A 55761-nucleotide genomic window follows, 5' to 3' on the forward strand; every position below is an offset into this window, starting at 1 on the left:
ACAGAACGACATGGCTACGATCCGACTTGCCGACGCCGGCGGCCAGCGCCAGGACCAGCGGGTTGTCCGACCACGGGCTCACGACCACCGGCGCGACGGCGCGGCCGTGCCGGGCGGCCAGCGGCGCCGCCCCGGTGCCGTAGACCGCCCGCCGGCGCAGCCACGCCCCGGTGGCCGAGGGGTGCTCGTGGTCCACGCGGGCGGCCGGCTCGTAGCGCACCCGCCAGCCGGCCGCGGCCAGCCGCCACACCAGGTCGACGTCCTCGGCCACCCGCATGCCGGCGTCGAAGCCCTCCCCCAGCGCCGCCCGCCGGACCAGCAGCGCCGCGCTGGGCAGGTAGGACAGGCCCGACAGCGGCGCGACCGGCCCGGGGTCCGGGCCCATGTCCAGGGCGCTGACCGCCGTCTCGTAGGCGGTCACCCACCCGGGGTCGGCGGCCGGCAGGGCGGTGATCCGCGGGGCGACGACGGCCAGCCGCGGGTCGGCGAGGTGGGGGAGCAGCGTCGCCAGCCAGCCGGGCCGGGGCACGCAGTCGGAGTCGAGGAAGGCGACGGCGTCGGTCGTCGCGGCGCGCAGCCCGGTGTTCCGCGCGGCGGCGGGCCCGAGCGAGCGGTCGTGCCGCAGCACCTCGGCCCCGCCCGCGGCGGCCGCCGCCGCCGTCGCGGCGGTGTCGGCCGAGCCGTCGTCGACGACGAGCACGCGCACGGCGGCGGTGTCCGGGTCGGCGCGCAGGGCGGCCAGCAGGCGGGCGACGGCGGCGGCGCGGTCTACGACGGGGACGTCGACGGTGACGCCGTCCGGGCCGGGTGCGGGGCCGGCGGGCTCGGGGACGGCGACCCCGGCGACCTGCACCCGCGCCGCGAGCGCCGCCGACGCCGGGCCGGTGACGACGAGGCGGTCGCCGGCGAGCAGGTCGCGGGCCCGCGGCGCCAGGCGCAGCAGCCGCAGCGGCGAGCCGCCCAGCAGCGCCGCGCCGTCCTCCAGCCGGCGGGTGCGCGGGTCCAGCCGCACCGCCCAGCCGTCGGGCAGCCGGGCGTCCGGTGGCGGCGGGAGGCTCACCCGGCCAGCACGTCGTCGGTGGTGGTGACCTCGACCAGCGGCGCGTAGAGGCCCATGAGGTCCAGCGCCTTCCGGTGGTCGTCGTCGGTGCTGCCGGCGCAGGCGTCGGCGACCACGCGCACCGGCACGCCGGCGTCGGCGGCGGGCAGCACCGTGGAGACGACGCAGCAGTCGGTGGCCACACCGGCCACGGTCAGCGGCCCGGCGCCGACCACCTCCGCCAGCTCCGGGCCCCACTTGCCGAAGGTGGTCGCGGTGAGCACCCGGGCCGGGCCGGGGTCCTCGACCAGGTCCCACAGCGGGGCGTCGGGCGGCTGCAGCGCGAACGGGAACCGCTCGTAGTAGTCGACCCAGGCGCCGGCGGGCTCCCGCGGCGCCACGAACCGGGTGAGGACGACGCGGTCGCCGAAGGCGGCCACCAGGCGCCGGATGCGCGGGCGCACCTCCTCGTAGCGGGGCGCCGCCCACGGGGAGCCGGGGTCGGCGAACACCCGCTGCGGGTCGACGACGACCAGCCAGCCGGAGGGGTGCGTCACGGCCGGACCCTAACCGCCCGCGGCGCGGTGGCCAGGTTTGGTCAGGCTAGCCTTACCCGGACCGACCGAAGGAGACCGTCCATGTCCCGTCCCCTGACCCGGCGCGCCGCCCTGGCCGCGGCCGCACTCACCACCGCCGCGGCGCTGGCCGCCTGCGGCTCCGACGACGGGGGCTCGACGGCGGACTCCTCGGCGTCCTCCCCCGCGGCCGGTGGTGACGGCGCCTTCCCCGTCACCGTCAGCACCGCCTTCGGCGACGTCGAGATCGAGGAGGAGCCGCAGCGCGTGGTGGCCCTCGGCTGGTCCGACGCGGAGACGGCGCTGGCGCTGGGCGTGCAGCCGGTCGGCGCGAGCGACTGGCTCGGCTTCGGCGGCGAGGGCGTCGGCCCGTGGGCCGAGGGGCTCTACGACGAGGCGCCGGAGATCATCGAGACGCTCGAGCCCAGCCTCGAGGCGATCGCCGCGCTGGAGCCCGACCTCATCCTCGACACCCGCTCCGACGGCACCCGGGAGCGCTACGACTCCCTCAGCGCGATCGCGCCGACCATCGGGATCCCCGAGGGCGCCGAGCAGTACGTGACCACCTGGCAGCAGCAGCTCGAGCTGGTCGGGCAGGCGCTCGGGAGGAGCGACGAGGCCGCGCAGCTGCAGAGCGACCTCGAGCAGCGCTTCGCCGACGCCGCCGCGGCCAACCCGGCGTTCGACGGCACCGAGGTCGCCGTCGGCGCGTACACCTCCGAGGGCTTCGGCGCCTACGTCCGCGGCGACACCCGCGTCGACTTCATGGAGGCGCTGGGCTTCGCCAACAAGCCGGCGATCCAGGACCTCGCCACGGAGAGCTTCTTCGTCCCGGTCTCCGACGAGCAGGTCTCGCTGCTCGACGCGCCGCTGACCGTCGTCTTCCCGATCTTCGTCGACCCGGCGCAGATCACCTCGAACCCGCTGTGGCAGACGCTGCCGTCGGTGCAGCAGGGCAACGCCGTCGTGCTCGAGGACGAGACGCTGGTGAGCGCCTTCTCCAGCGGCTCGGTCCTCGGCACCCGGTACGCCCTCGAGAACGCGGTGCCGCTGTTCGCGGAGACGCTGCAGGGCTGACCGGCTCAGTACGCAGGAGGCCGTCCCGGCACCGCCGGGGCGGCCTCCTGCGTCCGCACCGCACCCCGGCGCAGCGCGAGCGTGCCGAGCAGCCCCACGAGGAAGGCGGCCAGCACGCCGAGGTTGGCGAAGGCCCAGTCGCCCTCGCGGCCGCCGAGCCCGAGCGGGCCGAGCAGGTAGCCCTGCCAGTCCAGCCAGCCGGCGTAGGTGTTGGTGACCAGCCCCCAGCCGAGCACGGTGCCCACCGCGAGCAGCACCAGCGGCACCGGCGGGAGGGCGCCGTAGCGGCCGCGCGCGTCGTAGAGGTCGGGCTCGGCGTAGTCGCGGCGGCGCAGCGCGAGGTCGCCGAGGAAGATCCCGCACCAGGCGGCGATCGGCACGCCGAGGGTGATGAGGAAGCCCTGGAACTGGACCGAGAAGCTGGCGTCGGCCAGGAACACGACCCAGATCGCCCCCAGCACCATGAGCGTGCCGTCGATGCCGGCGGCGACCGGGCGGGGCACCCGCACGCCGGCGGCCAGCAGCGACAGCCCCGACGAGTAGATGTCCAGGAGCGCGCCGCCGACCAGGCCGAGCACCGCGACGACGACGAACGGCACGAGGAACCAGGTCGGCAGGATCGCGCCGAGCGCGCCGATCGGGTCGGCGCCGATCGCGCCCGACAGCTCCGGGTCCGAGGCGGCCAGCAGCAGGCCGGTGCCCAGCAGGACCACGGGGGCCAGCGCGCCGCCGAACGTCGTCCAGCCCACGACGCCGCCGGTCGACGCCGTCCGCGGCAGGTAGCGCGAGTAGTCGGCGGCGGCGTTCACCCAGCCGAAGCCGTAGCCGGTCATCGCCAGCACGAGCGCGCCGACGACGGCCGCCGTCGAGCCGCCCGGCACCGCGGTCACCGCCGACCAGTCGACGTCGTCGGCCACCAGCACCACGTAGACGACGGTCAGCACGCCGCTGACGACCGTGATGACGGCCTGCATGCGCATGATCGCGTCGAAGCCGAGCACGCCGCCGGCCACGACCAGCGCGGCGACGACGAGCAGCGCGACCACCTGGGTCGCCGTCCCGCCGCTCCACCCCAGCTGCTCGAACACCGTCGCCGTCGCGAGGGTGGCCAGGCTGACCAGCACCGTCTCCCAGCCGACGGTGAGGACCCAGGACAGCGCGGCGGGGACCCGGTTGCCGTGCACGCCGAACGCGGCGCGGCTGAGCACGAGGGTGGGCGCCGAGCCGCGCTTGCCGGCGATCGCGACGAGCCCGCAGAGCAGGAACGAGACGACGATGCCGACGGTCCCGGCGACCAGCGCCTGCCCGGCGGAGATGCCGAAGCCGAGCAGGAACGAGCCGTAGGCCAGGCCCAGGACGCTCACGTTGGCGCCGAACCACGGCCAGAACAGCTGGCGCGGGCGGCCGCGGCGCTCCTCCTCGGCGATGACGTTGATGCCGTTGGTCTCGACGGCGCCGCGCCCCGCGGTCACCTCCGCGCCCCGGTCGACGGCCGGCTGCTGGGTCATCGGCGGCTCCTCCCCGTGTCGTGTCCCCGCCATCCTGGCGCGCCGGGGGGACAGCGGCCCGCGGGACTAGTGCAGCCGCCCGTCGTCGCCCACGTCCCAGCGGGCCACCGCCGCCGCGAGGCGGACCGCCAGGCCGGCCAGCAGGCGGGAACCCTCCTCCGCCGAGGCGCCGGCCGGGTCACCGAGCACGCCGGTGGGGCTCACCCCGCGCACGCCCTCGGCGCGCAGCCGGGGCAGCAGCTCGCCGATCGGGGTCGTCACGCCGGCGACCAGGGCACCGGACCGCACCGACGCCGGTTCCACGTGCAACAGCAGCGAGGTCTCGGTGCGCCCGGCGTGCGCGTCGCCACCCGGGACGCCGCAGGGGAACCAGGCGGCGTCGCGGCCCTCGGCGCGCAGCAGCGGCACGGCCCGGCGCAGCGCGTCGAGGTTGCCGCCGTGCCCGTTGACGACGAGCAGCCGGCCGGCCCAGCGGCAGGCCGAGCGGCCGTACTCGACCAGCAGGGTGGTCAGCGCCTCCGTGCCGATGGAGACGGTGCCGGGGAAGCCCTCGTGCTCGCCGCTGGCGCCGTAGGGCAGGGCGGGGGCCAGCACGCCGTCGAGGTCCGCGGCCCGCGCCACCGCCCCGGCCACGACCGTGTCCGTGGCGAACGGCAGGGCGGGCCCGTGCTGCTCGACCGAGCCGAGCGGGACGACCAGCAGCGGGCGCTCGGGCAGCTCCGGCCACGCGGCGCCGACCAGGTCGGGCACCGGGTCAGCCTAGGCAGATCCCCCGCGGCCGGGCGGGTCAGGCGGGGACGGCCTCGGTGTCCACGGGCAGCCGCCACGGCCGGACGACGAGCAGCAGCACCGCGATCGCCACGACCAGCGCGGCCAGGACGACGACGCCCATGGCGACCGCGTCGTTGCCGAGCACGCCGACCAGCGGCGCCACCGCCGCGCCGACGCCGAACTGCACCGCGCCGAGGAGCGCCGCCGCGGTGCCGGCCGCCTCGCCGTGGCGGGCCAGCGCGAGCGCCGGGGCGTTGGGCAGCGCCAGGCCGGAGGCGAACAGCACCGCCCACAGCGGCAGCGCGATCCCCCACAGGCCGCCGGTGCCCGTGCCCGCGAGCACGACCAGCACCGCGCCCGCGAGCGCGCCGACGACGACGCCGGCCACGAGCACCTGCGCCGGGGAGAACCAGCGCAGCACCACCGGGTTGAGCTGGGTGGCGGCGATCAGCCAGACCGCGCCGGCACCGAAGAGCAGGCCGAACTGCTGCTCGTCCAGGCCGAACTGGTCCTGGAAGACGAACGAGGAACCCGACACGTAGCTGAACAGCCCGGCCATCGTCAGGCCGGCGACCAGCACCAGGCCGACGTAGGCCCGGTCGCGCAGCAGCTCGCGGTAGCCGCGCAGCGTCCCGGCGACGCCGCTGCTGCGCCGCCGCTCGGCCGGCAGCGTCTCGCGCACGGCGAACCAGCCGACGGCCAGCAGCGCCAGGCCGTAGACGGCGAGCAGCAGGAACACACCGCGCCACGAGGTGACCCGGAGGACCTCCCCGCCCACCGTCGGCGCGAGCACCGGCGCCGCGCCGAGGACGAGGAACAGCCGGGAGAGCATGGTGGCCGCGGCCCGCCCCTCGAACAGGTCCCGCACGACCGCGAGCGCGATGACCGCGCCGGCCGCCGTCCCCACGCCCTGCAGGAAGCGCAGCGCGCCGAGCACCGCGATGGACGGCGCGACGAGCACCAGCAGCGAGGCGACGACGTGCAGCGCCGTCCCGGCCAGCAGCGGACGGCGGCGGCCCAGGGCGTCCGACAGCGGCCCGAGCACCAGCTGGCCCAGCGCGAGGCCCACCAGCGTGCCGGTGAGGGTCAGCTGCACCGTGGCCGAACTGGTCCGCAGGTCGTCGGCGATGGTGGGCAGCGCCGGGAGGTACATGTCCACGGTGAGCGGCCCGAGGGCCACGAAGGCGCCGAGGGTGAGCGCGGTGCGGGCGGTCCCGGGCCGGTCGGGGGTCGTGGCCGGCACGGTCGCCGGCCGGTCCTGGATCGTCGTCACGACGTTGCGCAAGGCAACCGGCTGCCGGTCCATTCCGGGACGCCGGGGTGTCGCCCGTGTCGCGCGGCCGATCCGGGGAAGGGCAGGGGCATGACCACCGACTCGCAGGACGCCATCGCCAAGGTCGCCGGGCTCATCAAGGGGCAGAGGTTCGGCTTCCTCACCACGACCATGCCCGACGGCCGGCTGACCAGCCGGCCCATGGCGCTGCAGGAGGTCGAGTTCGACGGCGACCTCTGGTTCTTCGCCGAGCACGACGCCCCCTGGCTCGGCCACGTCCAGGCCTCGCCGCAGGTCAACGTCGGCGTCGGCTCGGGCGGCACCTGGGTGTCGCTGACCGGGACCGCGCGCGTCGTCGACGACGTCGCGAAGAAGAAGGAGCTGTGGAACAGCGGCGTCGAGGCGTGGCTGCCGCAGGGGCCCGAGGACCCCTCCGTCGTCCTGGTGAAGGTCGACGGCGACACCGCCGAGTACTGGGACAGCCCCGGCAACCGGCTGGCGACGGCGCTGAGCTTCGTCAAGGCCAAGGCCACCGGCTCCCGGCCCGACACCGGCGAGAAGGACGTCGTCGACCTGCCCTGATGCAGGACCCCCTCGCCCCCGGCCCACGCTCCGCGCGGGCCGGGACCCTGCGAGGGGGCCAGGGGCACCCAGCGGACTCCCAGGCAGGTCACCGGGCCCGGTCAGGGACGGCGGTCAGCCTGGGGGCACGTCACCCGGAGGTGCCCCGTGCTCACGCTCGCCCTGCTCGTCGCCCTGTTCCTGACCATGACCCTGGCCGACCTCGCGCCCGGCCTGCTCCCCGACGGGCCCGGACCCGCCGGGGTCGCCCCGATCCGCTGAGACCTCAGCCCGGTTGCAGCCCGGCCAGCGGGGACTCGTCGCAGGCCTTGGCCGGGACGGCGGGCATGCCCAGCAGCGTGGGCTGGCCGCGGACCGGGCCGGTGTGCGAGTGGTCGAGGTGGCTCCTGGGCGTGACCAGGTCGAGGTCGCGGGCGGCCAGCGCGGTCTCGCCGTACCCCTGCACGCACTCGGGGTCCGGGCCGTCCAGCGGCAGGCCGGTGAAGAACTTGGCCGCCATGCAGCCGCCGCGGCAGGCGTCGAAGTGCGCGCACCTGGTGCAGGCGCCGCCGGTCTGCGGGCTGCGCAGCTCGGCGAACAGCTCGGACTGCTGCCAGACCCGCTGGAAGCCGCCCTCGCCCCGGACGTTGCCGGCGAGGAACTGCTCGTGGATGGCGAACGGGCAGGCGTAGACGTCGCCGACCGGGTCGATCAGGCACACCACCCGCCCGGCGCCGCACAGGTTCAGCCCCGGCAGGGCCTCGCCGTAGGCGGACAGGTGGAAGAACGAGTCGCCGGTGAGCACCCGGTCGCCGTTGGCCAGCAGCCAGGCGTAGAGCTCGCGCTGCTGGGCCTGGGTGGGGTGCAGCTGGTCCCAGACGTCGGCGCCGCGGCCCGACGGGCGCAGCCGGGTGATCCGCAGCTGGGCGCCGTAGCGGTCGGTGAGCGCCCTGAACTCGTCGAGCTGGGAGACGTTCTCCCGCGTCACGACGACGGAGACCTTGAAGTCCTCCATCCCGGCCTCGGCCAGGTTCTCCAACGCGCGCACGGCGGTGGCGAACGAGCCGGTGCCGCGGACCCGGTCGTTGACCTCCGCGGTGGCGCCGTCGAGGGAGATCTGCACGTCGACGTAGTCGGTGGCCGCCAGCTGCTCGGCGCGTGCCCTGTCCAGCTTCACGCCGTTGGTGGAGAACTTGACCCCGACGTCGTGGCCGATGGCGTAGTCCAGCAGGTGCCAGAAGTCCGGCCGCACGGTCGGCTCGCCGCCGCCGACGTTGACGTAGAAGACCTGCATCCGCTGCAGCTCGTCGATCACCGCCTCGGCCTCGGCGGTCGTGAGCTCCCGGGGGTCGCGCCGCCCCGAGGAGGACAGGCAGTGCACGCACGCCAGGTTGCAGGCGTAGGTGAGCTCCCAGGTCAGGCAGATCGGGGCGTCCAGGCCGTACTCGAACTGGTCGACCAGGCGCCCACCGGTGGGGCGGGTGGCCGGCGCTGCGGGCCGCTGGGGGACGACGGCGGTCATGCGCGCACCTCGATCATCTGGGAACGGGCGAGGTCGGCCAGCGCCTTCACGTAGGCGGGTCGCTGGGCCTCGGGGACGCCGCACGCCACGAGGGCGGCGTCGGCGCTGGGGTGGTCGGCGAGGGTCTCCACCACGCTGACCAGCGTCTTCGACTTGAGGAAGGACAGCTTCCGGTTGCCGAAGTGGTACACCAGCGCCCCGAACGGCTCCGGCCGCAGCGCCACCGACCGGGCGCGCCGCCAGGGTCGGGCCGGGTCGAAGGCGTCCGCGGCCGGAGCGGCGGGGATCACGGGACCGGTCGGCTCAGTAGACGCCGCACATGCCGTCGATGGAGACCTCCTCGACGAGGGACTCCTCGACCAGCGCCTCCTCGGCTCCCGCCTCGCGAGTGGCCGCCTGGGCCACGTCCTGGGTCTCGGTCTGGGCGGTCGTCTCGGGCATGCGGAGCCTCCGGAGGACGGCGGGACGGGATGCGGGGGACGTTAGAGACACCGGGTGCCACCGGCAAGCGAGGGGGTGGGCCGCCGGCCGGCGAGGGGCTGACCGGCGCGGCCGGGTGGGACAGGATGGGCGCGTGAGCCCGCCGACGATCACCGCCGTCCCGCCGGCCGTGGGCGACGGCCTCGGCAGCACCCACGCCCGGATCGAGCGTGCGGCCCTGGAGCTGTTCACCGCCGAGGGCTTCGAGCAGGTGACCATCGAGGAGATCGCCGCCGCCGCGGGCACCAGCCGGCGCACCTTCTTCCGCCACGTGGGCGGCAAGGCCGACGCCGTGTGGGGCGACTTCGCCGGCCACGTGTCCCGGCTGGCCGCCCTGCTGGACGCCGCCGGCGACGACGTCCCGGTGCTGCCCGCCGTGTTCGGCGCCTACGTCGAGGTCAACGACTACGCCGAGGCCGACCTCCCGGTGCTGCGCCAGCGGATGCGGCTGATCCTCACCGAGCCGGCGCTGCTGGCGCACTCGCAGCTGCGCTACGCCGAGGTCGACGAGGCGGTGGCGCGCTACGTCGCCCGCCGCCGCGGCCAGGACCCCGCCGACCTGCTCCCCCGCCTGGTCGCCACCGCGACCCGCGCGGCGGCCACCACCGCGTTCGAGGTGTGGCTGACCGGCGGCGACGGCTCCCTCGCCGAGGTGCTGCGCACGGCGTTCGCCCAGCTGGCGGAGGGCTTCCCCGACCTGCGCTGAGAGGCGTCAGAGCGCGGCGCGCAGACCCTCGAGCAGGCGGTCGACGTCGGCGTCGTCGCTGTAGGGCGCCAGCCCGACCCGCAGGCCACCGGCGTCGCCCAGCCCCAGCCGCCGGGACGCCTCGATCGCGTAGAAGTTCCCCGCCGGGGCGTTCACCCGCCGCTCGGCCAGCGCGCGGGAGACCTCGGCGGCCGGCCGGTCGGCGAAGGTGAGCAGCAGGGTCGGCGTCCGGTGCCGGGCGCGGGACCACAGCGTGACGCCCGGCAGCTCCGCGATCCCCTCCTCGATCCGCTCGCGCAGCCGGTCCTCGTGCGCCTCGACGGCGGCCATACCGGCGGTCAGCCGGGCGCGCCGGTCGCCCCCGGGGCCGCCCAGGGCGGCGAGGTAGTCGACGGCCGCGGTGGTCCCGGCCAGCAGCTCGTAGGGCAGCGTGCCGAGCTCGAACCGCTCCGGGACGGCGTCGGTCGAGGGGAGGAGCTTGTCCGGGTGCAGCGTCTCCAGCAGCGCCGGCGCGGCGGTGACGCAGCCCAGGTGCGGGCCGAGGAACTTGTACGGCGAGCAGGCGTAGAGGTCGGCGCCGAGCGCGGCGACGTCGACCGGCGCGTGCGCGGTGAGGTGCACGCCGTCGACGTAGGCGAGCGCCCCGGCGTCGTGGGCCAGCGCGGTGAGCGCCGCGACGTCGGGCCGGGTGCCGATGAGGTTCGAGGCGCCGGTGACCGCGACCAGGCGGGTGCGGTCCGACAGCACCGCGCGCAGCGCCCCGGCGGTCAGCTCGCCGGTGTCCGGGTCCAGGTCGGCCCAGCGGACGGTGGCCCCGCGGGCGGCGGCGGCCTGCACCCACGGCCGGACGTTGGCGTCGTGGTCCAGGCGGGTGACGACGACCTCGTCGCCGGGGCCCCAGGAGGCGGCCAGCGTGCGGGAGAGGTCGTAGGTCAGCTGGGTCATCGAGCGGCCGAAGACGACGCCGCCCGGGTCCCCGCCCACCAGGTCCGCGACGGCGGCGCGGGCGGCCAGGACGACGTCGTCGGCGTTGCGCTCGGCCTCGGTCAGCCGGCCGCGGTTGGCGATCGGGGAGCCGAGGGTGGCCGCCACGGCGTGCGCGACCTGGCGCGGCACCTGCGAGCCGCCCGGCCCGTCGAAGTGGGCGGCCCCGGCACGCAGGGCCGGGAAGTCCGCGCGGACGGCGGCGACGTCGTAGGCGGTGCTCGCGGCTGAGGTCACCCCCGCAGCATGCCCGCCACGGCCGCCGCTCCCGCGACGGGACCGGCGATCCCGTCGCTCACGGGCTCGTGGCGCGGCCCCGCACAGGGCGGCTCGCGCCACCCACCGGCGGGCCGCCGGGTGGCGGTCCTCCCGACGCCGCGATGCGGTCCAGCTCCTCGACGTCCGCGGGGCCGAGTGCCACGTCGCCCGCCGCGAGGAGGTCCTCCAGCTCGTCGACCGAGGTGGCGCTCGGGACGACCAGCACGTTCGGGGAACGGGCCAGCAGCCACGCGATGGCCACCTGCACGGGGGCCACCCCGAACCGCCGGGCGACGGCGTCCAGGGCCGCCGCCTGCGCCGGGCCCATCTCCCCCACCGGGAAGAACGACGTGTAGGAGACCCCCTCCAGCGCGGTGTAGGCGATCCCGTCCCGGGCCAGGTCCTCGACCAGGGCGTCGTCGGTGCGGTGGATCAGGTTGTAGTGGTTCTGCACGCAGGCCAGCGGCGCGATGCCCCGGGCCTCGGCGACCTGCCGGGTGGTGACGTGGCTGATGCCGAGCTCACGGACCAGCCCCTCCTGCCGCAGCCGGTCCAGCGCCTCGAGCGGCTCCCCGAGCGGGCGCTCCGCGGGTTCACCGAGGCCCGGCATCCGCAGGTTGGCGACGTGCAGCGCGTCGAGCCCGAGGTGCTCGAGGTCCTCCTCCACCGACCGGCGCAGTTCGCCCGGCGTCAGCGCCTCGTCCCAGCCGCCGTCCGGCGTCCGGCGGGCGCCGACCCTGGTGGCGATGACCAGGTCCTCGGGGTAGGGGTGCAACGCCTCGCGGATCAGGTCGTTCACCACGTGCGGCCCGTAGAGGCCGCTGGTGTCGACGTGGTCGACACCCCGTTCGACGGCCCGGCGCAGGACGGCGAGCGCCCTGCCCCGATCGGCCGGGGGGCCGGTGACCCGTGGCCCGGTGAGCTTCATGCCGCCGAACCCCACGCGGTGCACCGCCCGGCCCCCGAGGAGGACCCGTCCGGCCCTCGTCGTGGTGGTCCTCATGCCCCGCGAAGCTAGGGTCGGCCGGACGCCGGCCGACCCGGCCCGAGGGCGCCGCCCGGCGCGTCCGTCACGGGTCGTGGAACGGGATCGGGCGTGTCGTGGACCGCTCCGAGCGTGTCACTGGCGTGTCACCGGCGTGTCGGCGCGAGGCCGGCGCACGGGGACCGCCGCGTCGGGGCGGTGCGAGACTCCCCGGGTGACCACCTCGCTGACGCACTCGGACTCGGTCGTCGTCGCCGCCTCCCCGGAGGAGGTCTACGACCTGGTCAGCGACGTGACCCGCACCGGCGAGTGGAGCCCGGTCTGCGCCGCCTGCTGGTGGGACGAGGGCGCGACGGGCGCGGTGGGCGACTGGTTCACCGGCCGCAACGTCACCCCGGAGCGCACCTGGGAGAGCCGCAGCCAGGTGGTGGCGGCCGACCGCGGCCGGGAGTTCGCCTGGCTCGTCGGCGGCCGGTTGGTCCGCTGGGGCTACCTGATGGAGCCGGTCGACGGCGGCACCCGGCTGACCGAGACGTGGGAGTTCCTGCCCGCCGGTCAGGAGTTCTTCGCGGAGCGCTACGGCGAGGACGCGCAGCGCCAGATCGAGCAGCGCACCCGCGCCGCGCACGAGGGCATCCCCGCGACGCTGGCCGCCATCAAGCGGATCGCGGAGCACGCCTGATCCGGTGCCCTCCCGCGGGAGGGCACCGGACCGAGCGCGTCAGTCGGGGCAGAGCGACGTCCCGTACCGGCAGGCCACGACGTCGGGCGTGTCCACGGGACGTCCGGCGTCGACGGCGTGCGCCAGCCGGATGAAGCCCGCGTGGCTCCAGGACAGCGGCGTCGCGGAGAACGTCGGCTCCCCCGGCACGAACTCCGTCCCCTCCGCCGACGGCGGCTGGTCGTCCCACACCTGCTCGGCGAGGAAGGAGGAGGCGTCGTCGGCCGAGCGGGCCATCGTGTCCAGCCGCTCCTGGGCACTCGCGGCGGCGTCGCCACCGAGAGCCAGCTCGTACTCCCCCCGCTCACCGGTGAGCAGCGGCCAACCACGGCCGATCGTCTCCCGCGAACCCGGGTCCACCGACTCCCACTGGGTGCCGTCGGCCTTCTCCCCGTACCCGTCGAAGCTCGACCGGTGCCAGAACCGGCCGTTGGCCGTGTCGTAGGCCAGCTGCTCGTCGATCAGCCGCAGGGTGTTCGCCACGACCGGGTCGTCGGCCGGCACGATGCCCAGCCGGACCAGGTCGAGGAAGCTCGGGTCGAGCACCTCCCGCTGGTCGACCAGCGGGCCGCCGTCGGCGATCTGGATCTGCGTGCCGGCGTCGGCGTCCCCGTCGGCGGTGATGCGGAGGTAGTACGGCTCGGGCGACAGCGGGCCGGTGGTCGTCACCGTCCACTCCGCCAGACCGGCCCGCCACCCGTCGGCCGTGGCCAGGTAGGTGTCGGCGCGGGCGTCGTCGCCGTTGCCGCGGGCGATCTCGGCCGCGGTCACCAGGCCGGCGATCTCGGCCGCGATGGTGTTCGGCGACCACCCGCTCAGGTTCTCCCACCGCTCCTGCTCGGTGGCCGGCCCCTCGGCCACCAGGAAGTCCGCCGAGAGCCGCACCCGCTCCCAGTCCTCCGGGCCCGTCCGGCCGAGCTGCCAGGCGAGCACGATCGGCAGGGCGACCTCGTCCATCTGCAGCCCGCCGAAGACCGCCTCGCCGTCGAGGCGCGCGTTCTGCGGGAACGACCCGTCGGGACGCTGCTGCACCGTCCACAGGTGGTCCAGGGCGCGCTCGGCGGCCGCCTCGTCGCCCATCGCGATCAGGGCGGTCGCGTGCTGGTACAGGTCGCGGGACCAGACCTCGTGGTAGACGGGGAAGTGCTGCAGCTCGTCCGCCCAGGCCCACGGCTTGCCCGGGGAGGCGATGAACCCGCCGCGGAAGGTCTTGTCCTCGCTGGCCGCGACGACCATGGCGGACACGTCGTACTCCGTGCGCCACCGCTCGGCGCTGGCCGGCACGGGCGCCAGGCCGTCGAGGTAGTCGTGCCAGCCTGCGGTGTAGGCGGCCAGGGCGTCGTCGAAGCCGCGGTCCAGCGCCCGGTCGGCGGCCTGCGCGGCGTCGTCCTCCGTCGTCCCGAAGCCGAGCGACAGGGTGAGTCGCTGCCCGCCGCCGGTGCCGGTGAGGCCGGTGCGGCCGATCTGCACCACGTTGCCGGGGGTCGGCGCGTCCCACCTGTCGTCGAGGACGAAGTCGTCGCGCAGGTCCGACCAGCCGTCGCTGCGCTCGAGGTAGCCGCTGGAGGTGTCGGTGAGGCCGCCCGAGACGGTGACGGCGCTGCTCAGCGCGCCGTCGGTCGCCAGCAGCCGCCCGTCGGCGGAGCGGCCGGTGTCGTCGTTGGCGTTCAGGCCCAGGCCCACGTCGTGGAGCAGGTAGACCTGGTACGGCTGACCGTCCAGGGACTCGAAGCGCACGTCGACGAGCACCGCGGACCGATCGGGGTCGGTGGTGTAGGTCTTGGTGATCCGGTAGCGGCCGCTCTGCGCGGTGTTGACCTGGCGGTAGACCAGGGCCCGCGGGTCGACCAGCTCGACGACGGAGTCGGTGGCCTCGTCCTCCCGCTCGGCGAAGGTGGCGCCGTCGGTGACGACGAACTGGGTGTCCCGGGAGCTCGGCGTGTCGATCCGCGGGGCGTAGACCTCGCTGAGCGTGCCGTCGTTCAGCGTGTACCAGACCGTGCTGTCGAGGGCGCCGATCGCCGTCCCGAAGCCGTCCTTGTCCCCCGGCGACCAGGTCGCCGCCTCCCCGGGGTACCCGGGCGCCGCGTCCGCCGCCTGCGCCGACGCGGGGACGACCACACCCAGCACGAGGACGCCGGCGACCACTGCGCCGCCGACCACCGGCCGCCTCCCGGACCCCCTCGGCCGTGCCGCTCCGCGGAGGCGCCTGCGGCGCGGCGGGGTGTGGGGCAGGTCGTACGGGCTCACCGGCTGTCCTCCGTCCCGGAGCCGGCCGGTGGAGCGCCGCCGTCGTGGTGCCGCGGCCGGCCGGGCACGACCGGCCCCCGTCCGGCCGTCGTCGTGTGGTGTGCACCACACCGTAGGAGAGCCGGGGTGGCCACGACCACCGGCCGGACCGCACGCACTCCCGCGGAGACGCCCGGGGCGTCTGCGCGGGAGTGCACGGCCGGCTCAGCGGCCGAGGATCCCGCCGATCGCGCCGCCGAGGCCGCCGCCCTGGCCGCCACCGCCGCTGATCATCTTGATCAGGTCGCCCGGGTCCAGCCCGAGCTTCTGCAGGATCCCGGCGTGCTGGTCGGTGTCGACCTGGCCGGGCAGGTCCTGGTCGGCCTGCTGCGCCTTGGCGTCGTCGCCCTGGGAGCGCAGCAGCTGGAGGATCTGGTCCTTGTCGATCTGCATGACGCCCCGCTACCCACTCACCCCGCGGCTCGCACCACCCGGTCGGGCCGGACGACGGCGAAGCGGGCCCGTCCCGCCCGCAGCCACGCGGTGAGCGCGCCGTCGACGTCGTCGAGCTCGGCGCGCCGGCCGGCCGCGGTGACCGCCACGCGCCCCGGCGCCGCCAGCGCCACGACCGCGGTGCCGGCACCCAGGACGTCGTCGAGCCGGCACTCCCGCCCGCCGGCGCGGACGCGCGCCCGCGGCACGAGGGTCCCGGCCAGCCGCCGACCGGCCGGGCCGCGCCGCTCGACCAGCGGCCCGGCGCGCAGCGCGGGCGTGCGGCTGTCGGTGGCGTAGGCGGCCAGCGCCGGCACGCCCGCGACCGCGGCGAGCACGGCCCGCCGCACCGGCACCGCGCCCGCTCCCCCGCCGGTCATCAGCCGCCCGACCACCGCCGCGAGCCGGACCAGCGCCCGGGCGTGCGGCTCCCGCTCGGCGCGGTGGGTGTCGAGCAGCTCCTCACCCGCGGCGCCGGTGACGACGGCGGCCACCTTCCAGGACAGCTGGTGCACGTCGCGCAGGCCGAGCCCCAGGCCCTGGCCGACGAACGGCGGGGTGAGGTGGGCGGCGTCCCCGGCCAGCAGCACGCGGCCGCGCCGCCAGCGGTCCGCCACCTGCGCCCGGTAGACGTACTCGGCCGCGCGGACCACCTCGGCGTCCTGCGCCCCGAACGGCGCGAGCAGGGCGGGCAGCGCGGCGCCGGTGAGGTCCGCGGCCGTCTCGCCGGGCCGCAGCCGCGCCTCGAAGCGGTAGCGGTCCCCGCTGACCGGCATGAACGTCGCCGCGCGGTCCGGGTCGCACACCTGGTGCACGCCCGGCCACACCGGCAGCGGCACCCGCGCGCGCAGGTCCACGACCAGCCAGCGGTCGGGCCGGCCGAGGTCGCGCATCCGCGCGCCCACCAGGCCCCGGACGGTGCTGTTCGCCCCGTCGCACCCGAGCACGGCCGAGGCGACGACGTCGCGACGCCGCCCCGTGGCCCGCTCCAGCACGGTCACCGTGACGGAGCGGTCCGCCTCCGCGAGCCCGACGACCTCCTCGCCGCCGCGCAGCTCGACGCCCGGGGTGTCGCGCACCGCGGCACGCAGCAGCCGCTCCAGGTCGGGCTGGTGGAACATCGACGCCTGGGGCCAGCCGTGCCGCCCGGCGTCCCCGGCGCGGCGGAACTCGGCGAGCGTGCGGTGCCGCGCGTCGAGCAGCCGCAGCCCCGCCATCGGCCGGCTGACCTCGAGGAACGCCTCGACGACGCCGGCGTCGGCCAGCACCCGCAGCGCCTCGTCGTCGAGGTGCACCGCGCGCGGCAGCCCGTACGGGCGGGGCTGGCGGTCGAGCAGCAGGACGGGCAGGCCGCGCCGGGCGAGCAGCAGCGCGGCGGTCGTGCCCACCGGCCCGGCGCCGACCACCACGACAGGCGGGATGACCGGCTGCGACGACACGCCGCCCAGTGTCGCCGACCGCGCCGGGTCCGGGCTGGCACAGTGGCCCGGCGATGGCCCCGACAGACGCCCCCGCGCCGCCGGCCGGGCGGCGCCGGCCCGGCCGGACGCGCGGGGACCGCCGGCGCGCACTCGCCGGCGGGCTGGGGCAGACGCTGGTCACCGCCGGCGTCGTGCTGCTGCTGTTCGTGGTCTACGAGCTGTGGGTCACCGACCTGTTCTCCGCGCGCGACCAGGACCGGCTCTCCGACCGGTTGCGGACCGAGTGGTCCGCCGAGCCGCCCGCCTCCGGGGTGCCCACCGTCCCCGCGCAGGTCCCGGTGGGCGAGCCGTTCGCGGTGCTGCACGTCCCCCGGCTGGGCGCGGACTGGTCGCGCGTCGTCCTCGAGGGGACCAGCGAGGACCAGCTGTCCCAGGGACCGGGCCACTACGCCGGGACGGCGATGCCCGGGGCGCCCGGCAACGTCGCGCTCGCCGGGCACCGGGTGGGCCGGGGCTCGCCGTTCCTCGACCTGGACCGGCTGCGGCCGGGCGACCCGGTCGTCGTCGAGGTGGCCGACGGGTGGTTCACCTACCGCGTGCTCGGCGACGCCTCCGGGGACCTGACGGCGCAGGACCCCAACGGCGTCCCCGGACAGCGGATCGTGACGCCGGCCGACGTCGACGTCATCGCCCCGGTCCCCGGGGGTGCCGCCGACGCCGCGCCCGCCGGGTCCTACCTGACGATCACCACCTGCCACCCGCGGTACTCGGCGCGGCAGCGGCTGGTGGTGCACGCCGTCCTCGACGGCCCGGGCGTGACCCGGGCGGACGCACCCGACGGGCCGCCGGCCCTGACCGAGGGCTGAGGAGGACCCCCGTGTACCGCTGGATCTGGCGACACCTGCCCGGGGGGACGGCGACCCGTTCGGTGCTGTCCCTGCTGCTCGCGCTCGCCGCGGCGGCGCTGCTGCTGTTCGTCGTCTTCCCCTGGGTGGAGCCGCACCTGCCGTTCACCGCGGTGACCGTCGACCGGGGCCGCTGAGCGGGACGTTGCAGTCCGTTGCGGCCCCTTGACGGCACCCGGTGCCGCGGTGAGTCTGTGGCGCGGCGCACACTCCAGCGGGGTGCGCCCACCAGGCTGCCCGCCGACGACGGCGGGCCGGACGGAGAGGACACCGGGTGAAGACCAAGGGCGCGATCCTGTGGGGCGTCGGCGAGGAGTGGTCGATCGAGGAGATCGAGCTGGGTGACCCGAAGGAGGGCGAGGTCCAGGTCCAGCTGGCCGCCTCCGGGCTGTGCCACAGCGACGAGCACCTCGTCACCGGCGGCACCCCGGTCGCGTTCTACCCGGTCATCGGCGGGCACGAGGGCTCCGGCGTCGTCACGAAGGTCGGCCCCGGTGTGACGGGCCTGCAGGAGGGCGACCACGTCGTCACGGCCTTCATCCCCGCCTGCGGCCAGTGCCCGCCGTGTTCCAAGGGCATGCAGAACCTCTGCGACCTCGGCGCCAACCTGCTGGCCGGCACCTCGATCTCCGACGGCAGCTACCGCATCCAGGCGCGCGGCCAGGACGTCATCCCGATGTGCCTGCTCGGCACGTTCTCGCCGTACATCACCGTGCACCAGGCGTCGGTCGTGAAGATCGAGCCCGACATCCCGCTGGAGATCGCCGCGCTGGTCGGCTGCGGCGTCACCACCGGCTGGGGCTCGGCCACCAGGGTCGCGGACGTGCGGCCGGGCGAGAACGTCGTCGTCATGGGCGCCGGCGGTGTCGGCATGAACGCCGTGCAGGGCGCGGCGGCGGCCGGCGCGAAGCGGGTCATGGTCATCGAGCCGGTGGCGAAGAAGCGCGAGTGGGCGATGGACCTCGGCGCCACGCACGTGTTCGAGTCGGCCGAGGAGGCCACCGAGAAGGTCAACGAGCTGACCTGGGGCCGGATGGCGGACAAGACGATCATCACGGTCGGCGACATCCAGGGCGAGGACGTCCAGACCGCGCTCAGCCTCACCGGCAAGGGCGGCCGCGCCGTCGTCACCGGCATGGGCAACGCCGCCAACACCGACGTCAAGCTCAGCCTGTTCGAGCTCACCCTGCTGCAGAAGGACCTGCAGGGCGCCATCTTCGGCGGCCTGGCCCCGCGGGCGGCGATCCCCGAGCTGCTCAGCCTCTACCAGGAGGGCCAGCTCAAGCTCGACGAGCTGGCCACCACGAAGTACAAGCTCGAGGACATCAACCAGGGCTACCAGGACATGCGCGACGGCAAGAACATCCGCGGGATGGTCGTCTACGGCGACTCCGACCGCTGATCCGGTCCCCGTGCCCGCCGGCGTCCGCGGCGGGCACGGGGAGCGCCGCCGCGGCCCGGCCCGCGCACCCGTCTGGCGGCCGTCGTCCGCGCTCGGGGGCTGGGCCCCGTCCCGCAGGTCCCGGTGATCGTCGTCTGCGGGCACGCGACGCGGGCGGACACGCCGGGTGCCCGTGCGCGCATCCGGTGGTCGACCGGCGCGCGGCCGCGCTCAGCCCAGCAGGCGGGTGAGGGCGGGGCCGAGGTCGCGGACGGTGCGCACCATCTGCGCCGTCCCCGCGCCCCGCGCGGCCAGCGAGCGCGCCGCCGTCTCCGCCTCGGGGGTGGGCAGCGGACAGAGCACGTGCAGCCGGTCGATGCCCGCGAGCGCGGTCTCGGGCGGGTCGCCGGTGGTGTGCAGGCAGTCCGACAGCAGCACGACCACGCGCTCGTCGGCGACCTCGGCGGCCAGCTGCAGCCGGGCTGCCCGCAGCGCGCCGGCGACGTCGGTCATCCCGTGCCCGCGCAGGCCCAGCAGGTGGGTGACGACGTCCTCCGCCGCCCGCCGCTGCCCCTGGCGCTGCACGACGTCGACGTCCCGGCCGAAGGTGATCAGGCTGGTCCGCAGCCGCTCGTCGCCGGTGAGGACGACGCCGGCCGCCGCCACCGCCGCGATCGCCACGCCGAGCCCGGTCATCGAGCCGGACGTGTCGACGGCGAGGCACACCGCGCGCCGGTGCCCGGTCCACCGCCGCGTGACCAGGTCGCCGGGCTGCAGCGGCGTCCCGACGTCCCAGCGGTCGAGCGTGCGGTCGAGGTCCAGGTCGCCGTCGCCGTGCCGGTCGGGCACCAGCCGCCGGGTGCCGCGGGTGCGCGAGCGGCCCACCCGGCCGACCTGGACGAACACGCGGCCGGCCAGGCGCCGGGCGGCGGCGCGCAGCTCGCGGTCGGTGGCCGCGGCCAGGTCGGTGAGCAGCGCGGCCGCGGCGTCGGCGTCCTGGGCCATCAGCTCGGCGAAGGCCTCCTCGTCGAGCTCGCCGACCTCCGGGCTGACCTCCTCGAACGCGTCGTGGCGGGCGGCCATCTCGCGGCGGCTGGTCTGCCGGCGGGCGCCCCCGCCGCGGCGGTCGCGGCGCGGGGAGGACGAGGGGTCAGCGCCCGCCGGGGACTCCGGCGGGCCTCCGGCTTTTCCCTCGCCACCCCCCTCGGCGGGAGCGGGGGGCTCCTCCTCGTCCGGCGGTGGCGGCCCGTCCGGCGGCCAGACGCCGTCGAGGATCTCGTCGATGACGGCCTCGGGGGTGCGCTCGACGCCCTCGGCGACCCGGATGCGGCCCGACAGGGCGGCGTGCGCGGCGTCGCGGGTGGTCTCGCGGGCGCCGTCGGCCCCCAGCCCGGACTGCCCGCGCACGTCCAGCAGCCCGCCGAGCAGCAGCACCAGGTCCGTGGCGCCGCGCACCGACGAGCCCATCCGGACGTCGCGGTGCACCCGCGAGGCCCGCACCAGCCGGACGGCGAGCCCGATCAGCGACGGCGGCGCGCCCGTCACCGCGGCGACGATGGCCCGCTCCGCGGCGGCGTCCTGGTAGCCGAGGACGACGCGGCACATGCGGTCGGCGATCGCCTGCCCGACGCGGGCGGTGCCGATGGCGTCGAACGGGTTCATCGCCGCGATCAGCCGGAAGCCGGCGGCCGCCCGCACGTGGCCGAGCCGCGGCACGGTGATCTCGCCCTCGGTGAGCACCGTGATGAGGACGTTGAGCGTCTCCTCCGGGATCCGGTTGAGCTCCTCGAGGTACAGCAGCCCCGAGCCGCGCATCGCCGTCAGCAGCGGCCCGTCGGTGAAGCTGCCGGGCACGTACCCCTCGGCCAGGACGGCGGCCGGGTCGTACTGGCCGATCAGCCGGGCCGGCGTCAGCTCGGCGTTGCCCTCGACGAACACGACCTCCTGGCCGGCCTCGGCGGCGACGGCCCGCAGCAGCGTCGACTTGCCGGTGCCCGGCGGGCCCTCGAGGACGACGTGCCGGTTGGTGCGCAGCGCGACGGTGAGCACCTCGCGCTCGCGGCGCAGCCCGATGACCGGGTGCGGCACGGTCGGCGTCACGCGGCTCCCCTCTGAGCACGGCGGTGGCTGTGAGGCAGGTTACGGACGGGGCCGCGGCAGCACGCGGTGGGCCTCCCCGGCGCGGGCCGGGTCGAGCGGGACGGCGCTGGTGAGGACGGCGGGACCGAGCCGCAGGACGCCGTCGGTCAGCGGGGCGCAGCGGACCCCGCCGCGGCCGCGCATCCCCCGGTGCGCGCCGGGCGCGAGCACGGTGTCCAGCCAGGCGCACGGGTTGGCCGGCCGCCCGCCGCGCAGGACGACGACACCCTCCCCGCAGTCGAGGGCGAACACCGCGCCGCGCAGGGCCTCGACCTCGGCGCCGCGCAGGACGACGTTGCGCCGGGCGAGCAGCGGGTCCAGCGGGCCGGCGCCGAGCTCGGCGGCCAGCGCCTCGACCGACTCGGCGGCGAGCACGGTGACGGCGGCGTCGCGGTGCGCGGGCCGGCCGGCGTAGCGGTCGCCGACGATGCCGTGTCCGGCGCGCACCTCCACCCGCTCGGCCCGGTCGCCGTCCTGCGGCGGGACGACGCCGCCGGGTCGCCCGTCGTACCGGTGCACCGGCGAGACGAGCAGCCCCACCACCTCCACGTCGTAGGTGTACGGGCGGTCGGCGTCCAGCGGGTCGACGCTCAGCGGTCGACCAGCCCGTACTCCCGGGCCTCCTCCGCCGACAGCAGCCGGCCGGCGCGCATGTCGGCGGCGACCTGCTCGACGTCACGACCGGTCGCCCCGGCCAGCCGCTCCTGCAGCCGGCGCAGCCGCCGGGCGTGCTCAGCGGCGACGGCCTCGACGTCCCGGCCGAGGCCGCTGCCCGGCGCCCGCGGCTCGGTCAGCTGGAACAGGGCGTGGGTCCCGGCGGTGCGCCGGTCGGCCACCGCGAGCACGGCCACCGCGGCGCCGGTGATCGTGCCGAGGCAGGTGACGTGCACCGGCGCGCCCATGAGGTCGATCGCGTCGACGAGGACCAGGGCGGCGTCCAGGTCGGCGCTCACACCCGACAGCCGCAGCTGGACCGGGCCGTCGCCGTCGGCGTCGAGCAGCGCCAGCTCGGCGACCGCCCGGTTGACCGCGTCGGCGTCGAGCTCGCCGGACAGCGTCACCATGCGGTGCTCGACCAGCCGCTCGGCCAGCCAGTCGGGCGAGCCGACGACGACGGACATCGTCGTCGCGCCCTGCCCGGGGACGGCGGGCGGCCGGGGCGGCGGCTGCCACGGGCTGCGCGGGGAGTCGGGCGGCGGCAGCGGGAACGGGGGCTCCGGCGGGAGGGGTGGCCAGGTGCCTGGGGGACGGGTCACGGGAACTCCTCGGACGTGCGGACCTGCCAGTCGACGGTGCGGCCCAGGGCGGCCGCGTAGCGCTCCAGCGTCGACAGCCGCGCGTCCAGCTCCCCGCTCTCCAGGCGGGCGACGGCGGACTGCGACGTCCCCATGCGCGCCGCGACCTGCGTCTGGCTCAGCTCGCTCTCCCGGCGCAGCCGGACCAGCTCCTCGATCAGCCCGCGCCGGCGCTCACCCCGGTCCTCCAGGCCGGGGAAGCGGCTGCGGCGCGGCGGCGGCATACCAGGAACGGTATACCTCTTCCGCTATGTCCACGACCCTCAGCGCTCGGCGGTGTGGTGGATCGGCCCCGCGGTGCCGCTCAGCCGCTCGCCCGTGCCGCCCCAGCGCCCGGCGATGATCTCCGCGGCGATCGAGACGGCGGTCTCCTCGGGGGTGCGGGCCCCCAGGTCCAGGCCGATCGGCGAGGACAGCCGGGCCAGCTCGGCCTCGGACAGCCCCGCCTCGCGCAGCCGCTCGAGCCGCTCGTCGTGCGTGCGCCGCGAGCCCATCGCGCCCACGTAGGCCACCGGCAGCCGCAGCGCCACCTCCAGCAGCGGGACGTCGAACTTCGGGTCGTGGGTGAGCACGCACAGCACGGTGCGCTCGTCGATGCGCCCGGCGTCGACCTCGGCCTGCAGGTAGCGGTGCGGCCACTCGACGACGACCTCGTGCGCGTCGGGGAAGCGGCGGGCAGTGGCGAACACCGGCCGGGCGTCGCACACGGTCACCCGGTAGCCGAGGAACGCCCCGACGCGGGCGACGGCGGCCGCGAAGTCGATCGCGCCGAACACGACCATCCGCGCCGGCGGGGCGAAGGAGGAGACGAACAGCGTCAGCTCGTCGCCGCGCCGCTCGCCGTCGTGGCCGTAGGTCAGCGTGCCGGTGCGGCCGGCGGCGAGCATGCCGCGGGCGTCGTCGGCGACGGCGTCGTCGAGGCGCTGCAGGCCGAGCGTGCCGGAGGACCGGTCGGGCCAGAGCACCAGCCGCCGGCCGATGCGGTCCTCGGGCCCGCGCACGCAGGTGACGACGGCGACCGGCTCGTGCCGGCCCACCGACTCGGCGATCTCCCCCAGCTCGGGGAACGACTCGCGCGAGACCGGCTCGACGAACACGTCGAGGATCCCGCCGCAGGTCAGCCCGACGGCGAACGCGTCGTCGTCGCTGACGCCGTAGCGCTCCAGCGTCGGGACGCCGGACTCGACGACGTCCCGCGCCTCCTCGTACACCGCCCCCTCGACGCAGCCGCCGGACACGCTGCCGACCGCCGTCCCGTCGGGACCGACCAACATGGCCGCCCCGGCCGGCCGCGGCGCGGACCGCCACGTGGCGACCACCGTCCCCATCCCGACCGTCTCGCCGGCCTGCCACCAGCCGACCAGGTCGTCCAGCACCTCACGCACGCGAGATCACCCCTGAAAGCTCCTCGAAGGCGGCCAGGCTGTGGCCGGACACGAACGCGTCGACCGACGGCAGCGCCGCCTGCATCCCACCGGTCAGCGGCTCGTAGCCGGCCCGGCCCTTGTGCGGGTTCACCCAGACGACGGCGTGCGCGAGCCGGCGCAGCCGCGCCATCTGCTCGCGCAGCAGGTCGGGGCTGCCCCGCTCCCACCCGTCGCTGCACACCACGACGACGGCGCCGCGGGCGGTCCCGCGCTGCCCCCACCGGTCCAGGAACGCCTTGAGCACCTCGCCCAGCCGCGTGCCGCCGGACCAGTCGGGGATCGCGCCGCCGCTGGCCGCCAGCGCCCGGTCGGGGTCGCGCAGCCGCATCTCGCGGGTCACCCGGGTCAGCCGGGTGCCGATGGTGAACACCTCGGTCGAGGCCGGCCGGGCGCGCACCGCGGCGTGGGCGAAGCGCAGCAGCGCGTCGGCGTAGGGGCTCATCGAGCCGGAGACGTCGACCAGCAGCACCACCCGCCGCGGCCGCGGCCGGGCCCGCCGGTGCAGCAGCCGGGTGACCTCGCCGCCGTCGCGCAGCGCCCGCCGCACCGTGCGCGCCGGGTGCACCGCGCCGTGCGGGGCAGGCCGGCGGCGGCGGGCCGGGCGCATGGGCGCCGCGGGGCGGACCAGCGCGAACAGCCGCCGCAGGTGCTCGCGCTCGGCCGGCGTCAGGTCGGCGACGTCGCGGTGCCGCAGCACCTCCTCGGCCGAGGCGGCGACGGCGAGGTCCGAGGGCGCCTCGCCCTCCTCACCGGGACCGCCGCCCTGCTCCAGGGGCGCGGTGGCGGCGGTCCTGGGCGGCGCGCTCGTCGCCGGCGTCGACCGGCGGGGGACCTCGCCGCCGAAGTACGCGGCGAACGCGGCGTCGTAGCGGTCGAGGTCGTCCGGACCCGAGCACAGCGTCAGCCGCCCGGCCCAGTAGACGGCGGTGGCGTCGAGGACGTCGAGCACCGCCACCGCCGACAGCATCGCCTCGACCCGGTCCGGGGAGGCGGCCACCCCGGCGGCGCGCAGCGTCCGGGCGAACCCCAGGACGGTGGCCACGACGTGGTGACGTGCTGGAACGGCCCCGTCCGGAGGCTCGCGCCGAGCGTGCGAGGCGTGAGGGGGACGGGACCCTTCACCCGCCACCGAACAGCGCTCCTCGGGCCAGCGCGTGCACCCGGTCGGTGTCCTCGCGGTACTTGAGCACCGCGCCGAGGGTGCGGGCGGCGAGGTCGGGGTCCAGGTCGCGGGCGCCGAGGGCGTGCAGCGCGGTGGCCCAGTCCATCGCCTCGGCGACGCCCGGCGGCTTGAGCAGGTCCAGCGTCCGCAGCTTCCCGGTCGCCCGGGCCACCTCGCGGGCCAGCTGCTCGGTGACCTCGGGCAGCCGGGCGCGCAGGATGGCGACCTCGCGGTCGAAGTCGGGGTGCTGCAGCCAGTGGTAGAGGCAGCGGCGCTTGAGCGCGTCGTGCACCTCGCGGGTGCGGTTGGAGGTCAGCACCACCAGCGGCGGCACCTCGGCGCGCACGGTGCCGAGCTCCGGGATGGAGATGGTGAAGTCCGACAGCACCTCGAGCAGGAAGGCCTCGAACTCGTCGTCGGCGCGGTCGACCTCGTCGACCAGCAGCACGCTCGGGGAGTCCTCCAGCGCCTGCAGCAGGGGGCGGGCGAGCAGGAACCGGCGGTCGTAGAGCGAGGCCTCGAGCGCCTCGGTGTCGCCGGTGGCGTGCGCGGCCTCGGCGGCGCGCAGGTGCAGCAGCTGGCGGCCGAAGTCCCAGTCGTAGAGCGCCTGGCTGGCCTCCAGGCCCTCGTAGCACTGCAGGCGGTACAGCGGGCGGCCGGTGACCTCGGCCAGCGCCCGGGCCAGGGCGGTCTTGCCGACGCCGGCCTCGCCCTCGAGGAACAGCGGGCGGCGCATGACCAGCGCCAGGTAGGCGGCGGTGGCCAGGCCCTCGTCGGGGAGGTAGCCGGTCGAGCGGAGCGCCGCGGCCAGCTCGTCGGGTCCGCCGGGCAGGGCGTCGGTCCCGGGGAGCTCGGTCGTGGTCTCGGTCACGCCGCCGAGCATCCCACCTGCGCAGGCGGGCGACACGCCGCGGCCCCGGTGCCCGCAACCGTTGCAGACGCCACGGTGGCCGGCCGGGAGTCGTCGTCTCCGGCCGGCCACCGCCGTCTGGTGCGCCCGGTCAGGACCGGGCCGTGGTGCTGTTACCGGTTCAGCGACCGATCTTGCCGTCGTTGTCGCGGTCCAGGGCGTCCTTGGCCTTCTGCACGAGGCCGCGGTCGTCCCCGGTGGTGCCGGTGGTCGTCCCGGTCGTGGTGCCGGCGACGCCCGTGGTGCCGCCGTCGACCTCGATCTCCTCGCGGCGCACCTGGTCGGAGACGGTCTCCTGCTCGGTCACCGTCTGGGTGTCGAGGCGGACGCGCTCGACCGGCGTGGCCTCCTTGGACACGACGGGGCGCTCGGCGTGCAGGACGACCTCGTGCTCCTCCTCGGAGATGGCCGGCCCGTCCATCGCGTTGCCGATGTTGGCGTCGGTGATGGGCTCGCGCTCGACCCGCACCTCCTCGTGGGAGACCGGGACGGTCTGGCTCACGTTCTCCGTGACGACGTACTTCCGCAGCCGCGCCCGGCCGGCCTCGACGCGCTGGGTGCCCACGTTGAGGTGCTCCTCGGAGCGGGTCATGGCGTTGTCGGTCGTCGGGCCGGAGACGTCGTGACCCACGGTGCCGCGGGTCTCGAGGTCGTCGCGCACGCCGTCGCGGTCACGGTCGGTCGCCATCCCGACGGTGCCGGTGCCGGCCGTCGTCAGGTCCTGCTGCGACCGGTCCTGGTCCAGCGAGTAGGTGCCGGCGGTGCCGACGTCCGTCGTGGTCTGCGAGGTGGTCTGCGCCGTGGTCTGCGTCGTGGTCTGCGTGCCCGAGCCGAAGCCGAGGCCGTAGTACCGGTACAGCTCCTGCTCCTCCTGCGGGGACAGGTGCCCGTCGGTGTCGATCTTCGGGGCGTCCTTGACCTGGGCCTTGCTGACGCGTACGCGCAGGCCGTCGTTGGTCAGGTCGGCGTCCCGCAGCGGGACGAAGGACTCCTTGGTGCCGAACAGCCCGGTGCGCACCGTGGCCCACTCCGGCTGACCGGTCTCGTCGTCGAGGTAGACCTCCGAGGCCGAGCCGATCTTCTCGCCGGCCTCGTCGTAGACGTCCTGTCCGATCACGCGGCTGATGGTGTCGGTGCTGATCATCGTCGCTCTCGCTCCCATCTGAGCTGTGGTGTGACGGTCGCGTAGATGGGTGACCGGGCTCGGCGCGGCGAAACGACGGAGATCGAGTGCGACGCTTCGGTGGCTGAGCGTGCACCGCCCCGCCCGAGCGGGCCCGGCGGCGGGACGGCCGTTTCCGCTGGTCACCGCGCTGTTCCGGCGAGCTGGCGCGTCGTCGACCGATCGCGACGTCCCGTGACGTTCCGCGATCGGCACGACCTCGGGCGTGTCGCGGCCTTCCTCACACACGGCCCGCTCGGCGCGTCTGCGGGCCTCATCCGCGGTCATCGGCTCTCCTGGGACCCGTGCCGCCGCGTTCCCCCTACGACAACCTGGTGCACCCCCGCACGGTCAAGAAGCCGCCGCCACAGGTGGCCGCCGAACGCGACCTCGTCGTCGAGGACCCCAGCTCGGGGTTCGTCGGCGCCGTCGTGCGCTGCGAGAAGGACGTCGTCCACCTCGAGGACCGGTTCGGGAAGGTCCGCGCCTACCCGCTCGGCCCCGGCTTCTGGGTCGACGGCCGTCCGGTGGTGCTCGTGCGCCCGACGCCGAAGGGCCCGGTGACGCCGACCCGCAGCGCCTCGGGCTCGACCTACGTGGCCGGTGCGCGCGCCCGCGTCGCCCGCGAGGGCCGCATCTACGTCGAGGGCAAGCACGACGCCGAGCTGGTCGAGAAGGTGTGGGGCCACGACCTGCGCATCGAGGGCGTCGTCGTGGAGCCGCTGCACGGCGTCGACGACCTGCCCGGCATCGTCCGCGAGTTCCGTCCCGGGCAGGGCCGGCGGCTCGGCGTGCTGGTCGACCACCTGGTGCGCGGGTCGAAGGAGTCGCGGATCGCCGAGCAGGTGACCGGGCAGCACGCGCTCGTCGTGGGCCACCCGTTCGTCGACGTCTGGCAGGCGGTCAAGCCCTCCGTCGTCGGCATCCGCGCCTGGCCGGAGGTCCCGAGGGGCGAGGACTGGAAGACCGGCGTCTGCCGCCGCCTGGGCTGGGAGGACGACACCGGCTACGTGTGGGCCCAGCGCATCCTGGCCCGCGTGCGGACCTGGACCGACCTCGAGCCCGCGCTGATCGGCCGCGTCGAGGAGCTCATCGACTTCGTCACGACGGACTGAGGAAGGACCCTCCTGCCCCCACCGCTCGCAGGCTCGCGGCGGGCCCCTGCAGGAGGGCCGCGAGCGGTGGGGGCAGGCGAGGGATCAGCCGGGCACGTAGTCGAACGTGTCCGGGTCGGGGCCGGTGCGCTCGCCGCGGTCGAGGCCGGTGACGGTGGCCATCTGGCCCTCGTCGAGCTCGAAGTCGAACAGCGCGAAGTTCTCCTCGACCCGCGCGCGGGTCACCGACTTCGGGAAGACGACGTCGCCGCGCTGCACGTGCCACCGCAGCACGACCTGGGCGGGCGTGCGGTCCAGCTTCTCCGCGATCGCGACGATCGCCGGGTCGTCGAGGACCTTGCCCTGCGCGATCGGCGACCAGGCCTCGGTGACGATCTCGTGCTCGGCGTCGAAGGCGCGCACCTCGTCGTTGGTGAGGTAGGGGTGCACCTCGATCTGGTTGACCGCCGGGCGCACCTCGGTCTCGCCGAACAGCCGGCGCAGGTGGTGCGGGTTGAAGTTGGAGACGCCGACCGCGCGGCACTTCCCCCCGGCGTAGATCTCCTCCATGGCCTTCCACGTCTCGACGTAGTCGACGTCGATGGTCGGCAGCGGCCAGTGGATCAGGAACAGGTCCAGGTAGTCGAAGCCGAGGTCGTCGAGCGTCTGGTCGAAGGCCTTCAGGGCGTCCCCGCGGCGGTGGAAGCCGTTGTTGAGCTTGCTGGTGACGAAGACCTCGGACCGGTCGATGCCCGACTCGCGGACGGCCTGGCCGACCTCCTTCTCGTTGCCGTACATCTCGGCGGTGTCGATGTGCCGGTAGCCGACCTCGAGTGCGGTGCGGACCGCCTCGACGGTCCGGTCCGGCGGGACCTGGTAGACGCCGAACCCCAACTGGGGGATCTCGACGCCGTTGTTGAGTCGGATCGCGGGCACGGTGGCCACGGGGGCTCCTCTCGCTGATGACGGTTGCGGCGCCGCGCACTCGCGTGGGCACGGAACACCGGCCCCCCGCCTACCCGGCAGCCCGGCGCTCAACCCGTGTCAGAAGTAGTCGAGCAGGCCGACCGGCGGCCCGGAGGCGAGCAGGTCCAGCGCGGACGGGTCGTCCGGGCCGGTCACGAGCCCGGCCAGCGCCGCGGCCCGGCCGCTGGTGACGCCGCAGTACAGCTGGGCGAACCCGCGCACCGCCAGGACGAGCCCCGGCTCGCGGTCCGCGCGGCGCAGCTCCCCGGCGCCGTCGGCGAGCTCGAGCTCCCAGGGACCGGCGTTGCCGGGCACGAGGGGGTCGAGCAGCGTGAACGCCACCCGTCCGCGGACGTGCCCGGGCCAGCCGCGGTCGGCGACCGCGCGGACCACGTCGACCGGTCGGTGCATGAACGCCACCCCGGGACCGGCCGGCGAGCGCTCCAGCGGCAGCGCCCCGGCGATCGCGTCGCCGGCGAGCAGGGGCAGGCGGACGGTGCGGGTCACGGTCCGCCACCCGGCCAGCACCCCGACCAGCGCCCGCGCGGCGTCGGCGGTGACCGCCACCGCGTCGTGGACGGTGAGCAGCGCCTCGGGGCCGTAGCCGCGCCCGCGCCCGTACACGAGGGCCCCGGTCGGGACGCCGTCCTGCTCGACCACCGTGAGCCCGTCCACCCCGTCGGGCCAGGGGCCCTCGTGCGGCAGGTCGAAGACGCCCCCGCGCCGGGTGAGCAGCCCGGTGCGCGGGCGGGCGAGGGTCTCGTACAGCCCGTCGACGACGGGCAGGTCGGCCGGCCCGCCGGGCCGCACCTGCACGCCCGGCACGGGCGCGGACGGCAGCGAGGCGGTGTCCAGGTCCACCCGCTGCAGGGCGCCCACGACCTCCCACCCGAGGTTCCGGTACACCGCCGACACGGTCGGGAACAGCGCGCTGACCGCGGCACCGCGCTCGTGACCGCGGGCGAGCAGGTCGGTGAGCAGCGCGCGGGCCACCCCCGCGCCCCGGTACTCGGGCAGGACGGCGACGCCGCCGACGTCCACCGTGGCCACCTCCCGGCCGCCCCACCACTGCCGGTGACCGGTGTCGGTGGCCTTGCCGACCAGCCGGCCGCGGGCGTCGAACGCGCCCAGCCGCACCAGCCCCTCGACCGGCCGCAGCGCCCACTCCGGCGCCGCGGCCGGCCCGCCGAAGGCCAGGCGGCCCAGCTCCCAGGCGGCGGGGAGCTCGTCGTCGGCCAGCGGCCGCACGGTGACGCTCACGCCGCCACCGGCTCGAGCGCCGGGCGGCGCAGCAGCGGCGCGCCGACCAGCGCGAGCGCGGCCGCGACGGCCGCGGCCAGCGCGGGGACGGCGAAGGCCGCCCGGGCGCCCCACGCGTCCACCGCCGCGCCGGCCAGCGCCGAGCCGGCGGTGACGCCCAGCGTCAGGCCGGTGTTGGTCCAGGCCAGCGCCTCGGTGAGCGCCGCCCGCGGCACCCGGGACTCGGCCAGCGACGTCCCGGACACCAGCACCGGCGCGACGGCGAGCCCGGCGAGGAACCCGGCGCCGACCAGCAGCGGCAGCGAGGCCACCGCCCACAGCCCCTGCGCGGCCAGCCCGAAGAAGACCGCCGTCGCGAGGAACCGGGTGGCCAGCGTGCCGCGCAGCCGCGCCACCCCGTAGGCGAGCCCGGCGACCAGGCTGCCGCCGGCGTAGAGCGCGAGCGCCAGCCCGGCCAGCGCGGGCGCGCCCTGCTCCTCGGCGAAGCCCACGACGACGACGTCCATCGCGCCGAACACGGTCCCCACGCCCAGGTAGGTCGCGCAGACCAGCAGCACCGCCGCGTTCAGCGCGGCCGGCCGGTGCCGCCCGCCGGCGGACGGCGCGGGCGTCGCGGTGGGCTCGGTGGCGCGCTGCCGCGCCAGCCACAGCCCGCCGACGGTGCCCAGCACGATGCCGGTGGTGAAGCCGGCGGCCGGGGCGACCATCGTGCCGAGCACGGTCACCAGCGGCGGGCCGACGACGAAGACGACCTCGTCGACGACGGACTCGAAGGCGAAGGCGGTCTGCCGGCGCTCGGCGTCCTCCAGCGCGGCCGCCCACCGGGCGCGGACCAGCGCGCCGATGTTGGGCAGGCTCGCCCCGGTCAGCCCGGCGAGGGCGAACCACGCCCAGCGCGGCCCGTCGGCGACGACGACGCCGACGAACGCCAGCCCGGTGGCGAGGTAGGCGGCCATCGCCGCCTGCAGGACCCGCCCCTGGCCGCGGCGGTCCATGGCGCGGGCCCACTGCGGCCCGCCGACCGCGGCCGCGAGGGCGAGGGTCCCGGAGACGGCGCCGGCCAGGCCGTAGCTGCCGGACTCGCCCTCGACCAGCAGCACCGCGCCCAGGCCGAGCATCGGCAGCGGGAGCCGCGCGACCCACCCAGCGAGGGAGAACCAGACGGCTCCGGGGACGGTGAACAGGCGGCCGTAGGGGCCGAACAGCGTGCGGGGTGACACGGGCTCTTCTCGCGCTTCCTGGCCACAGGCGAGTGCGGGACTGCCCGCCGGACTCTCGGGTGGCGCCCCGACCGTAACAACGGGCACCGACGTCGTCGTCCCGGTTTCCGCCTGCCCGCCCGCCGGCAACCCGGCTGCAACCTCGGCCTCCGCACCAGCGGCCCGTTCCCGGCGATCGGCTCCGCGGATGCGGGGGCCGGCCGGTTCCTGTCGCGGGACGGGGGACGTGATCGCCGTTGCGCACTACATTCGCCAGCGTGAGTGCGACCCCGCTCCCCGACCCCTGGACCCGTCCGGCCGACGGCGTCCCGGGCACCGGCGGGCTGGTCGACCGGCACGGCCGGGTCGCCACCGACCTGCGGGTCTCGCTCACCGACCGCTGCAACCTGCGCTGCACCTACTGCATGCCGCCCGAGGGGCTGCAGTGGCTGCCCAAGGTCGAGCAGCTCACCGACGACGAGGTCGTCCGGCTGGTCCGCATCGGCGTCGAGCAGCTGGGCGTCCGCGAGGTCCGCTTCACCGGTGGCGAGCCGCTGCTGCGCCCGGGCCTGGTCGGCATCGTCGAGGCCACGACGGCACTCGCGCCGCGCCCGGAGGTCAGCCTCACCACCAACGCCATCGGGCTGGCCCGCGTCGCCCCCGCGCTCGCCGCGGCGGGGCTGGACCGGATCAACGTCAGCCTCGACACCCTCGACCGCGAGCGGTTCAAGGCCCTCACCCACCGCGACCGGCTCGACGACGTCCTGGCCGGGCTGCAGGCCGCCCAGGACGCCGGGCTCACCCCGGTCAAGGTCAACGCGGTCCTGCTGCGCGGCATGAACGAGGCCGACGCCGTCCCGCTGCTCGACTTCTGCCTCGAGCGCGGCTACCAGCTGCGGTTCATCGAGCAGATGCCGCTCGACGCGCACCACGCCTGGACCCGCGGCGAGATGGTCACCGCGGAGGACGTCCTCGAGCGGCTCTCGGCCGCACACGACCTCACGCCCGACACCGAGGAGCGCGGCTCGGCGCCGGCCGAGCGGTGGCTGGTCGACGGCGGCCCGGCCACCGTCGGCGTGATCGCCTCGGTCACCCGCTCCTTCTGCGGCACCTGCGACCGCACCCGGCTCACCGCCGACGGCCAGGTCCGCAACTGCCTGTTCGCCCGCGAGGAGTCCGACCTGCGGACGGCGATGCGCGAGGGCGCCACCGATGCCGAGCTCGCCGACCGCTGGCGGATCGCCACCCTGGCCAAGCTGCCCGGCCACGGCATCGACGACCCGAGCTTCCTGCAGCCGTCCCGGCCGATGTCGGCCATCGGCGGCTGAGATGGTGACCGTCCGCTACTTCGCCGGCGCCCGCGCCGCGGCCGGCGTGGACACCGAGACCTGCGAGGCCGGCACGCTCCAGGAGCTGGTCGGCCGGATCGTCGACGCCCACGGCGAGCGCCTCGAACGGGTGCTCACCGCCTGCTCCTTCCTGGTCGACGGAACGCAGACGCGCGACCGCGCGTTGGAGCTGTCGCCCGGGGCGGTCGTGGACGTGCTGCCCCCCTTCGCCGGAGGATGACCGCCCCCTCGTGAGCCAGCCTCACCATACGAGCCGTCCCCTGCCCTCCCCCGCCACCGAGGTCGCTCCGTGATCGAGTGGCTGCTGGTCCTCGTCGGCGTCCTGCTGGTCCTCGCCTGCGCCGGCTTCGTGGCCTTCGAGTTCGCGCTGGTGACCGTCGACCGGGCCACCGTCGAGCGCGAGACCGAGGCCGGCGTCCGCGGGTCGGCGGGCGTCCTCGCCGCGCTGCGGACGCTGTCGACCCAGCTCTCCGGCGCCCAGCTCGGCATCACCGTCACCAACCTGGCCATCGGCTTCGTCGCCGAGCCCTCCATCGCCGCGCTGCTGCGCGGGCCGCTGGAGTCGGCCGGCCTGTCCGGCGCCGCGGCCCGGTCGGTGTCGATCACCCTCGCCCTGGTCCTGGCCACCGTGTTGACCATGGTGTTCGGCGAGCTGGTTCCCAAGAACGTGGCGATCAGCCAGCCGCTGCACACCGCCCGCGCCGTCGCCGGCTTCCAGCGCGGCTTCACGAAGGCGACGTCGCTGGTCATCCGGTTCCTCAACGGCTGGGCCAACGCGATGCTGCGCCGGCTGTTCGGCGTGGAGCCACAGGAGGAGCTGGCCTCGGCCCGCTCGCCGGAGGAGCTGACCTCGCTGGTCCGCCGCTCGGGCCGGCAGGGCACCCTGCCCGCCGAGACCGCGGTGATGCTCGAGCGCGGGCTGGCCTTCGGCGAGCTGCGCGCCAGCGACGCGGCCACGCCGCGCACCCGCATGACCACCGTCCCCGCCGACGCCCCCGTGGCCGAGGTGCTCACCGCCGCGCGCGACTCGGGGCACTCCCGGTTCCCGGTGGTCGCCGACGGCGGCGTCGACGACGTCGTCGGGATGGTCCACGTGAAACACGCCCTCGCCGTCGCCCGCGACCGGCGGGCCGACACCCCGGTCTCGGCGGTCATGCTGCCGCCGCTGTTCGTCCCCACCTCCCGGCGGCTGGACGACCTGCTCGGCGACCTGCGCCGCGGCGGGCTGCAGATGGCCGTCGTCGTCGACGAGTACGGCGGCACCGACGGCGTGGTGACCGTCGAGGACCTCGTGGAGGAGATCGTCGGCGACCTCACCGACGAGCACGACCAGGAGACCGGCGACGACGTCGTCGACCGCGGCGACGGCACCTGGTCGGTGTCCGGGCTGCTGCGGCCCGACGAGGTGGCCGCCGCGACCGGCCTGGCCGTGCCCGCCGACCGGCACTGGGAGACCCTCGGCGGCCTGGTGCTGCACGTGCTCGGCCGGATCCCCGAGGTCGGGGACCGGATCGAGGCGCGGCCCGCTCTGCCGCCGGAGCTGGCCGCCGAGGCCGAGGGGCTCCCGGCCGGCGTGTGGGTGCAGGTCGAGCGGGTCGACGGCACCCGCGTCGAGCGGGCCGTCGTCGGCGGCCTGCCGGCCACCACCGGCGACGACGAGGAGGACGACCGTGGGTGACTGGGTCGGCGTGCTGGTCGCCGTCGTGCTGCTGCTCGCCAACGCGTTCTTCGTCGGCGCGGAGTTCGCGCTCATCTCCGCGCGCCGCTCCTCGATCGAGCCGCTGGCCGAGGCGGGCTCCCGCCGCGCCCGCACCACGCTGGCCGCGATGGAGCGCGTGTCGCTGATGATGGCCGGCGCGCAGCTGGGCATCACCGTCTGCTCGCTGGGGCTGGGCGCCATCGGCGAGCCCGCGGTGGCGCACCTGCTCGAGCCGGTGTTCGAGGCGCTGTCGGTGCCCGAGGCGCTGGTGCACCCCATCTCGTTCGTGATCGCGCTGACCGTCGTCGTCGCGCTGCACGTGGTGATCGGCGAGATGGTGCCGAAGAACCTGGCGCTGGCCGGCCCCGACCGGGCCGCGCTGGTCCTCGCCCCGCTGCTGTCCGGCGTGGTCACGGTGCTCAAGCCGGTGATCGTCTCGCTGAACGCGCTGGCCAACGGGGTGCTGCGGCTGCTGCGCGTCCAGCCCAGGGACGAGGTGACCAGCGCCTTCACCCGCGACGAGGTCGCCGGCCTGATCGACGAGTCCCGCGCCGGCGGCCTGCTCGACGAGCGCGGCCACGAGCTGCTCACCGGCGCGCTGCAGCTGGAGGAGCGCGACACCCGCTCGGTGCTCATCCCGCGGGCCGCGCTGACCGTCGTCGCGCCGGACGACGACGTCGCCGCCGTGGAGCGCGCCGCGGCCGCCACCGGCTTCTCCCGCTTCCCGGTGGCCGTCGGCGACCGGCTGCTCGGCTACGTCCACGTCAAGGACGTGCTGGCCGCCGACGGCGCGCCGGAGCCGCGGGTCCGGGACATCACCCGGCCGCTGCCCCGGGTGGCCGCCGAGGACGACCTGCGCCGCACGCTGGGCGTCATGCAGGCCGGTCGCGCCCAGTTCGCCGCGGTCACCGAGGGCGGCCGCGTCGCCGGCGTCGTCGCGCTCGAGGACATCCTGGAGGAGCTCGTCGGCGAGATCCGGGATGCTGCACACCGGGACTCCCCACACCGGAACGCCGAGAGGACGGGAGCGCGATGAGCTTCATCGAGAAGGCGAAGGCCAAGGCCGAGGAGCTGCTCGGGCGGGCCGAGGAGGTCTACGGCCAGTCGCACGGCGACGCCGCCGCGCAGGTGGCCGGCGAGGCCCACCGGCTGGAGGGCGAGGCGGAGCTGGAGGAGGAGCGCGCCGAGGAGGCCGCGCACAGGCGCACCCGCCCGACCGACGAGGGCGGCTCCACCGCCGGCTGAGCGGGAGCACCGTCCGGCGCCCCGTCCGCCGGCCCGTGCGTCTTGACCGGTGTCCGCCCCCGGGCGAAGCATGGCGGCCAGCGGGGGCGGACCCGGATGGGGGCTACCCATGACGACGACACGGCTGCGCCCCGAGCTGGACGACCTCCGTGCCCGCGTGTCGGGCACCGTGGTCGGGGAGCACGACCCCGGCTACGACGAGGCCCGCGCGGTGTGGAACGGCATGATCGACCGTCGTCCCTGGGCCGTGGTGCGGGCCGCCGGCGTGGAGGACGTCGCGCCCACCATCGGCTACGCCCGGGAGCACGCCCTCGACCTGGCCGTGCGCGGAGGGGGGCACAACGTCGCCGGCACCAGCAGCGTGGACGGCGGGGTCGTGCTCGACCTCGGCGGCCTGCACGCCGTGTCGGTCGACCCGGCGGCGGGGACCGTGCGCGTCGAGGCGGGCGCCACGCTGGCCCACGTCGACGCGGCCACGGAGCCGCACGGGCTCGTCGTGCCGGTCGGCGTCGTGTCCGGTACCGGCATCGCGGGGCTCACCCTCGGCGGAGGGGTGGGCTGGCTGACCCGGCCGTACGGGCTGGCCGCCGACAACCTGGTGTCCGTCGAGCTGGTCACCGCCGACGGGCAGCGGATCACGGCCGGCGACACCGCGCACCCCGACCTCTTCTGGGCGCTCCACGGCGGTGGCGGCAACTTCGGCGTGGTCACCTCCTTCACCTTCCGGGCCCGGCCGCTCGGACCGCGGGTGTTCGCCGGCAACTTCCTCTACCGGCAGGACCGCTGGCCCCAGGCGTGGGCCGCGATGGAGAGGTGGACGCGCGACCTGCCGGACGAGATGACGGCGATCTCGACGTCGTTGACCCCGCCGCCCGTCGCGGGGCTGGGCGACGAGCCGCTCCTGCTGGTCGGGTTCGCGTGGGCCTCGGCCGACCACGCGGCCGGGGAGGCCCACGCCGAGCGGCTGCGCGCGCTCGCCCCGCCGGACGAGGAGGAGCTCGGCGCGGTGCGGTGGGTCGAGTGGCAGTCCGCGTTCGACGCCCTGTTCCCCGACGGTGTCCGGGCCTACTGGCGCAACACCTCGTTCGACCGGCTCGACGCCGCGGTGGCCGACGTGCTGGTCCGCCGCGCGTCGGAGCAGACCTGGACCGGCACCGCCTTCGACGTCCACCACCTCGGCGGTGCGTTCGGACGCGTGCCCGAGGAGGCGACGCCGTTCCCCAACCGGGCCGCCCGGTTCTGGCTCAACGTCTACGGGTTCTGGAGCGACCCGGCCGACGACGACGCCCGGACCGCGTTCGTCCGGGGCCTGGCCACGGACATGGAGCCGTTCACCACCGGGGGCCAGTACGTCAACTTCCAGGGCGCCGAGCCGGCGGGGCACCGCGGGTTCGACCCGCGCAGGGTCTTCGGTGCGGCCAAGTACCGGCGGCTCGTCGACGTGAAGCGGCGCTACGACCCCGGGAACCTCTTCCACGTCAACCACAACATCCCGCCGGGCTGAGCCCCGGCCCGGGCACTCGGCCGTCCGGCACGGCGCCGTCCGGCAGCGGGGTGGCGGGGGTCCTCAGCTCCCGAGACGCAGGGCGACCAGCGCGACGTCGTCCTCGGGCCGGCCGTGCACGAGCCGCTCGATCACCTCGTCGCACAGCTCGTCGAGCGGCCGCCCGGCGAGCTCGGTGACGGCCCCGGTCAGCCGGGCCAGCCCGGCGTCGAGGTCGAGGCCGCGCCGCTCGACCAGCCCGTCGGTGAACAGCAGCACCGTGGAGCCGGGCTCGAGGACCACGGCGCTCTCGCCGCGGGCGCCGGCCGGGTCGACGCCGAGCAGCAGGTCGCCGGGCGGCGGGGGCAGCTCGACCGGCCGGCCCGACGGGTCGAGCACAAGCGGCGGCAGGTGGCCGGCGCTGGACCAGCACATCCGCGTCGCCGCGCCCTCCCCCGGCAGCCGCTCGAAACGGGCGACGGCGGCGGTGGCGTAGGTGTCCACGCCGAGGGTGGCCATCGCCTCGTCCAGCCCGCGCAGCACCTCGGCGGGGCCGGCGTCGCTGTAGGCGGCGATGCCGCGCAGCAGCGAGCGCAGCTGCCCCATCGCGGCCGCCGCGGCGGTGTCGTGCCCGACGACGTCGCCGATGACCAGCGTCGTCGCCCCGCCGGGCTGGACGAAGGCGTCGTACCAGTCGCCGCCGACCCGCGCCGCCTCCGCCGCCGGGGTGTACCGCACCTCGACCGCCCCGAGCCCGGACCCGCGCGGGTCGGTGAGCAGGCTGCGCTGCAGCGCCTCGGCGAGCTGGTGCTGGCGGGCGAACAGCCGGACGTTGTCCAGCGCCAGGCCCACCCGGCCCGCGACCTCGCGGGCGGTGAGCGGGTCCACCCGGGCGGCGCTGCGGCTCTCGGCGGCGAGGAAGGTCAGCGCGCCGATCACCCGGTCCCGACCGGGCAGCGGGACGGCGAGCACGGCGGGCGCGCCCAGCCCGCGGTAGAGCCGGGCGGCCTCCTCGTCCTCGATCGCGGCGAGCACCGCGGCGCCGTCGGAGGCCACCGTCTCCCCCGCCAGCGCGCGGACCACCGGGGCGGCGGCGGGCATCCCGGGCAGCCGGACGGCGGCGTAGCGGGCCAGCAGCTCGCGGCGGGCGGGGTCGCCGTGCCAGGACCCGAGGTCGCGGGGGCGGCCGTCGTCGTCGAGGACGGTGAGCAGGCAGGCCTCGCCCAGCTCCGGCACGACCAGCCGCGGGATCCGGCGGACCGCCTCGGCGAGCTCCAGCGTGCCGGTCAGCTCGGAGCCGACGCGGGCCAGCAGCGCGAGCCGGTCCTGCGCGGTCCGGCGGGCGGTGACCTCGGAGAAGTACAGGGCCAGGCCGGTCGGCAGCGGGACGGCGCGCACCTCGAACCAGCCGTCGAGCGGCGCGGGGTGGTAGGCCTCGACGCTCCGCGGGGTGCCGGTGGCCATCGCCTCGCGGTAGACCCGGCCGAACTCGTCGTCCCGGTGGGCGGGGAAGGACGCCCAGAAGCAGCTGCCCACGAGCTCGTCGCGCGTCCGGCCGACCACGGCCTCGCCGTGGACGTTGACGTAGGTGACCCGCCAGTCGGCGTCGACGGCGATGTAGCCCAGGGGCATCGCCTCGAGGACGGGGTCGCGCTCCGGCGCGGGCACGGGCACCTCGCTGTCGTCCGGCCGCTGTGCGCGGGCACACCGGGGCAAGCCCCACCCCACCCTTGGAGTGGGCATCGTTGTGCCACGCGCGTCCCGGCCGGTCAAGCAGCCGGGCCGCACCGGTACCGGGACGCGACCTGCCTCAGGGGCAGGCGACCCACTCCTCGTCGCCGTCGGTGAAGACCTGGCGCTTCCAGATCGGCAGCCGCTTCTTCACCTCGTCGACGAGCTCGGCGCAGGCGGTGAAGGCCTCCCCGCGGTGGGCCGAGCTGACCGCGCAGGCCAGCGCGACGTCGCCGATGCCCAGCAGGCCGACCCGGTGGGAGACGGCGACCGCGCGGATCCCCGGGCGGGCGGCGAACTCCTCGGCGAGCTCGGTGATGACCTGCGCGGCGGTGGGGTGGCCGACGTACTCCAGCTCGGTCACCGACCGGCCGCCGTCGGTGTCCCGGACGACGCCGGAGAAGGAGACGACGGCGCCGGCACCCGCGTCGGCCACGGCCTGCTCGTGCTCGGCGACCGACAGCGGCTCGTCGACGACCCGGGCGATCACGGCGCCGAAGCTACCCCGCCCGGCGGCACGTCGAGGTCCCCCGGGTCCGCCAGGCCCGTGCAGTCGACCTCGGTGACCGGGTGCGCGGCCAGGTAGCGGCGGGCGCCCTCGTCACCGGTCGCCGTCGCCGCCACCCCGGCCCAGTGGTCGCGCCCCAGCAGCACCGGGTGCCCGCGGACGCCGTCGTAGGCGGCGACCGCCAGCGCGCCGGGGTGCGCGTGCGCGGCGACGGCGCGCAGCGCCTCCGGCGTCATCCCCGGCACGTCCACCAGCGTGACCAGGGCGGCGTCGACCCTCCCGGGCCAGCCGCGCAGGCCGTCGAGGCCGGTGCGCAGGCTCGAGGCCATGCCGGTCTCCCAGTCGCGGTTGGCCAGCACGGTCGCGCCGGTGAGGTCGGCAGTCCGCCACACGTCGACCGCACGGGCACCCAGGACGACGAGCACCGGGTCGCACACCGCGCGGGCCGTGCGCACCGCTCGCTCGACCAGCAGGCTGCCGCCGTACTCGACCAGCGCCTTGGGCATGCCGTAGCGCCGCCCCCCGCCCGCGGCGAGGACCAGCCCGGCGACCGTCGTCATGACCCCAGCCTGTCAGCGCGTCCGGTCTCAGCGCGCGTAGACGGCGACCTCGGAGGCCTTGACCACCGCCCACACCGGCGACCCCGGCGCCAGCCCGAGCTCGGCGAAGGCGGTCGCGGTGACGTCGGCGACCAGCGGCACCTCGCCGTCGAGCTCGCAGCGCACCGTGGCGCCGTGCGGCGTCGCCCCGGCCACCCGCGCCGGCCAGACGTTGCGGGGGCTGCCCTCGGGCCGGACCGGGTAGAGCGCCACCGACTCCGGGCGGACGGCGACGAACACCGGCCCCGCGGTCTCCTCGGCCACCGCCACCACGCCACCGCCGTCGAGGCGCACCGCCGTCCCCTCCCCCGTGCCCGGCAGCAGGGACAGCCCGACCAGCCGCGCGACGTAGTCGGTGCGGGGGTGCCGGCTGACGTCGGAGGGCGTCCCGGCCTGCACCACCCGGCCGTCCTCGACCACCACGACCCGGTCGGCCAGCGCCATGGCGTCCACCGGGTCGTGGGTGACCAGCACGGTGCTGCCCGCGTAGTCGGCCAGGTGCCGGCGCAGCTCCGCGCGGACGGCGAGCCGTGTGCGGGCGTCCAGCGCCGACAGCGGCTCGTCGAGCAGCAGCAGCGCCGGGTCGCCGACCAGCGCGCGGGCCAGGGCCGCCCGCTGCGCCTGCCCGCCGGACAGCTGCGCGGGCCGCCGGTCGGCGAGGCCGGCCAGGCCCACCCGCTCGGTCCACGCGGCCGCGGCGCGGCGCGCGTCGGCCTTCGACGCCCCGCGGGTGCGCGGCCCGAAGGCCACGTTGTCCAGGACGGAGAGGTGCGGGAAGAGCAGGTGGTCCTGGAACACCATCCCGAGCGGGCGCCGGTGCGCGGGCAGCTGCACGCCGGCGTCGACGTCGTCCCACACGGTCCCGTCGACGGCCACCCGCCCGCCGTCGGGCGGCAGCAGGCCGGCCAGCACCCGCAGGAGCGTGGACTTGCCGGCGCCGTTGGGCCCGAGGACGGCGAGCACCTCGCCGTCGGGCACGTCGAGGGCGACGTCGACGGTCACCGGGCCGCGGCGGACGCGGACCTGCGCCTCCAGGGTCACGGGGCCACCCCCGTGCGCCCCAGCCAGCGGTCGCGCAGGAGCAGCAGGGTGGCCACCGAGACGGCCAGCAGCACCAGGGACAGCACGATCGCCGCGTCCGGGTCGCGCTGCAGGGCGAGGTAGACCGCGAGCGGCATCGTCTGCGTCGTCCCGGGGAAGTTGCCGGCGAAGGTGATCGTGGCGCCGAACTCGCCCAGCGCCCGCGCCCAGCACAGCACCGCGCCGGCGGCGACGCCCGGCGCCACCAGCGGCAGGGTGACCCGGCGGAAGGTGGTCCAGCGGTCGGCACCGAGGGTGGCCGCGGCGTCCTCGAACCGGGCGTCGGCGGCCCGCAGCGCCCCCTCGACGCTCACCACGAGGAACGGCATCGCCACGAACGTCTCGGCGACGACCACCGCGGTGGTGGTGAACGGGACGGTGATCCCCGTGGTCTCGGCGAGCCAGCGCCCGACCAGCCCCTGGCGGCCCAGCACGAGGAACAGCGCGACGCCGCCCACCACCGGCGGGAGCACCAGCGGCACGGTCACCAGCGCGCGCAGCACCGCCCGCCCGCGGGCGCGGGATCGGGCCAGCACCCAGGCCAGCGGCACGCCGAGGACGACGGAGACCAGCGTGGCCAGCGTCGCGGAGACCAGCGACAGCCGCAGCGCCTGCCCGACGCCCGGCTCGGTGAGCAGCGCGGGCACCTGCGGCCACGGCGCGCGGACGACCAGCGCGACCAGGGGCAGGACGAGGAAGGCGACGGCGAGCGCGGCGGGGACGAGCAGGGGCGCCGGCGTGCGGGCGCGCCTCACGGCGCCCGGAAGCCCGCGTCCCCGAGCGCGCGCTGCCCCTCCTCGGACAGGACCAGGTCGACGAAGGCCCGCGCCGCCTCCGGGTTGGGGGCGCCGGTCAGCGTGCACAGCGGGTAGTCGTTGACCGCGTCCTCCGCCTCGGGGAAGGGGACGGCCTCGACGGCGTCCCCGGCGGCGACGACGTCGGTGGCGTAGACCAGCGCGGCGTCGACCTCGCCGAGCTCCACCTTGGTCAGCGCGGCGCGGACGTCCTCCTCCTGCGTGTCCGGGCGGGGCGTCACGCCCGCGGCGGCGAAGACGTCCTCCGACGCCGCGCCGCAGGGCACCTCGGGTGCGCAGACGGCGAGGGTGAGCTCCTCGCGGGCGAAGTCGGCCAGGCCGGTGACGCCGGCCGGGTTGCCCGCGGGGACGGCGATCTGCAGGACGTTGGCGGTGAACACGGTGGGGTCGCCGTCGGCGAGGCCGGCGTCGGTGACCACCGACATCTGGGTGCCGTTGGCCGAGGCGAAGACGTCGGCCGGGGCGCCCTGGGTCAGCTGGGTGGCCAGCGCCGAGCTGCCGGCGAAGTTGAACTGCACGGTCAGGCCGTCGCTCCGCTCCTCCAGCCGCTGCCCGAGGTCGGTGAAGACGTCGGTGAGCGAGGCGGCGGCGAAGACGGTGAGCGTGCCGGTGGGGCCGTCGCCGTCCCCGGCCGCGCTCGCGCCGGCCCCTCCCCCGCACCCGGCGGCGCCGAGCGCCACCGCGACCAGCGCCGCACCGATCCCACGTCCCCGCATGCGCGGGACACTAGCCCCTCCGAATCCGCAGGTGCGGACCTCCTACGGGACGTCGACGCTCACCTGCGTGGCCTTGACCGTGGCGACGGCGCGGACGCCGACCTCGAGGCCCAGCTCGTCGGCCGCCTCGCGGGACATGAGCGAGACCAGCCGGAACGGCCCGGCCTGGATCTCCACCTGCGCCATCACCGTGTCGCGCAGGACCCGGGTGACGATGCCGGCCAGCCGGTTGCGCGCCGAGGAGCCGCGGGTGGTGCCCGGCTCGGGCGCCTCGTGCAGCTCGGTGGCCAGGCGGGCGAGGTCGGCGCCGTCGACGTGCGCGGGGCCGCCGCCCTCGCGCGACGCCGGCAGCCGGCCCCCGTCGATCCACCGGCGCACGGTGTCGTCGCTGACCCCGAGCAGCGCCGCGGCCTCGGCGATCCGGTAGCTCGCGCTCACGCCGGGGACCCTACGTGCGCGGCGTGTGCACGCACCGCCGTCCACGGCCCCCGGCCACCGCGATCCGTGCACACGCCGCGTCCCCCGGGAGACGCCGACACCCCGGCCTCCGTTTGCCGATCGCGGCGTCCGGGCAGCGGCAGCCGGTGTCACGCACCCCCAGCGACAACCCCGCCGGCGGCTCGGCCTCGGTCCGCACCCGCCGGCTGCGCGAGGTCTCCCGCGACGTCCTCGGCTTCGAGGAGTTCCGTCCCGGCCAGGAGCGGGCCATGCAGGCCGTGCTGTCCGGCCGGGACACGCTGGCGGTGCTCCCGTCCGGCGCCGGCAAGAGCGCGGTCTACCAGGTCGCCGGGCAGCTGCTCGACGGCCCGGTCGTCATCGTCTCGCCGCTGATCGCCCTGCAGCGCGACCAGGTGGAGCGGCTGCAGGAGCTCGGCGACGACGCCGGCCGCGCCGCCCAGCTCAACTCCAGCCTGTCCGCCGGCGACCAGCGCGCCGCCCTCGAGGGCCTGGCCGACGGGACGGTCCGCTTCCTCTTCCTCGCTCCCGAGCAGCTGACCAAGCCCGAGGTGGTCGACGCGGTCCGCGGGGCCGGCGTGGCGCTGTTCGTCGTCGACGAGGCGCACTGCGTCTCGGCCTGGGGGCACGACTTCCGCCCCGACTACCTGCGGCTGGGGCAGGTGGTCGAGCAGCTGGACCACCCCACGGTGCTCGCCATGACCGCCACCGCGGCCCCGCCGGTGCGCGCCGAGATCGTCGAGCGGCTGGCGATGCGCGACCCCGAGGTCGTCGTCGCCGGGTTCGACCGGCCGGAGATCCGGCTCGAGGTCGACCACCACGCCGACGCCACCGCCAAGCGGAATGCGGTCCTCGACCGCACGACCGCCGAGGTCGAGGCCGGCCGCGGCCCCGGCATCGTCTACAGCGCCACCCGCAAGGGCACCCTCGAGGTCGCGGAGGCGCTCACCGAGCGCGGGCTGCGGGCGCGGCCGTACCACGCGGGCCTCAGGAAGAGCGAGCGCGAGGACACCCAGCGCGCGTGGATGGAGGACGAGCTCGACGTCGTCGTCGCCACCACGGCCTTCGGGATGGGCATCGACAAGCCCGGCACCCGGTTCGTCGTCCACGCCGAGCCCGCCGACTCGATCGACAGCTACTACCAGGAGATCGGCCGGGCCGGCCGCGACGGCGAGCCCGCGCTCGCGGTGCTGGTCTACCGGCAGGAGGACCTCGGCCTGCGCCGCTTCTTCGCCGCCGGCGCCCCCGCCGAGGAGGAGCTGCAGCAGGTCGCCGGGCTGGTCGCCGCCGCGCCCGCCGCCGGCGTCGAGGACGGCGTCGACGTCAAGCAGCTGCGCGAGGAGACCGGCCGCGGCGCCACACCGCTGGCCCGCGACCTCAACCTGCTGGAGCAGGTGTCCGCCGTCGTCCTCGACGAGGAGGGCGCCGCGCACCCCGCCGAGGGCGCGCCCGCCCCCGGCGAGGCGGCCGCCGCCGCGCGCGAGCTCGCCGAGCACCACGAGCGGGTCGACCAGAGCCGCGTCGAGATGATGCGCGGCTACGCCGAGACCACCGAGTGCCGCCGCCAGTACCTGCTCGGCTACTTCGGCGAGCAGCTCGAGGAGCCCTGCGGCAACTGCGACAACTGCTCGGCCGGCACCTCCCGCGAGCAGCCGTCCGGCGGTGACGCCGACACCCCGTTCGCCCCCGAGACCCCCGTGACGCACACCGAGTGGGGCCCCGGCGTGGTCATGCGGGTGGAGGACGACCGCGTCGTCGTCCTGTTCGAGGAGGTCGGCTACAAGACCCTGGCGCTCAAGGCCGTCGAGGCGAACGACCTGCTGCAGGTGCGGGGGGCCGGCGGCTGACCGGACACCTCATCGGGTGCTCACCCTGCGGGAGCGCCCGGGGAAGTCGATGATCAAGGCCGGATCGCCGGGCGCGTCGCCCGGTGCGGGAGGAGAGCGCACGTGAAGGTCCTCGGCATCAACGCCATCTACCACGACCCGGCGGCGGCCCTCGTCGTCGACGGGAAGGTCGTGGCCGCGGCCGAGGAGGAACGCTTCAGCCGGCGCAAGCACGGCAAGCGCCCGCTGCCGTGGAGCGCATGGGAGCTGCCCGAGCTGTCGGCCGCGTGGTGCCTGGAGCACGCGGGCATCCGCCCCGAGGAGCTCGACGCCGTCGCCTACTCCTTCGACCCCGCCCTCATGGGCACGCCGGAGGACTCCGGCCTGTTCGACGACGGCGACACCATGCGCAAGAGGTACGCCGAGATGGCGCCGGACTTCCTCGCGCACGCCCTCCCCGGCCTGGACCCCGCGAAGGTCCGCTTCGTCAAGCACCACGTCGCGCACGCGGCGTCGGCCGGCAAGGCCGCGCCGCAGCGCGACAACGCCGTCCTGGTGCTCGACGGCCGCGGCGAGGCGCACAGCCACCTCGCCGGCCGCTACGTCGACGGGCAGCTGGAGATCCTGGCGGGGCAGTCGCTGCCGCACTCGCTGGGCCTCATGTACGAGGAGCTCACCGACCACCTGGGCTTCCTGCGCAGCTCCGACGAGTTCAAGGTCATGGCGATGGCCTCCTACGGCAAGCCGCGCTTCCTCGGCGAGCTGTCCGAGCTCATCCGCGCCACCGGCGACGGCGGCTTCCGCACCGAGAGGATCGACTTCTCCGAGTTCGCGCCGCGCCTGGGCAAGGACGAGCGGTGGACCGAGGACCACGCCGACCTCGCCGCCAGCGTGCAGACGCGGCTGGAGGAGGTGCTGGTCGACCTCGCCCGCTGGGTGCACGAGCAGACCGGCGAGAAGACGCTCACGATGGCCGGCGGCACCGCGCTCAACTGCGTGGCCAACACCCGCATCCTCGCCGAGAGCCCGTTCGAGCAGGTGTGGGTGCAGCCGGCCGCCGGTGACGCCGGCACGGCCCTCGGCGCCGCCCTGCACGTCGCCGCCGAGCTCGGCGAGCGCACCGAGCCGATGCCCGGCGCGGCGCTGGGCCGCGGCTGGAGCGACGACGAGATCGAGCGCCGGCTGCAGACCGCCGCCGTCGACTACGAGCGTCCCGACGACGTCGCCGAGGCCGTCGCCGAGGTGCTCGCCGACAACGGGATCGTGGCCTGGTTCCAGGGCCGAAGCGAGTACGGCCCGCGGGCGCTCGGCCACCGCTCCCTGCTCGCCCACCCCGGCTTCGAGGCCAACCTCGAGCGGATGAACGACGTCAAGGGCCGCGAGCAGTTCCGCCCCGTGGCGCCGATGGTGCTGCTGGAGAAGGCGCCGGAGATCTTCGGCCGCGGGCCGATCCCCTCCCCGTACATGCTCTTCGTGCACGACGTCGCCCCGGAGTGGAAGGACCGCATCCCCACGGTCACCCACGTCGACGGCACCGCCCGCATCCAGACCATCGACCCGGAGACCGAGCCGCTGGTGCACCGGATGATCTCGGCGTTCGAGCGGCGCACCGGGCTGCCGGTGGTGGTGAACACCAGCCTGAACACCGCCGGGCGGCCGATGGTCGACGACCCGCGCGACGCCCTGGAGTGCTTCGGCTCGGCCCCGGTCGACCTGCTGGCCATCGGCCCGTTCGTCGTCCGCCGGACGAGGCGCACGCCCCGCCCCTGACCCCTCCTCCGCAGGGCCCCGCGCCGCCGGCGCGGGGCCCTGCGCGTTCCCCCGCCCCTCCACCGGGTGACCGGTGAACCGGGTCGGCCGCGGCGTCCGAAGACCGGTACACCGCCTGCCGCGACGGTGACGATCCGGCAACGGCCCTCCGCTGGACGGGGGGCTCCCGTTACCGACCGTCACGCCGGGGTAGGCGACACCCCGAGCCCGCCAGGACGGCGGCGACCTCGTCCACACACGGAGGAACCAGATGGCCACCACGGGGAACACCGGCGCTCGGCCGGGCATGGCCTGGCCCCAGACACTCGCCCTCGCCTTCGGCGTCGTCTACCTGCTCGTCGGCATCGTCGGCTTCTTCATCACCGGCTTCGACGGCTTCGCCAGCAACCGCACCGACGGCAACACGGACACGCTGCTCGTGTTCATGATCAACCCGCTGCACAACGTCGTGCACATCGTGATCGGCCTGGCCGGCGTCCTGCTGTCCCGCACGCTGGCCGGCGCCCGAACCTACGGCTGGCTGCTCGCCGTCGGCTACGGCGCGGCGTTCGTCTACGGCCTGATCGCGATCAACCAGGACTGGGACTTCCTCAACGTCAACGCCGCGGACAACGTCCTGCACGTCGCCACCGCCGTGGTGGGACTGGTGATCGCGCTCGGCCCGGTCAACACGCTCGCCCGCTCCTCGCGCCCCTAGGCGGTGGTCCCCGTCCTCCCGGGACGGGGACCACCGGGAGCCGGGCACCTGCCACGCGGCGGGTGCCCGGCTCCCGCCGTCCCCGGCTCCCGACGTCCCCGGCTCCCGACGGCGCGCGACCCCGGTGCGACGCCGGTCACGCGGCGGGCTACCTTCCGACGCATGGACTTCGCCCTCTCCGCCCGAGCCGAGGACGTCTGCGGCCGGATGTGGGACTTCATGCGTGAGCAGGTCTTCCCCGCCGAGCCCGTGTACGAGGCGTGGCGCGCCGAGCGCGGCCACGACAACCACGAGCACCCGCCGGTGCTCGAGGACCTCAAGAAGGAGGCCCGCGCCCGCGGCCTCTGGAACCTCTTCCACCACGAGCTCGGGGGGCTGACCAACCTCGAGTACGCGTCGGTCGCCGAGATCATGGGCTGGTCGCCCACGATCGCCCCCGAGGTGACCAACTGCGGTGCCCCGGACACCGGCAACATGGAGACGCTGATGATGTTCGGGACGCCCGAGCAGAAGCAGCGCTGGCTCGAGCCGCTGCTCGAGGGCGAGATCCGCTCGGCCTTCGCGATGACCGAGCCCGACGTCGCCTCCTCCGACGCCCGCAACATCCAGACGTCGATCGTCCGCGACGGCGACGAGTACGTGATCAACGGCCGCAAGTGGTGGACCAGCGGCGCCGCCGACGAGCGCTGCCAGATCTTCATCCTCATGGGCAAGACCGACCCCGAGGGCGCCCCGCACCGGCAGCAGTCGATGGTCCTCGTGCCGCGCGACACCCCGGGTCTGGAGATCATCCGGCACCTGCCGGTGTTCGGGTACCAGGACCAGCACGGCCACTCCGAGATGCGGCTGACCGACGTCCGGGTCCCGGTGAGCAACATCCTCGCCGGCGAGGGCGACGGCTTCATGATCGCCCAGGCGCGGCTGGGCCCCGGTCGCATCCACCACTGCATGCGCGCCCTGGGCATGGCCGAGCGGGCGCTGGCGCTCATGGTCGACCGCGCGCAGAAGCGGGTCGCCTTCGGCCGGCCGCTGGCCGAGCAGGGCACCGTCCGCGAGACCATCGCCCGCTCGCGCATGGAGATCGACCAGGCCCGGCTGCTGGTGCTGCGCACCGCCGACCTGATCGACAAGTACGGCGCCAAGGGCGCCCGCACCGAGATCGCCGCCATCAAGGTGATCGCGCCGAACGTCGCCTGCGACGTCATCGACCGGGCCATCCAGGTGCACGGCGGCGCCGGCGTCAGCAACGACACCGTGCTCGCGCGCTTCTACGCCTCGGCCCGCACGCTGCGCATCGCCGACGGCCCGGACGCGGTGCACCTGCGGTCGGTGGCCAAGGAGGAGCTCGCCCGCGAGCGTCCGTACGTGGGCTGAGGACAGCGGAACGCCGGACGGGCCGGCACCCCGGTGGGGTGCCGGCCCGTCGCACGTCCGGGCTCAGCTCACGGGGACAGCGTCGTCCCGAAGCCCCCGGCGGCCAGCTTCGCGAGCAACTGGGTGCGGTCCAGGCCGACGCCGGACAGCGCGTCGGCGTCGCGGTCGGTGTCGATCTCGTCGGGCAACCGGCTCTCCACCGCGTCCGCGGTGGAGTGGTCGCCCTCGGTGCGCAGGATCTCGAGCAGGTGCCGCTTCTCCAGTTTCACGTGCGTCCTCCGTCCTGGGGCCCGCTGGGTCCCCCGGAGTGTGGTGCCGGTCACCCGGCGCCGCAACGTCAGCGGACCGAGCGGGACCGCCGCAGGAGGAAGCCGCCGACGGCGAGCAGGACGACGCCCACGAACAGCTGGGCGACGCCGACGCCGCCCCGGTCGCTGGCGAACCACGTCGGCGAGGAGAGCAGCAGCACCACCCCGATGCCGAGGACGAGCAGCGCCACCAGCCGCTCCCGCCGCGCCGTCGTCCCGCCGTCCCCGGGCCGTGCCGGTCCGCCGCCCATGTCGCCTCCGTTCCCGCCGGTCCCCGGACCGGCTCCCCGCCCGAGCCAACCAGACGCCGCGGCACTGGACAGGCAAGCGTGTGCTTGCGTATCGTCCGGCCGTGGGCGACGTGTTCAGGGCCCTCGCTGATCCGACCCGGCGCGCACTGCTCGACGAGCTGCAGGACCGGGACGGCCAGACGCTGTTCGAGCTGTGCACCCGGCTGATCCAGCGGCACGGGGTGGGCTCGTCGCGCCAGGCCGTCTCCCAGCACCTCGAGGTCCTCGAGCAGGCGGGCCTGGTCCGGACCCGGCGGGAGGGTCGCTACAAGTTCCACCACCTGGACACCGCACCGCTGCTCGCCATCGTCGAGAGGTGGCGGCTGGACACGGAGGAGGGCCCGTGCGGATCACCCTGACCAGCGTGCTGGTCGACGACCAGGAGAAGGCGCTGCGCTTCTACACCGAGGTGCTCGGCTTCGTGAAGAAGACCGAGGTGCCGCTCGGCGAGCACCGCTGGCTGACCGTCGTCTCGCCCGAGGCGCCCGACGGCGTGGAGCTGGTCCTCGAGCCCGACGCCCACCCGGCGGCGCAGTCGTGGAAGAAGGCGCTCATGGCCGACGGCATCCCCTACAACTCCTTCACCGTGGCCGACGTGCACGCCGAGACCGAGCGGCTCAAGGCCCTCGGCGTGCGGTTCACCCAGGAGCCCCTGGAGATGGGCCCGGTGACCACCGCCGTCCTCGACGACACCTGCGGCAACCTCCTCCAGATCGCCAGCGCCCCGGCGACCTGACGGCGGCCCCGCTGCAGGGTCCCGCCGCGAGCCTGCGAGCGGTGGGGGCAGCGGGGTCCTTCCTCAGCCGTTGCGGCTGGGCGGCTCGCCGGCGGCCAGGGCGGCCTGCGCCTGCGCCGGGTTGAAGGCGCACGCGTCGTCGACCTCGGTGGCCGTGGGGGCACCCTCGACCGGGGCGGGCGGCGTCCCGTTGGGCACCTCGGCGCCGGAGGCGCTGGTCCCCGGGGCCGGCGCGGGAGCGGACGTGCCGGCGGCGCCGGAGAGGGTGTCCTCCACGATCTGGCGCATCCGGTCGTAGTCGGGGTACGCGGGGTCGATCAGGCTGGTGTCGAAGACGACGCTGCGGATCTCGGCGTCCTTGACCAGGAACGCCAGGTCGACGAAGTCGTCGAGCGCCGACCGCGGGATGTCGGTGCTGACGATGTCCTGCGTCGTCGCGGCCAGCTCCTGGTACTGCTCCAGCAGGGTGATCGGGTCGGCCTCGTCGACGATCGCCTTGATGGTGCAGCGCTGCCGGTCCATGCGGTCGTAGTCGGTGAGCCCGTACCGGCCGCGGGCGAACTGCAGGGCGAGGTACCCGTCGAGGTGCTGGTCCGGCCCCGGCGCGATGTAGTCGTCGGGCAGTTCCTCACCGGTGATGCCGTTGATCGGCACGTAGTAGTTGACGTTGACCGTGATGCCGCCGAGGGCGTCGACGAGCCGGCTGAACCCGTCGAGGTTGACCAGCACGAAGTAGTCGATGTGGAGGCCGAGCGCCTCGCCGACGCCGAGCTTGAGGAAGTCCGCGCCGGGGTCGTCGGTGGGGCCGAGGACGTCCGGGTGGTCGGCCGGCCCGTTGCGGTAGACGGAGTTGAGCAGGCTCTCGCTCTCGCTGCCGGACTCGAAGCCCTCGGGGTAGATCTCCGCCAGCGGGCTGTCGGCCGGGAAGGGCAGGTCCTCCAGGTTCCGCGGCAGGCTGAACAGCGTCGTCTCACCGGTCTCGGTCTCGACGCTGGCGACGATGACGGTGTCGGTGCGCACGCCCTCGCGGCCCTCGCCCCCGTCGCCGCCCAGGAGCAGGACGTTCACCCGCTCCTTGCTGCCGAACGGGTCCGGCGTGTCCTCGACGGTGGCCGACTCGCGGTCGTCGGCGAACACGCCGTCGAGCAGGCCGCGCTGCGCCACCGCCACCTCCCCGACCCGGTAGGCCGGGTAGGCGATCCCCGCGACCAGGAGGGCCACCAGGACGGCACCGACGGCGTGCCGCGGGGCGGAGCTGTGCCGCGGCAGCAGCGAGCGGTAGCCGGTGACGACGACGGCGACCCACGCGACCGCGAGCACGACCAGCGCGGCGACGATCCAGTTCAGCGACGAGGAGTCGACGGCCAGCCGCACCGCGGTGCGCCGGCCGGCGGTGGCCAGCCAGACGCCGGCGCCGACGAGCAGCACGAACAGGACCAGGACGACCGCGCCCAGGCGGCGCCGTCCGGAGGCCAGGAACGCGGTCCCGGGGACGACGGCGTTGACGGCGGTCAGGCCGAGCACCGCCGCGAGGGACCGCGACTCGCGCCGTTGCCGGCGGGTGCGCCCCTGGCGGGCCGCTCCCTTCCCCGAGGGCACCGGCGGGAGGGACGGGGCGTCGCCGATCGGCCGGGTGACGTCCTCGTTCACGGACGCACCCGGGCTGCACCGGGTCGGCTCATCTCGCTCCCACGGGTCCTGGTCATCCGGCCATGATCCCACTCGCGGCTGGCGGTCACGGGCGTCTCCGTACCCAGCACCGCCCCCGGGCACCCGAACGGGCGTGAGGTGCGTCTCCCCTGGTCACGGGCGGTGCCCGGACGGGCCCCGGCGGTCACCCCCGGTGCCCCATAGGCTCGGGGACCGTGCGCCTCGCCACCTGGAACGTCAACTCCATCCGGACCCGGGTCGACCGGGTGACGGCCTGGCTGCAGCGCCGCGACGTCGACGTCCTGGCGCTGCAGGAGACCAAGTGCCGCGACGACCAGTTCCCCGAGGAGCGGTTCACCGAGCTCGGCTACGAGGTGGCGCACGTCGGCCACTCGCAGTGGAACGGCGTCGCCGTCGTCTCCCGGGTCGGGCTGGCCGACGTCGAGGTGGGGTTCCCCGGCATGCCGACGTGGGCGGCCAAGGAGGGTGCCGAGCCCGCCGCCGAGGCCCGCGCGCTCGGCGCCACCTGCGGCGGGGTGCGGGTGTGGAGCCTGTACGTGCCCAACGGCCGGCAGCTCGGCGACCCGCACTACGACTACAAGCTCGAGTGGCTGGCCGCGCTGCGCACCGCGGCCGGGAGCTGGCTGGCCGCGGACCCTGCGGCGCAGGTCGCGCTGGTCGGCGACTGGAACATCGCCCCCCAGGACGAGGACGTGTGGGACATGAGCGTCTTCGCGCACTCGACGCACGTCTCGGCGCCCGAGCGGGAGGCGTTCCGCGCCGTCGTCGACGCCGGGTACGCCGACGTCGTCCGGCCGCTGGCCCCCGGGCCCGGCGTCTACACGTACTGGGACTACACGCAGCTGCGCTTCCCCCGCCGCGAGGGCATGCGGATCGACTTCGTGCTCGGCACCCCGTCGCTGGCGGCCCGGGTGAGCGGGGCGCTCATCGACCGCGAGGAGCGCAAGGGCAAGGGCGCCAGCGACCACGCCCCCGTGGTGGTCGAGCTGGCGGACTGAGGGTCCGGCGGGCGGCCGCCGTCAGGTGGTCACGCGCGCACCGGCGGGCGACGACGCGACCTCGGGCTCCGTGGCCCGGGCCGCCGGGGCCCGCTCGGCGGGCCGCCGGCGCAGGCGCAGCACCCGCGACAGGGCGGTCTGCTGCCCGAAGGACGCGGTCAGCCGGTCGAGGAAGATGGCCAGCAGGACGACGGCCAGGCCGCCCTCGAAGCCGCTGGCGACGTCGAGCTGGGTGACCGCCCGCACCACCACCGCGCCCAGGCCGGCCGCGCCGAGCAGGCCGGCGGTGACGACCATGGACAGCGCCAGCATGATCACCTGGTTGACGCCGGCCATGATCGACGGCAGCGCCAGCGGCAGCTGGACCTCGCGCAGCACCTGTCCCGGGCGGGCGCCGAAGGCCTGCGCCGCCTCCACCACCTCGCGGTCGACCTGCCGGATGCCCAGCTCGGTCAGCCGCACGCCCGGCGGGATGGCGAACAGGATGGTCGCCACGACGCCCGGCACGACGCCCACGCCGAAGAAGAAGACGGCGGGGATCAGGTAGACGAACACCGGCAGCGTCTGCATGAAGTCGAGCACCGGCCGGACCGTCATGCTCACCGCCCGGGAGCGGGCCGCCAGGATCCCGAGGGGGATCCCGATCGCCGCGGCGATGACCGCGGCCACGAGCACCAGCGCGAGGGTCTGCATGGTCTCGACCCACAGCTCCAGCGAGACCACCAGCAGGAACGCCAGGACGGTGTAGAGCGCCAGCCACGGGCCGCGCAGCAGCAGGGCGAGCACCGTGAAGACCACGATCCACACCACCGGCGGCGGGGAGACCAGCACGTCGGTGAGCCCGTCCACGAGGACCTGCATGACGTTCGAGATGGCGTCGAACAGCCACGGGACGGTGGCGAGCAGCCAGTCGATGAGGTCGGCGACCCACTGGCCGAGCGGGATGTGCGGGATCACGGGCGCCTCCCCCGGACCGGGACGGCCGACAGCGCGTCGAGCACCGCGGCCCGCGGGACGACGCCGAGCAGCCGCCCGCCGTCGTCGACGACGCCGAGCGGCACGGGGTGCCGCCCGACCAGGTGCACGAACTCGACGACCGGGCGGTCGGCCGCGATGGTCGCGTGGTCGGGGACCAGCTCGCGCGGGCCGAGGGCGGACCGGCCCTCCTGCACCGCGCGGGCGAGCAGGTCGTCGCGGGCGACGCCGGCGATCCGCCCGCCGTCGTCGAGGACGTAGACGCCGTTGGCCTCGGCCGCACCCAGCGCCTTGAGCACGTCGCCGGGCGCGTCGCCGAGCCGGGCGGTCAGCCGGGGCTCGCGGAGCAGGTCGCCCGCGGTGAGCACGCGGGTCCGGTCGACGTCGGAGGTGAAGTCGGCGACGTAGTCGTCGGCGGGCGCGGAGATGATCTCCGGCCCGGTGCCGAGCTGCACCGTCCGCCCGTCCTTGAGCATGAGGATCCGGTCGCCCAGCCGCATGGCCTCGTTGAGGTCGTGGGTGATGAACACGATGGTCTTCGCCAGCTCCGCCTGCAGCCGCTCCAGCAGGTCCTGCATGTCGCGGCGGATCAGCGGGTCCAGCGCGGAGAACGGCTCGTCCATGAGCAGCACCTCCGAGTCCGCGGCCAGCGCGCGGGCCAGGCCCACGCGCTGGCGCATGCCGCCGGACAGCTCGTCGGGCCGGGCGTCGGCCCGTTCCAGCAGCCCCACCGTCCCCAGCGCCCAGTCCGCCCGCTCGCGCTGCTCGGCCGCGCTCGCGCCGCGGACCTTGAGCGCGTAGGCGGCGTTCTCGCGGACCGTGCGGTGCGGCATCAGCGCGAAGTGCTGGAAGACCATGCTGATCTTCTCGTTGCGGACCGCGCGCAGCTGCGCGTCGTCGAGCGCCCGCAGGTCCCGGCCCTCGACCTCGACGGTGCCGGCGCTGGGCTCGATGAGCCGGTTGAGCAGGCGGACCAGCGTGGACTTGCCCGAGCCCGACAGCCCCATGACGACGAAGAGCTCCCCGCGCTCGACGGCGAAGCTGACGTCGTGGACGGCGAGCGTCGCCCCGGTGCGCCGTTGGATCTCGTCGCGCCCGAGCCCCTCCCCGGCCAACCGCAGGGCCTCCTGCTCCCGCGCCCCGAAGACCTTGGTCAGGCCCGAGACGCGCAGCACCGGCGCGGTCACGTCAGCCGATCCACTCGTCGATCTGGTCGCCGTGGGCGTCGACCCACTCGCGCGCCACCGTGGCCACGTCCTCACCGTCGACGTCGACCTGCTTCTGCATCTCCTCCATCTCCTCGACCGAGATGCGGAAGTTCGTCAGCAGCTCGACGAAGCCCGGGGCCTGGTCCCGCAGCTCGTCGCTGGCGGCGATGTTGGCGCTGTAGGAGGGCATCGCGCAGGCGCCGTTCCCCTCGGTGAGGCAGCCCTCGGTGTAGGGCGTGGGCTCCTCGAGCTGCACCATGTCGTACTGCGCGAAGACCGCGTGCGGGTGGTACAGGTACAGCACGATCGGCTCCTCGCGGCTGTAGCTGTTCTCCAGCTGGGCGAGCTCGGCCGCCTCGCTGGAGACGACGTGCTCCAGCTCGATGCCGTAGCCCTGGAGCCGCTTGGCGTTCTGCTCGGTGGTGATGTAGCCGGGGTCGGCGTCGTAGAACTTGCCGCCGAGCTCCTCGGCGTAGTCGTTGAGCTGGGTGACGCTGGTCAGCCCCTCCAGCGGCCCGCCCGGCTCGACGGCGTAGGCCGGCACGAACCAGCCCTGCGCGGCGTCGCCGTAGGTCTCCGAGACGATCTCGACCCGGTCGGCGGCCGAGTCGGCCAGCTCCTGCTGGTTGGGCAGGGCCACCTCGGTGAGCAGGTCGATGTCACCGCGCGCGGCGCCGGCCCAGGCGGCGGCCGGGTCGAGCTGGGTGGTCGCCAGCGAGGCGACG

General features: G+C 75.8%; 58 protein-coding genes and 1 pseudogene (1 of these 59 only partly in view). 21 read left to right on the forward strand and 38 right to left on the reverse strand.

Features of this window, described 5'->3' with window-relative positions; genetic code table 11:
- Both mftF and ACFO3M_RS17480 read right to left on the reverse strand, forming a co-directional pair.
- The coding region (gene mftF, locus ACFO3M_RS17475) for a mycofactocin biosynthesis glycosyltransferase MftF (RefSeq protein WP_387991621.1) at positions 1–1060 on the reverse strand (1060 nt) is incomplete at its 3' end.
- Complete coding sequence (locus ACFO3M_RS17480; RefSeq protein WP_387991624.1) at positions 1057–1596, reverse strand: cysteine hydrolase family protein; 540 nt, start codon at positions 1594–1596, stop codon at positions 1057–1059. The genes ACFO3M_RS17480 and mftF, both read right to left, overlap by 4 nt.
- A gap of 81 nt (positions 1597–1677) precedes the next feature.
- On the opposite strand from ACFO3M_RS17480, the gene ACFO3M_RS17485 reads away from it, so the two are divergent.
- The gene (locus ACFO3M_RS17485; RefSeq protein WP_387991627.1) at positions 1678–2691 is read left to right on the forward strand and encodes an iron-siderophore ABC transporter substrate-binding protein; all 1014 of its coding nucleotides are present in this window, start codon (positions 1678–1680) and stop codon (positions 2689–2691) included.
- A gap of 5 nt (positions 2692–2696) precedes the next feature.
- Here ACFO3M_RS17485 and ACFO3M_RS17490 read toward each other — a convergent pair whose 3' ends face one another.
- The 3 genes from ACFO3M_RS17490 to ACFO3M_RS17500 form a co-directional block, all read right to left on the reverse strand.
- Positions 2697–4199, reverse strand: a complete 1503-nt coding sequence (locus ACFO3M_RS17490; protein ID WP_387991630.1) for a purine-cytosine permease family protein — start codon at positions 4197–4199, stop codon at positions 2697–2699.
- Between the two features lie 66 nt (positions 4200–4265).
- Positions 4266–4949: a mycofactocin biosynthesis peptidyl-dipeptidase MftE gene (mftE, locus tag ACFO3M_RS17495; protein WP_387991633.1), complete on the reverse strand. Its 684-nt coding sequence runs from the start codon at positions 4947–4949 to the stop codon at positions 4266–4268.
- Positions 4950–4986: 37 nt separating this feature from the next.
- A complete protein-coding gene (locus tag ACFO3M_RS17500) occupies positions 4987–6243 on the reverse strand; it encodes a multidrug effflux MFS transporter (RefSeq protein WP_387991636.1) in 1257 nt (418 codons plus the stop codon).
- 90 nt (positions 6244–6333) lie between these two features.
- On the opposite strand from ACFO3M_RS17500, the gene ACFO3M_RS17505 reads away from it, so the two are divergent.
- Positions 6334–6825, forward strand: coding sequence for a pyridoxamine 5'-phosphate oxidase family protein (locus ACFO3M_RS17505; protein WP_387991639.1), 492 nt, complete (start codon positions 6334–6336; stop codon positions 6823–6825).
- 265 nt (positions 6826–7090) lie between these two features.
- Here ACFO3M_RS17505 and mftC read toward each other — a convergent pair whose 3' ends face one another.
- The 3 genes from mftC to mftA are packed head-to-tail and all read right to left on the reverse strand — an operon-like array spanning position 7091 to position 8767.
- The gene (mftC, locus tag ACFO3M_RS17510; RefSeq protein WP_387991642.1) at positions 7091–8326 is read right to left on the reverse strand and encodes a mycofactocin radical SAM maturase; all 1236 of its coding nucleotides are present in this window, start codon (positions 8324–8326) and stop codon (positions 7091–7093) included.
- The gene (mftB, locus tag ACFO3M_RS17515) at positions 8323–8616 is read right to left on the reverse strand and encodes a mycofactocin biosynthesis chaperone MftB (protein ID WP_387991645.1); all 294 of its coding nucleotides are present in this window, start codon (positions 8614–8616) and stop codon (positions 8323–8325) included. Before mftB ends, mftC begins: the two co-directional genes overlap by 4 nt.
- A 13-nt stretch (positions 8617–8629) precedes the next feature.
- Positions 8630–8767 (reverse strand): mycofactocin precursor MftA, encoded by a 138-nt coding sequence (gene mftA / locus ACFO3M_RS17520; RefSeq protein WP_387991648.1) that lies wholly within the window; start codon positions 8765–8767, stop codon positions 8630–8632.
- Between the two features lie 133 nt (positions 8768–8900).
- Between mftA and mftR the strand changes: the two genes are divergently transcribed.
- Positions 8901–9512 (forward strand): mycofactocin system transcriptional regulator, encoded by a 612-nt coding sequence (gene mftR / locus ACFO3M_RS17525; RefSeq protein WP_387991651.1) that lies wholly within the window; start codon positions 8901–8903, stop codon positions 9510–9512.
- A 6-nt stretch (positions 9513–9518) separates the two neighbouring features.
- On the opposite strand, the gene ACFO3M_RS17530 is transcribed toward mftR, so the two are convergent.
- Positions 9519–10733: a cysteine desulfurase-like protein gene (locus ACFO3M_RS17530; RefSeq protein WP_387991654.1), complete on the reverse strand. Its 1215-nt coding sequence runs from the start codon at positions 10731–10733 to the stop codon at positions 9519–9521.
- Positions 10734–10791: 58 nt separating this feature from the next.
- Positions 10792–11757, reverse strand: coding sequence for an oxidoreductase (locus ACFO3M_RS17535; RefSeq protein ID WP_387991657.1), 966 nt, complete (start codon positions 11755–11757; stop codon positions 10792–10794).
- Between the two features lie 196 nt (positions 11758–11953).
- Between ACFO3M_RS17535 and ACFO3M_RS17540 the strand changes: the two genes are divergently transcribed.
- Complete coding sequence (locus ACFO3M_RS17540) at positions 11954–12421, forward strand: SRPBCC family protein (RefSeq protein WP_387991660.1); 468 nt, start codon at positions 11954–11956, stop codon at positions 12419–12421.
- Positions 12422–12460: 39 nt separating this feature from the next.
- Here the strand turns inward: ACFO3M_RS17540 and ACFO3M_RS17545 are convergent, their stop codons facing one another.
- From ACFO3M_RS17545 to ACFO3M_RS17555, 3 genes are all read right to left on the reverse strand, one after another.
- On the reverse strand, positions 12461–14623 hold the full coding sequence (locus ACFO3M_RS17545; RefSeq protein WP_387991663.1) for a glycoside hydrolase family 15 protein: 2163 nt from the start codon (positions 14621–14623) through the stop codon (positions 12461–12463).
- Positions 14624–14914: 291 nt separating this feature from the next.
- The gene (locus tag ACFO3M_RS17550; protein WP_387991665.1) at positions 14915–15142 is read right to left on the reverse strand and encodes a hypothetical protein; all 228 of its coding nucleotides are present in this window, start codon (positions 15140–15142) and stop codon (positions 14915–14917) included.
- A gap of 17 nt (positions 15143–15159) precedes the next feature.
- Entirely contained in the window at positions 15160–16620 is a 1461-nt protein-coding gene (locus ACFO3M_RS17555; protein WP_387991668.1) for a bifunctional 3-(3-hydroxy-phenyl)propionate/3-hydroxycinnamic acid hydroxylase, read from the reverse strand.
- A gap of 53 nt (positions 16621–16673) precedes the next feature.
- Between ACFO3M_RS17555 and ACFO3M_RS17560 the strand changes: the two genes are divergently transcribed.
- The 3 genes from ACFO3M_RS17560 to ACFO3M_RS17570 all read left to right on the forward strand — a co-directional run bounded on the left by ACFO3M_RS17560 (position 16674) and on the right by ACFO3M_RS17570 (position 18909).
- Positions 16674–17468 (forward strand): class E sortase, encoded by a 795-nt coding sequence (locus ACFO3M_RS17560; protein ID WP_387991671.1) that lies wholly within the window; start codon positions 16674–16676, stop codon positions 17466–17468.
- 11 nt (positions 17469–17479) lie between these two features.
- Positions 17480–17644, forward strand: a complete 165-nt coding sequence (locus tag ACFO3M_RS17565) for a hypothetical protein (protein WP_387991674.1) — start codon at positions 17480–17482, stop codon at positions 17642–17644.
- Positions 17645–17781: 137 nt separating this feature from the next.
- On the forward strand, positions 17782–18909 hold the full coding sequence (locus tag ACFO3M_RS17570; RefSeq protein ID WP_387991677.1) for an NDMA-dependent alcohol dehydrogenase: 1128 nt from the start codon (positions 17782–17784) through the stop codon (positions 18907–18909).
- A 210-nt stretch (positions 18910–19119) separates the two neighbouring features.
- On the opposite strand, the gene ACFO3M_RS17575 is transcribed toward ACFO3M_RS17570, so the two are convergent.
- The 8 genes from ACFO3M_RS17575 to ACFO3M_RS17610 form a co-directional block, all read right to left on the reverse strand.
- The gene (locus tag ACFO3M_RS17575) at positions 19120–20988 is read right to left on the reverse strand and encodes an AAA family ATPase (protein WP_387991680.1); all 1869 of its coding nucleotides are present in this window, start codon (positions 20986–20988) and stop codon (positions 19120–19122) included.
- Between the two features lie 39 nt (positions 20989–21027).
- Positions 21028–21576, reverse strand: coding sequence for an MOSC domain-containing protein (locus ACFO3M_RS17580; RefSeq protein ID WP_387991683.1), 549 nt, complete (start codon positions 21574–21576; stop codon positions 21028–21030).
- Between the two features lie 41 nt (positions 21577–21617).
- Positions 21618–22283, reverse strand: coding sequence for an ATP-dependent Clp protease proteolytic subunit (locus ACFO3M_RS17585; RefSeq protein ID WP_387991686.1), 666 nt, complete (start codon positions 22281–22283; stop codon positions 21618–21620).
- Positions 22280–22546, reverse strand: coding sequence for a helix-turn-helix domain-containing protein (locus ACFO3M_RS17590; RefSeq protein ID WP_387991689.1), 267 nt, complete (start codon positions 22544–22546; stop codon positions 22280–22282). Before ACFO3M_RS17590 ends, ACFO3M_RS17585 begins: the two co-directional genes overlap by 4 nt.
- Positions 22547–22585: 39 nt before the next feature.
- Positions 22586–23707, reverse strand: a complete 1122-nt coding sequence (locus tag ACFO3M_RS17595) for an XdhC family protein (protein ID WP_387991691.1) — start codon at positions 23705–23707, stop codon at positions 22586–22588.
- The gene (locus ACFO3M_RS17600; RefSeq protein ID WP_387991694.1) at positions 23700–24791 is read right to left on the reverse strand and encodes a vWA domain-containing protein; all 1092 of its coding nucleotides are present in this window, start codon (positions 24789–24791) and stop codon (positions 23700–23702) included. The genes ACFO3M_RS17595 and ACFO3M_RS17600 overlap by 8 nt, the downstream gene beginning before the upstream one ends.
- A gap of 76 nt (positions 24792–24867) precedes the next feature.
- Positions 24868–25782: an AAA family ATPase gene (locus ACFO3M_RS17605; protein WP_387991697.1), complete on the reverse strand. Its 915-nt coding sequence runs from the start codon at positions 25780–25782 to the stop codon at positions 24868–24870.
- Positions 25783–25942: 160 nt separating this feature from the next.
- Positions 25943–26965, reverse strand: a complete 1023-nt coding sequence (locus ACFO3M_RS17610; RefSeq protein ID WP_387991700.1) for a PRC and DUF2382 domain-containing protein — start codon at positions 26963–26965, stop codon at positions 25943–25945.
- Between the two features lie 323 nt (positions 26966–27288).
- On the opposite strand from ACFO3M_RS17610, the gene ACFO3M_RS17615 reads away from it, so the two are divergent.
- Positions 27289–28098 (forward strand): DUF3097 domain-containing protein, encoded by an 810-nt coding sequence (locus ACFO3M_RS17615; protein WP_387991703.1) that lies wholly within the window; start codon positions 27289–27291, stop codon positions 28096–28098.
- Positions 28099–28182: 84 nt separating this feature from the next.
- On the opposite strand, the gene ACFO3M_RS17620 is transcribed toward ACFO3M_RS17615, so the two are convergent.
- The 3 genes from ACFO3M_RS17620 to ACFO3M_RS17630 form a co-directional block, all read right to left on the reverse strand.
- Complete coding sequence (locus tag ACFO3M_RS17620; RefSeq protein ID WP_387991706.1) at positions 28183–29022, reverse strand: aldo/keto reductase; 840 nt, start codon at positions 29020–29022, stop codon at positions 28183–28185.
- Positions 29023–29121: 99 nt separating this feature from the next.
- Complete coding sequence (locus ACFO3M_RS17625; RefSeq protein WP_387991709.1) at positions 29122–30303, reverse strand: GNAT family N-acetyltransferase; 1182 nt, start codon at positions 30301–30303, stop codon at positions 29122–29124.
- Positions 30300–31523: an MFS transporter gene (locus ACFO3M_RS17630; protein WP_387991712.1), complete on the reverse strand. Its 1224-nt coding sequence runs from the start codon at positions 31521–31523 to the stop codon at positions 30300–30302. Before ACFO3M_RS17630 ends, ACFO3M_RS17625 begins: the two co-directional genes overlap by 4 nt.
- 257 nt (positions 31524–31780) lie before the next feature.
- On the opposite strand from ACFO3M_RS17630, the gene moaA reads away from it, so the two are divergent.
- From moaA to ACFO3M_RS17660, 6 genes are all read left to right on the forward strand, one after another.
- Positions 31781–32830: a GTP 3',8-cyclase MoaA gene (gene moaA / locus ACFO3M_RS17635; protein ID WP_387991715.1), complete on the forward strand. Its 1050-nt coding sequence runs from the start codon at positions 31781–31783 to the stop codon at positions 32828–32830.
- A 1-nt stretch (position 32831) separates the two neighbouring features.
- Positions 32832–33071, forward strand: a complete 240-nt coding sequence (locus ACFO3M_RS17640) for a MoaD/ThiS family protein (protein WP_387991718.1) — start codon at positions 32832–32834, stop codon at positions 33069–33071.
- Between the two features lie 69 nt (positions 33072–33140).
- Complete coding sequence (locus ACFO3M_RS17645; protein ID WP_387991720.1) at positions 33141–34529, forward strand: hemolysin family protein; 1389 nt, start codon at positions 33141–33143, stop codon at positions 34527–34529.
- Positions 34522–35586 (forward strand): hemolysin family protein, encoded by a 1065-nt coding sequence (locus tag ACFO3M_RS17650; protein WP_387991723.1) that lies wholly within the window; start codon positions 34522–34524, stop codon positions 35584–35586. Before ACFO3M_RS17645 ends, ACFO3M_RS17650 begins: the two co-directional genes overlap by 8 nt.
- A complete protein-coding gene (locus ACFO3M_RS17655; RefSeq protein WP_387991726.1) occupies positions 35583–35795 on the forward strand; it encodes a hypothetical protein in 213 nt (70 codons plus the stop codon). The genes ACFO3M_RS17650 and ACFO3M_RS17655 overlap by 4 nt, the downstream gene beginning before the upstream one ends.
- Before the next feature lie 109 nt (positions 35796–35904).
- The gene (locus ACFO3M_RS17660; protein ID WP_387991729.1) at positions 35905–37299 is read left to right on the forward strand and encodes an FAD-binding oxidoreductase; all 1395 of its coding nucleotides are present in this window, start codon (positions 35905–35907) and stop codon (positions 37297–37299) included.
- A 63-nt stretch (positions 37300–37362) separates the two neighbouring features.
- On the opposite strand, the gene ACFO3M_RS17665 is transcribed toward ACFO3M_RS17660, so the two are convergent.
- The 8 genes and pseudogenes from ACFO3M_RS17665 to ACFO3M_RS17695 all read right to left on the reverse strand — a co-directional run bounded on the left by ACFO3M_RS17665 (position 37363) and on the right by ACFO3M_RS17695 (position 43165).
- Complete coding sequence (locus ACFO3M_RS17665; protein ID WP_387991732.1) at positions 37363–38946, reverse strand: SpoIIE family protein phosphatase; 1584 nt, start codon at positions 38944–38946, stop codon at positions 37363–37365.
- Positions 38947–39088: 142 nt separating this feature from the next.
- The gene (locus ACFO3M_RS17670; RefSeq protein ID WP_387991735.1) at positions 39089–39499 is read right to left on the reverse strand and encodes a molybdenum cofactor biosynthesis protein MoaE; all 411 of its coding nucleotides are present in this window, start codon (positions 39497–39499) and stop codon (positions 39089–39091) included.
- On the reverse strand, positions 39496–40077 hold the full coding sequence (locus ACFO3M_RS17675) for a nucleotidyltransferase family protein (RefSeq protein WP_387991738.1): 582 nt from the start codon (positions 40075–40077) through the stop codon (positions 39496–39498). Before ACFO3M_RS17675 ends, ACFO3M_RS17670 begins: the two co-directional genes overlap by 4 nt.
- 27 nt (positions 40078–40104) lie before the next feature.
- Positions 40105–40560, reverse strand: coding sequence for a TOBE domain-containing protein (locus ACFO3M_RS22720; RefSeq protein WP_417398479.1), 456 nt, complete (start codon positions 40558–40560; stop codon positions 40105–40107).
- A gap of 120 nt (positions 40561–40680) precedes the next feature.
- Positions 40681–41199: pseudogene (locus ACFO3M_RS22725) on the reverse strand (ATP-binding cassette domain-containing protein); the annotation flags it as partial.
- Positions 41154–41951 carry an ABC transporter permease gene (locus tag ACFO3M_RS17685; RefSeq protein WP_387991744.1) on the reverse strand — a complete coding sequence of 266 codons (798 nt, stop codon included), beginning with the start codon at positions 41949–41951 and terminating at the stop codon, positions 41154–41156. The gene ACFO3M_RS17685 and the pseudogene ACFO3M_RS22725, both read right to left, overlap by 46 nt.
- Positions 41948–42727: a molybdate ABC transporter substrate-binding protein gene (gene modA, locus ACFO3M_RS17690; RefSeq protein WP_387991747.1), complete on the reverse strand. Its 780-nt coding sequence runs from the start codon at positions 42725–42727 to the stop codon at positions 41948–41950. Before modA ends, ACFO3M_RS17685 begins: the two co-directional genes overlap by 4 nt.
- 42 nt (positions 42728–42769) lie before the next feature.
- A complete protein-coding gene (locus tag ACFO3M_RS17695; protein ID WP_387991750.1) occupies positions 42770–43165 on the reverse strand; it encodes a TOBE domain-containing protein in 396 nt (131 codons plus the stop codon).
- A gap of 146 nt (positions 43166–43311) precedes the next feature.
- Here ACFO3M_RS17695 and ACFO3M_RS17700 point away from each other — a divergent pair, with 146 nt between their 5' ends.
- The 4 genes from ACFO3M_RS17700 (at position 43312) to ACFO3M_RS17715 (ending at position 48850) form a co-directional block, all read left to right on the forward strand.
- Positions 43312–45030, forward strand: a complete 1719-nt coding sequence (locus ACFO3M_RS17700) for a RecQ family ATP-dependent DNA helicase (protein ID WP_387991752.1) — start codon at positions 43312–43314, stop codon at positions 45028–45030.
- A 102-nt stretch (positions 45031–45132) separates the two neighbouring features.
- A complete protein-coding gene (locus ACFO3M_RS17705) occupies positions 45133–46779 on the forward strand; it encodes a carbamoyltransferase family protein (protein WP_387991754.1) in 1647 nt (548 codons plus the stop codon).
- A gap of 250 nt (positions 46780–47029) precedes the next feature.
- Entirely contained in the window at positions 47030–47476 is a 447-nt protein-coding gene (locus tag ACFO3M_RS17710) for a DUF4383 domain-containing protein (RefSeq protein ID WP_387991757.1), read from the forward strand.
- A 162-nt stretch (positions 47477–47638) separates the two neighbouring features.
- A complete protein-coding gene (locus ACFO3M_RS17715; protein WP_387991760.1) occupies positions 47639–48850 on the forward strand; it encodes an acyl-CoA dehydrogenase family protein in 1212 nt (403 codons plus the stop codon).
- A gap of 68 nt (positions 48851–48918) precedes the next feature.
- On the opposite strand, the gene ACFO3M_RS17720 is transcribed toward ACFO3M_RS17715, so the two are convergent.
- Positions 48919–49119 (reverse strand): hypothetical protein, encoded by a 201-nt coding sequence (locus tag ACFO3M_RS17720; protein ID WP_387991763.1) that lies wholly within the window; start codon positions 49117–49119, stop codon positions 48919–48921.
- A 68-nt stretch (positions 49120–49187) separates the two neighbouring features.
- Entirely contained in the window at positions 49188–49409 is a 222-nt protein-coding gene (locus ACFO3M_RS17725) for a hypothetical protein (RefSeq protein WP_387991766.1), read from the reverse strand.
- A 101-nt stretch (positions 49410–49510) separates the two neighbouring features.
- Here ACFO3M_RS17725 and ACFO3M_RS17730 point away from each other — a divergent pair, with 101 nt between their 5' ends.
- Both ACFO3M_RS17730 and ACFO3M_RS17735 read left to right on the forward strand, forming a co-directional pair.
- Complete coding sequence (locus ACFO3M_RS17730) at positions 49511–49807, forward strand: ArsR/SmtB family transcription factor (RefSeq protein WP_387991769.1); 297 nt, start codon at positions 49511–49513, stop codon at positions 49805–49807.
- Positions 49792–50184 carry a VOC family protein gene (locus tag ACFO3M_RS17735; RefSeq protein ID WP_387991772.1) on the forward strand — a complete coding sequence of 131 codons (393 nt, stop codon included), beginning with the start codon at positions 49792–49794 and terminating at the stop codon, positions 50182–50184. The genes ACFO3M_RS17730 and ACFO3M_RS17735 overlap by 16 nt, the downstream gene beginning before the upstream one ends.
- A gap of 63 nt (positions 50185–50247) precedes the next feature.
- Here the strand turns inward: ACFO3M_RS17735 and ACFO3M_RS17740 are convergent, their stop codons facing one another.
- Positions 50248–51834, reverse strand: coding sequence for an LCP family protein (locus tag ACFO3M_RS17740; RefSeq protein ID WP_387991775.1), 1587 nt, complete (start codon positions 51832–51834; stop codon positions 50248–50250).
- Positions 51835–52049: 215 nt separating this feature from the next.
- Between ACFO3M_RS17740 and ACFO3M_RS17745 the strand changes: the two genes are divergently transcribed.
- On the forward strand, positions 52050–52853 hold the full coding sequence (locus ACFO3M_RS17745; RefSeq protein WP_387991778.1) for an exodeoxyribonuclease III: 804 nt from the start codon (positions 52050–52052) through the stop codon (positions 52851–52853).
- Positions 52854–52874: 21 nt separating this feature from the next.
- On the opposite strand, the gene ACFO3M_RS17750 is transcribed toward ACFO3M_RS17745, so the two are convergent.
- The 3 genes in view from ACFO3M_RS17750 to ACFO3M_RS17760 are tightly spaced (at most 1 nt apart) and all read right to left on the reverse strand, a layout consistent with a single transcriptional unit that may run on beyond the window.
- Positions 52875–53810 (reverse strand): ABC transporter permease, encoded by a 936-nt coding sequence (locus ACFO3M_RS17750; protein WP_387991781.1) that lies wholly within the window; start codon positions 53808–53810, stop codon positions 52875–52877.
- Positions 53807–55015 (reverse strand): quaternary amine ABC transporter ATP-binding protein, encoded by a 1209-nt coding sequence (locus ACFO3M_RS17755; protein WP_387991784.1) that lies wholly within the window; start codon positions 55013–55015, stop codon positions 53807–53809. The genes ACFO3M_RS17750 and ACFO3M_RS17755 overlap by 4 nt, the downstream gene beginning before the upstream one ends.
- A gap of 1 nt (position 55016) precedes the next feature.
- Positions 55017–55761 carry the 3' portion of a glycine betaine ABC transporter substrate-binding protein gene (locus ACFO3M_RS17760; protein ID WP_387991787.1) on the reverse strand. It continues 239 nt past the right edge of the window, so only the last 745 of its 984 coding nucleotides appear in the window; the start codon falls outside the window, past its right edge; the stop codon is at positions 55017–55019.

It is taken from the genome of Geodermatophilus arenarius, from assembly GCF_042654585.1.
Classification (GTDB): Bacteria; Actinomycetota; Actinomycetes; order Mycobacteriales; family Geodermatophilaceae; genus Geodermatophilus; species Geodermatophilus arenarius.

Excerpts from the sequence above, each read along its gene's own strand:
- ACFO3M_RS17485 (WP_387991627.1), top strand. The coding sequence starts at position 1,678 with ATGTCCCGTCCCCTGACCCGGCGCGCCGCCCTGGCCGCGGCCGCACTC.
- ACFO3M_RS17490 (WP_387991630.1), bottom strand. The coding sequence starts at position 4,199 with ATGACCCAGCAGCCGGCCGTCGACCGGGGCGCGGAGGTGACCGCGGGG.
- ACFO3M_RS17505 (WP_387991639.1), top strand. The coding sequence starts at position 6,334 with ATGACCACCGACTCGCAGGACGCCATCGCCAAGGTCGCCGGGCTCATC.
- mftC (WP_387991642.1), bottom strand. The coding sequence starts at position 8,326 with ATGACCGCCGTCGTCCCCCAGCGGCCCGCAGCGCCGGCCACCCGCCCC.
- mftA (WP_387991648.1), bottom strand. The coding sequence starts at position 8,767 with ATGCCCGAGACGACCGCCCAGACCGAGACCCAGGACGTGGCCCAGGCG.
- ACFO3M_RS17535 (WP_387991657.1), bottom strand. The coding sequence starts at position 11,757 with ATGAGGACCACCACGACGAGGGCCGGACGGGTCCTCCTCGGGGGCCGG.
- ACFO3M_RS17550 (WP_387991665.1), bottom strand. The coding sequence starts at position 15,142 with ATGCAGATCGACAAGGACCAGATCCTCCAGCTGCTGCGCTCCCAGGGC.
- ACFO3M_RS17560 (WP_387991671.1), top strand. The coding sequence starts at position 16,674 with ATGGCCCCGACAGACGCCCCCGCGCCGCCGGCCGGGCGGCGCCGGCCC.
- ACFO3M_RS17590 (WP_387991689.1), bottom strand. The coding sequence starts at position 22,546 with ATGCCGCCGCCGCGCCGCAGCCGCTTCCCCGGCCTGGAGGACCGGGGT.
- ACFO3M_RS17610 (WP_387991700.1), bottom strand. The coding sequence starts at position 26,965 with ATGATCAGCACCGACACCATCAGCCGCGTGATCGGACAGGACGTCTAC.
- ACFO3M_RS17640 (WP_387991718.1), top strand. The coding sequence starts at position 32,832 with ATGGTGACCGTCCGCTACTTCGCCGGCGCCCGCGCCGCGGCCGGCGTG.
- ACFO3M_RS17655 (WP_387991726.1), top strand. The coding sequence starts at position 35,583 with ATGAGCTTCATCGAGAAGGCGAAGGCCAAGGCCGAGGAGCTGCTCGGG.
- ACFO3M_RS17660 (WP_387991729.1), top strand. The coding sequence starts at position 35,905 with ATGACGACGACACGGCTGCGCCCCGAGCTGGACGACCTCCGTGCCCGC.
- ACFO3M_RS17675 (WP_387991738.1), bottom strand. The coding sequence starts at position 40,077 with ATGACGACGGTCGCCGGGCTGGTCCTCGCCGCGGGCGGGGGGCGGCGC.
- ACFO3M_RS22720 (WP_417398479.1), bottom strand. The coding sequence starts at position 40,560 with ATGGCGCTGGCCGACCGGGTCGTGGTGGTCGAGGACGGCCGGGTGGTG.
- modA (WP_387991747.1), bottom strand. The coding sequence starts at position 42,727 with ATGCGGGGACGTGGGATCGGTGCGGCGCTGGTCGCGGTGGCGCTCGGC.
- ACFO3M_RS17710 (WP_387991757.1), top strand. The coding sequence starts at position 47,030 with ATGGCCACCACGGGGAACACCGGCGCTCGGCCGGGCATGGCCTGGCCC.
- ACFO3M_RS17715 (WP_387991760.1), top strand. The coding sequence starts at position 47,639 with ATGGACTTCGCCCTCTCCGCCCGAGCCGAGGACGTCTGCGGCCGGATG.
- ACFO3M_RS17725 (WP_387991766.1), bottom strand. The coding sequence starts at position 49,409 with ATGGGCGGCGGACCGGCACGGCCCGGGGACGGCGGGACGACGGCGCGG.